Raw genomic sequence first — 55,919 nt, forward strand, 5'->3', positions numbered from 1 at the left:
CGCCGCCCTCTCGCCGCGCGAGCAGCAGGTCTTCGAGGCCCTGATTGATGGCCTGGCCGACAAGGAAGTGGCCCAGCGCCTGGGCCTGGGCCTGGAAACCGTGCGCACCCACGTCAAAAACGTCTACCACAAGCTGCACGTCAGCGGCCGCATCGAGTTGCTAAGCCGGGCGGCGCGGGGCCAACTGTAGGACGCCCCCGGCAGCAGTATTATTCGCACAAAAAAGAACGTCATGCTGAGCGCAGCCGAAGCATCTCTACCGCGCAAGCAATTATTTACTATTGCACGCGAGATGCTTCGACTGCCCTCAGCATGACGTTCTTGGGGCTCCTTCTGCAACCTGTTTAAACCCTATCCAGCGTCAGGCGCACGCAGTAGCCGGGGCGCCCATCCGCGTGGGGGCCGGTATGCAAGGTGGCGCCCATAGCCTGGGCGCGGCGGGCCATATTGCGCAGGCCCATGCCGCTGGAGCGGGACTTTGGGCCACCAGTGCCCTGGCCGTCATCGTCCACTTCCAAGACTAACCGGCCGTGGCGGCGGCCCAGGTGCACGCGGATTTCAGTGGCGGCGTGGGCGTGCCGGGCGGTGTTGGTAACGGCTTCCTTGAACACCAGGTACAGGTGCTGCCGCACGCTGGCCGGCACGCCGGCTTTCTCATTAAGGTCGGCGTGGGTGAAGGTGGCCTGCAGGCCGGCGGCCGCGGCGGTTTGGCCCAGGTGCTCGCGCATCCGGTCCAGGAGCGCGCCCACCGAATCGGCCCGCGAGTCGATGCCCCACACCACGTCGCGCATGGTTTGCACGGCCGCGCGGCTGTTGTAGAGCAGCCGGTCGAGGGCGTGGCGGGTATCCAAGCGGCTGGCGCGGGGGTCGGGTTCGGTGGCCGGGTGGTTTTCGTGGAGCACCTCGGCCAGCATGCTCACGCGCGTGAGCAGGGCGCCCACTTCGTCGTGCAGGTTGGCCGCCAGCTCGGCCCGGCGGGCGGCTTCGCGCCGCTCCCGTCGCAGGCGCAGCCAATAGGCTCCGTAGCCCAGAGCCACCAACAGGCTCGCGGCCAGTGCCCACACCAGGGGCCATTGCCACCACCGGGCCTCGACGTGCAGCGGCAGGCGCAAGCGGTTGGCCGCCGCCTGCCCGGCCGCGGTTTCAGCCCGAATTTCTACTTCGTAATTGCCCGGGGCCAGGCCCCGCAGCACCAAGCGGCGCGGCGAGTACAGCCAGGCCGTGGGGCGTGCTTCGGCTTCGTGGTGCAGGCGGTAGGCGTAGCGCACAAGGCCGGGCGCGAAAAACTCCGTCAGCGCCAACTGCAGCTCCACGAATGCCTGGGGGCCGGCGGCCAGCGTGAGGCGCGGGGCGGGGACTGTGCTGGGCAGGTAGCGCACGGCTTCGGTTTCGCCGGCCGGGGTGCCCACGGCCGTGAGCAGCAGGCGCGGCGGGTACGACGCGGCCGTGGTCGGCACGCGGTTGGGCCGCACCCGGTACACCCCACCCACCCCGCCAAACCACCGCGTGCCATCAGCGTCGGCAAAGGCCGACCAGCGGTTTAGTTCGGGGTTTTGCAGGCCTTCGGCTTCGCCAAAAACCGAGAGCTGGCCCCGGCCGGGGGCGTAGCGCACCAGCCCGGCGTAGGTGCCGGCCCACACGTTGCCGGCCCGGTCGGGTAGCACGGTGGTAACGGTGTGGCTCGGCAGGCCCGCGCCGGTGCTCAACTGGCGCAGCAGACCTCGGCGCGCGTCCACCAGCAGCAAGCCTTGGTCGCGGGTGCCCACCCACACCCGGCCGGGCCCGGCCACCGCCACGCAGGTGAGGGCGTCGGTGGGCAATCGGCGCCCGGTCGGCGCGTCCACCCCGTAGGCTTGCAGCCGGGCCGGCTGGCTGGGGGGCAACCAGAACAGGCCGCCGTTGGTGCTCACCCACAGGGCGCCCGTGGCGGGGTCTTCGGCCAGGCCCGAAACGTCGAGCTTATGCAAGGGCCAGTCGGGTTGGTCATCGGCCACCCGCGCCACGGAGGCGTAGTCGGACCCGACCCGGAACAGGCCCGGGGCCCCACCCACCCAGACCCGCCCGGCGTGGTCGCAGAGCAGGGCCAGGGCGTGGGGCGGGCCGATGGTTTCGCGCCGCCAGGGCTGCATGGGGCCCCCAGCCAAATTGTTGACGCGGCCCGTCGTCAGGTCCAGGCGGGCCACGCCCCACAGCTCATCGGCCAGCACGGCAAAGCCGCCCGCGGGCGCCGCGACAGCGCCGTCAAACACGCCGTTATACGGTTCGTTTCCGCGCGACTTGCCGAGGCGAAAGGGCCGCAGGAGCGCCTGGGGCGAGTCGGCCGCTTGGGTGAAGCAGCCGCCGTAGGTAGACACGAACAGCCGCCCGTCCGGCAGCCGGGTAATAAGCCGGGCGCTGCCGACCGGGGCACCGCCGGCCCGCCGCACGGGCTCCACCACCTGCCGCACCTGACGCTGTTTGTAGCAGCCGCGCCAATCGCGGGCGTAGCGCCACCAGATGCCGGCGGCGTCGCGCTCCAGCAGGTAGCCGGGGGCCGGGCCGGGCACCGGGCGCACGAACAGGCGCGGGCGCGCCCCGCGCACATCGGCCACGTGCCACCACTGGCCCTGGCCCACGGCGTCGAGGGTGCTGTCGGTGGCGAAGGGTGCGTAGGCCAGCTGCGGCAGTTGCCGCGGCCACTGGCAAATAGCTTGCAGGTGGTTGGCGGCGTCCAGCACCCACAGGCCCCGGCGGCCCAAAAACCGTTGCGGCTGCGTGCCCGGTACCGGCAGCAGCAGCGATGGCACCCGGAACTGCCGCCGCACCGCGCCGGTGGGGGCCATTTGGTAGAGGGCCGGGCGGTCACTGGCCAGCCACACGCCGTCGCCCCCGGTTTCGGCCGTGAAGTAGAACGCGGTTTCGGGCACCCGGCGCACGGGGAAGTGCGGGGCCTGCGGGTCCAGCGCATCGACGACGGCGACGGTTCCGGCGCCGTAGCCCACCCAAAGGCGGTGGGTGCGGGGGTGGTAGAGCAGGGCCGCCACGTTGGGGCGTTCGTCGGGGCGCAACGGCAGCGGCACCGCCCGCAGTAGGCCGGTGGCGGGGTCGAAGCGGGCCAGGCCCGAGGCAGTTCCCAGCCAGAGCCGCCCCGCGCGGTCGAAGGCCAGCGCTGTCACCATCTCCACGGCCAGGCGCGGCCCCTGGCGCACCAGCTTTTGCAGGGGCACGAGTTCGTTGCCGTCGTAGCGGTACACGCCTTCGTCGGTGGCCACCCACCGCAGCCCGGCGGCATCGGTCACCATCTGCTGAATCAGGAGCGGGCTCAGCACCGGGTCGGCCTGCCAGTCGGGGGCGGGCTGTCCCTGCGCGGGACTGCACATCAGGCCGGCCAGCAGCAACCCGCAGACCAGCCCGAAGGCCAGCCGGCGCCAGAAGTGGCGGCAACGTCTGTTCACTACCTTCATGCTAGGCCCGGGTTTGGGGAATGGCGTAAAAATAGCGACCGACCGCGTTTGCTTTACCTGGCACGGCCCGTCTTTCAGTTAAATCACCCTTAACTCAAATCTGGGCATGAGCAGAGTTAAGGAAAACGGGCCCTCTGCCCACGCCCTGTCGTTCTCCTCTTTCGGCGACGGAATGGGAGCAACTCTTGACGCTGCCCGAAATCCGGGAGGAGTTCAGAGCCTTTTTGCAAGTAACGGCGGTCCAGCCGCCCAGCAGCACCGCCAGCACCGTGCCCAGCGGCAGCACCCAAGCCAGCGGCTTGAGCAGGTAGTCCTCGAACGAATCCTGCACATGCGCCCGAAAATCGGCCCCGGTGGTGCCCGGAAAGGGAGCGTAGCGAATGGCCTCCTGGGCCACATTCCAGCTACAGGCCACCACCAGGGTGGTGCACAGCGCCAGTTCGCCGTAGGCGGCACCGGTCAGCCAGGGCGCGCGGTGGCGGCAGTGAATGGCCGTGCCGGCCCAGCCACCGTAGAGCCAGGCGCTGCCGTAGAGGGCCAGCGTAGCCAGCCCCAAGCTGGGCCAGAGCTCGGCCTGGCCCAAGCTTCCCAACGACCCAATGTACAGCAGGCCGGCCCCAGTCAGGCCCAGCGTGGCGGTTTGCAAAGAGGGCCGGCGGCCGGCGCGGCGCGCAGCTTGTCGCAGGGCGGGGGTGGAGCAGGCGGCAGGAGGTTGCATGGCTTCAGCGTTGTCAGGACGTCAAGTATACACTGGCGGCACGCTAAAAGCACTGCAACACCTGCCACACCTGCCCAATAGGCCTTGCGCTGCGCCTCGGTCAGCTCGTTTTCGGCAATGCCTACCTCCTGCTCGCGGAGGTCGGGCAAAGTCGGCTCGGCGGCAAAAGCCAAGGGCACCACGGGGTGTAATGCAGATAAAAGTAGTAGCCCGCCAGCTCCCGGGCTGTTACGGGCTGGTGCGCCAGCCACACTGGCTGGTCGAAACCTTCGGCGCTAATGGGCGTGTGGCCGATTTGAACCGGCAGTTGGGGGATGTCGGCCACGGCGGGCAGGGCCGGCTGTGGGCGTAAGCTCGCACGTGGTAAGCGCCCAGGTTGGAGTCAGCGGCCAACACCTTGAACAACTGATATTCCTGGTTGGAAAGCGTGTAAAACACGTCGCCCGCTACAAATTCTAAGGTCATGGCACGAACATGCGTAAGTAGGGTTTATTCAGCCAATAAAGCCACGGCGGCCTTCTTCAAACTACCGGTTGCTTGCCAGATTTGCAGCTTGTCGGCCACCACAGCGGGCACGGACGACCCATCCCGGGGGCGCAGGTCGGCGTAGGCCGCCAGGAGCTTGGCGGTGTTGCGCAGCGGCTCGGCGGGCAGTTCGGGCAGCAACGCATCTAGTAGCTGGCGCAGGGCGTCGTCGGTGGCGGGCGAGATGCCGCGGGCGGCGGGCAGGGCCTCGGCCAGGCGCAGCACGGGCGCGTAGGCACTGGCCAGCAGGCGGCCCAGCGCCGCGCCCAACGCGGCGGGCACCAGCCGGCCGTTGGCGGCCGCGGCCAGCACAACCTCCCAGGCCAGGGCGCGCCCCGTCGGGAGATTGTAGAGCAGGCCCACGGCCAGCAGCGTCGAGGCCGAGTCGTCGTAGGCCGGGCCGTCGGCCAGCAGGGCGTGCAGTTGCTTGCTGAGCAGGCTGTGCTCCTCGCTGTAGCCGTCGCTGGTGCGGAAGGCCGAGCGCAGCAGGTGCCAGCGCAGCGGGGCGGGATTGTTTGGCAGCAGCGAAAGCAAAAAGCGGTAATCTTCCGCCAGCGCCCAGAAATAGGTGTGGTCTTTCTGCGGCAGCCGGGCGTGCAGCGAGTACAGCAGCAGCGGCGAGGGCGGTGGGGCCGGGGTGGCCGTGTCCACGGCCAACTCGTGGTAGTGGTACGTGCGTTCGGGCTCCTTCTGGTTCCAGGACTGCTTGTAGATTTCGGTGCGCGTGCGTACGTCCCACGTCGGCACCCAGGGCGCGGCCAGGCCAGGGTAGTCGGCCAGCGCCGCCAGGGCCGGCAGCGCCGCGTGCGGGCAGCGGGTGCGGGCCGCCACGGCCCACAGCCAGGGCAGCGCGTCGTCCAGCGTCGGCGGGGCCGGGGCCTCACCCGATACCCACTGGCTGAACCGGCTGGTGGCTTTTTGCAGCAGCGACTTATCCGGCGACTTCAGCACGGGCAGGGGCGGCGTGGCGCGGGCGGGGGCCAGCAGCCAGCCCAGCAGCTCACGCAGGCCCGCGTGCCGCAGCTCGCGGAGCTGTGGCCGGGCCGTTTCGGCCTCGGCGGGGGCATTCCAAGCTAGGCGGCCCAGCGCCAGCGCCAGGTCGGCCGCGTCGGGGGCGGCACCGGCGGCTTCGTAGGCCAGCAGGCGGGCCAGCAGGGCGCTGGGGGCCACCCAGTGCGGGGCGTGGCTGGGCGTGCTGAGCAGCGGCAGCGCCGCGCCTCCGGCCCGCAGGCGGGCTTCGGCGGCCAGCAGGCGCTGCCGGGCCAGGGCCAGCAGCGGGTCGGGGTGCAGCTGGTGCTGGGCCGCGAGGCGCACCCGCGCCACCTGCGGCTGCGCGAAGCCCCCGTACCAGCCCAACAGCAGCGCCAGCAGCAGCTCGTGCTGGCCGTTTCGGCCCTGACCGTGGTTGAAATTGCGCAGCAGCTCCAGCGTTTCGGGTTCGGTCTTGCCTTTTAGCAAATAAGGCAAGGCTTGCAGCAGGTAGGGGCGCAGCTGTTGGGCGTAGTCGGGCGGGTACTGGGTGCGCAGCCGCAGCAGGCCGTCGAGCCAACGCTCCTGGGCCTCGGGCTGGTCGGGTTGCAGGGCCTGGCCGGTGAGGAACAGCAGCTCGTGCCAGTCGGCCACCGGGGCAATGGCCGTGGCATCGGAGATGTCGGGCGTGAACTCCGCGCGGGGAGCGTAGACGGCCGTTTCGGCGGCGAGCGCCGGGGCGGCAGTCAGCCAAGCAGCCAGGAGCGCACGGGCCGGGGCGCCCAGCAGTTCTCCCAAGCCGTCCAGTTCTACAATGGTATCGGCCGCGGCGCTGGCGTCAAGCAGCGGTTTTTTGGCCCCCAGCAGGACGGCTAAGCCCTTGGCGGCCCGTTCCTGCACGCCGGCATCGGGGTGGGCCAGGGCGGCGGTGTGCAGGCGGGCCACTTCTGGGGTCAGCGCCGGATTGGTTTTCAACAACTTATCCAGGCCACCAAACAGATTTTTGAGGCCGGTTTTCAGGTCGGGCCGGGTCATCAGGCCATCGGCGTACAGCAGCAGGGTAGCCGGCTCAAAGTCGGGGTGGGTCCATAATTCCTTGAACTGGTCGAGCGCAAAATTGATGACCTGGGGCAGCGGGTGCGCCAGCAGTTCCACCAACTCGTTTTGCCGGGCTAGCCGCTCGGCCAACGTGGGTTGCAGGGTCAGAAACAACTCCTTGAACCAGGTCAGCAGCGGGCGGCGAAAGTCGCGGCGCAGGGCCAGCAGGCAGTCGGTCAGCAACCGGGCCCGGTCAAGGTGGCCCGATTCCACCAGCACCGGCAGTACATCGAGCCAGCGCAGGTCTTCCACCGGCTTGATGCTGTGGCAGTAGGCCACGGTCGAGTCGGCCGGGGTGTCGAATTCAAACAGCAGCGGCAGGCCCGTGCCCAGCAGCGCCGCGTTGCTCCGCAGCGCGTCCAGCAGCAGCGCCCGAAACGACGGCTGCCCGGGGCTATCCGCCGCCAAAGCCGGCCAGCGCGCCACGAGGTCGGCCCACATGGCTACCTGCAGCGCATTCAGTTTCTTTTTGCCTTCGGCCTGTTGTTGCCGTAGCGCGAAGGCCGTGTCCAGCTCGCCGCCCACAATGTCGAGCTGCCGGGCGGCCGCGTACGCCAGCAGGGTAGGGGTAGGGTTCAGCAGTCCTTCCGCGGCCAGGGCCTGCAGCGTGTCGAAGTCGGGCGTGGTCCACGGGTTGCTGCGGTGGTTGCGCACCAGCCATTCCGTCAGCCAGGCGGGGCGGGTGTGGCGCAGCACCGCCCACACCCAGGGCAGCGGGTCGCGCTCAATGCGAAAGCGCGCGTCGGTGCGGAGGTAGTGGCGGCTGCCCAGGCTGCGGCCGAAAGCCTCCTTCTGCGAGTAGGTCGCGATGCCGGCCAGAAACAGCATCAGGTCCTGCTCCGGCTGCATCAGCCGCGACCAGTGCCCATCGGCTCGCTTCACATACTCGTCCAGCTCTTTGTGCAGGCTTTTGGCCCGGGTGCGCACCGGCACGATGTCGGACTTGTCCAGGGCCAGCAGAAACGGCGTCAGTTCGGCAGCGGTGCCGCGGCGGATGAATTGTTCAAAGGTGTCGGCAGCAGCTGACATAAGTGGGGTTAGCTTATTGATTGACTTGTCTTAACCAGTGTGGGCGCCAGGCCCGCACAACGGCTTCCTATTCCGCCTCCGCGCCAAACCGCAACTGCGCCGCCAGGATGTGCTTGCACGGCCCGCGCTGCCCCTGGTGGCCCGTAAACCACTGGCAGGTGCAGCGCGCCAACTCCCCGCCGCCCACCAGCACGGTGTGCCAGGCATCGGTGCCGCGCACGCGCACCTCGCTACGCCCGCCGGCACCCACGCCCACCAATTGCACATCATCGGCGGCAGCGAGCAGGGCGCGGGCGTTTTTGAGGCGCGGGTTCAGCTTCAGGATGCGCTCCAGCTTGAAGGGCAGGCGGCGGTAGAAGTAGTGGTTGCTGCGCAGGTCGAAGCCCAGCAGGCCCATGGCCGACAGGCTGGCGCACAGCCGGTCCACGGTACCGGGGTCAAGGTCGTGTTCCAATGCAAACAGCGCGGGGTTGAACGTCTCGTTGCCCCGAAACAGCTGGTTGGCCCCCGCAATCCACTCCGTGGGCAGTTCTTCCAGCAAGGTATCGAGCTGGTTGCCCTCGCCCGAAAAGCCACGGTTCACCTCGGCGCTCAACGCCAGCACAAACTCGTGCCCGCCGCCCAGCGCCAGCACGAAGGCCGACGCCTGCCCGTCGGGCGTGGCGTACACGCGCAGGCTTTCGCACAGCGGCAGCAGGCCGTCGAGCAGGCGCAGGCGGTGCGCCCCGCCCACCCGCACGGCCCCCGCGCTGCCCACCGGCACGAAGCTCGGCCGCGGCCCGCGCAGCACCAGAAACAGGTCGGTGCGGGTGGCGCCGGCGGGCAAGCCCTGCAACAGCTGCGCGGCCTGCACCCGGCTCAGGGTCAGCTTCTCTTCCATCTGGGCCAGGTAGCCCTGCACGGCGGTGAGGCCCTTAATCCAGCGCTCGGGCAGCGTCACCTTGCGTTCGGTGACGGTGCCGGCGGCGCGCTCCAGCACTACTTCCTGCTGGCCCACGCGCAGCACCACCGGCTCGGTGCGGGCCACGCGGGCCAGGGCGTTCACCATGGGCTCGTTGAAGTCCACGTTGGTGGTGCCGCTGGCCAGAAACTCGCCGTCCAGCGCCTCGGGGCCCAGGTCGAGGCGGGCGTACACGCCGTTGCACGACGAAAACGCCTCAAAGCGCAGCAGCCCGGCCCCGGCCGTCACGATGGGGTCGCGCAGGGCGGCGCTCTGCGGCACAAAACGCGAGGCCACTACCTTGGCTAATGTCGTTAGCCCCCGCGCGGCTAGCCAAGCGTTGGCCAGCCCACCCCGGAAAAAGCAGGCTGCCCCACCCGCGGGCGCGTCCTCAGCGTAAGCCGCCAGCTCCAAAACGTTGCCCGTGGCGCTGTGCGTCAGCGTCGAAGGGTGGGCGTAGGCATAAGCAAAATCAGCCATGATAAAAAGCATTAGTGAGCAACCAGCCGCGCCAGCCAAGGCAGCAAGCTTCATTGATAGCGCAAAGAAAGACTGAAAAGTTTTGCCTCATTGCTAAATTATTTGGCTTTTATTGTAGGTGGCTGTTTATCAATAGTAAATATTGACAATATAATTAGTCATTCCTGCAAAGACATAGCGTATGGCTACCGTAAAAAATGGTTATTACTCATATTATTAGTAAATCACTGGCCTGCCGATAGCGGCCGATTCACTTTAATTCTCAATGATTCATTGTTCATACCTGACTCCGTGAAGCAACTCGGCAGCGTAAGACAGGTCCAGCCAACGCTTCTTGCAGGAATGGGAAAGTAGCGCCACCAGCTACGGCTACGACCTGTTCAGGGCGTAACAGCTGAACCGCTGATACATAGCCTCCGCCTTCGAGAAGCTTAATGGCCTGCCTGTTGGGCGGGGCGCAGCCATTCAAAACGCAGCAGCTGTTCTTCTGGTACCAACTCCGAAAGCGCGTGGCCGTGGTCAGCGAGCAGCTCAGAAAGGTTTTTTCAGGCCAATGGGGGCGAGGGCAATCCCGCCAAACCCAGTAACAGAATGGTTTTTATCGGCGCCAACGCTTACATCGACGACTAGCAAGGCCGCGTTGGCGCTGGCAATGACATTGCTGGTACGACTACTCAACCTCAGCCGTTTAATCATCGTTGGGAAAGTCAACGGCTACGGTAGCCGGTTCCCCACCTTCCATTCAGCATGAAAACTTCGCTTTCCCCCCTCGTCCTCGCCGCTGGCCTGCTGCTGGCCGCCACCACTACCCACGCCCAGGATGCGCCCATCATGGCCCTCGACCCAACGCTGATGGCAGGCTGGACGGGCAATGTCGGCAACGCGATGGTGCACCCCAGCACCGCTGGCGCCAGTCGCCCGGCCGCAAAGGCCGCCACGGCCAGTTTTGCCTACACGGCCACGCCTGCCTTGCAACAGCAAACCGTGGCCACCGCGGCCAAGCGCCTGCAAGCCACCGACGCGGCCGCCGCCAAAGAGCTAACGGCCGCCTTTGCGCCCGGTAAATCCGACTACGCAGCCCTGTACCGGGGGATGCTGAAGGACACGGGCCTGCGGGAGAACGACGCCGCCGATGCCCTTGCGTGCTATTTAGTTACGGGTTATCAGATTGTGAGCGGCCTGACCGGTGACCACGACATCAGCCCGGCCCAGAACCGCGGGGCCCGGGCGCAGGTGGCGGCGGTGTTGGCCGGCAACCCGCAGCTGGGCACCGCCGCCGCGCGGGCGCAGTTGGGCGAAGAATTTAAGTTGCAAACCGTCTTGCTCGGCAGCGCGTGGGTGGGCGCCGTGAAGGCCGGCACGCAGGCCGCCTACCGCGAAAGCGTGGTGGCGCTGTTCAAAAACCAGTACCAGATGGACATGACCCAGATGCAGCTCACGGCCCAGGGATTTACCAAGAAGTAAGCGCCTGAGCACGGCTGACCAGCGTTTTGCCTGTCTTAATTCCCGCGCCTGACATAAAATCCGTCTTGCTTGCGGCCCCCGCTACCGCCGCGTTGGGGCCTGAGTACCGGCTGGACGCAACATATGCTTGTACTTCCGTGCCCGTCGGGAACAGGGCCGGGCAGGCGCCGACAGCGGCGGCTGGTACCAAGGCTACGATTTAACTTCTGGTTGGCGGGCGCGTATGTCCGGGCACTCCCGCCCGGCGCGCCACTCCGCCGGCCGACGCAGCATGGCGAAGCAAATCAAAGCAATTGAGCGCCCCAAATGCGGCAGCACGAAGAAAACCGAAATTCGGCCCGATACCTACCGCTTGGGCGCGTCGGCTACTTTGCCCTGGGCGTAAGCCGTTGAGGCGGCAAACAGTAAACCGGCGGCCAGCGCGAGGGTGGGGCCTGGGCGAAAAGAATGTGCCACCAAGTGGAAAGGGAATACCCGCAACCTTCGCGGTGCTAAACAATACGCACCGCCGGCGGATGGTGTTAACCACAACCTTGCGTAAGCACCAGGGGTAAAGCAATGGCAACCCCTGGTATTTTAGCCCATGACCCCCGCCGCCCCCGCCCGCCCCGGGCAAGAATTGCTGGAACGCTACGCCGCACTGGCTTTTGACAAGCAGACCGATTTGTACGAAGTCATCGGCGACAATTCCTGGAACGTCGATATGGCCGCCGGCACCATCTCTTTCGGGCCGCAATTGGTGTTTCCCATTCAGGTACTCGGCTCGTTTTCGCACCAGTCCGAAACCTGGCTTTGGGCCTGGGACAATGCGCAGTCGGACCTGCCGGAACCGCTGCTCGCCCAGGCCCGGCAGCTGCGGGCCTACGGCGAGCAGCACGGCATCGACCTGCTGACGGTCAATCAATTCGACGCTACGCCCAACGACCTGCACGCCATCGGCTCCATTGCCTCGGGCATGTTTGAAGCCAGCGGCTATTACCTCGCCGACTACGGCCAGGGCATCCTGGTCGTAACCGTCGAGAGTGAGCAAATTGACCAAGGGGCCAAGCATGATTTCGCCCGCGTCTCCACGGTTTTTCCGCAGGTCATCGGCGTATTCGAGATGCGGCATCGTCCGGCCTTCATCCATTACATCACCCAAAAGGGCGGCACCCTGAGCGAAACCGCCGATACCGTCACGGCCACCCTCGGCACCAGCACGCTCACCGCCCACTTCGACGAGCTGGGCCGCTTGGCCAAGCTGCAAGGCACCGCCAGACCCTAATCCGCCCGCCCGAATCCCTCATGACGGTTGCCATCTGCTTCGCCTGCGGCGAGTTTAAAGTCGGAGCCTTCACGCCTTGCCCGCACTGCGGGGCCGAGCCGGTGAGCCTCGACGAGCAAGCCCATTCGCTGGCCCTCACCGACCACTACCTCACGCCCGAAGGCCTGGCGCAGGTGCAACAGCGCGCCAGCAACGGGCTGCCCGTCGACATCGACCCGGAATTTTACGAGCAACTGCTCCAGACCTTGCGCGAGGAACAGCAGCGCAAGCCGTGGTGAAAATTCTGGTGAACCGTGCGGCCAACCGGGCGCTCCTGTCTTTTCCATCCGCCTTTCCCTTCTGCTCATGTTGCCGCGCACTGGTTATTACTGGCTTACCAGCTTTGGCTGCGCCGCGGCCGGCTATGGTTTGCTGTGGCTGCTGCTGCCGGGGCACCACGTATTCGGGGCCCCGTACCGAATGATTCTCTACCATGAGGCGCACCCGCTGGCTTACATCGCGTTGTGCTGCGGGTGCTTCGGCCCGCTGGCGGCGGTTGCCACCGACGCTTTTCGTCGGCGCGGCCGGTGGGGGCGGCTGGGCGTGGTGGGACTGCTGGCCCTGGCCACCGTGGCACTGAGTTCGCCGCTGGGAGGGCTGCTGTGGCATTGGCACGACATGCAGGCCGGTTATTTCCCGGCCGACTGGCCGCGGCAGCTGGTGGCCGGCGCCGCGGAAGGCCTGACCACGGGCTGGCTCATCGTGCTGTTGTCGGTGCCTTACAATGTACTGGGCTTGCTCGTCTGCTACGGGCTGCTGGCCACAGGGGCCGGGCGCTTCTCCGCCGGGGACGCTGGCAGCTAGGGCAATGCAATGGAAGCACTATCACCCTTTAAGTTAGCAATAAGCTTTTGATAACAAGGCCGATGCGCACGTTATTGTGTGCATCCAACGTTCAGCGGCTGCGCAGCACGGTTTGAAATTCGGTCTTCAGACGGTTTTGCTCCTGTTGCAGGACTTGAGCGGTCGGGGTGCCAGGGGCCGGCCGGGGCAGCTGGCGTATCAGCCGGCCCTGGGCGAAGTAGCTGCGTTGTTCTTCCACTTCTGAGGAGTCGAAGGCAAAGGCCGCCGTATCGTGGGCCGCTCGCATGGCCGCCGAGTCGTAATACAGGGGCCGGTTGTAGCGGTACAACTTTTCCAGCACAAACGAAGGCTGGCCGCCCAGCAAGTAGTAGCACACCTGCCGCTGGCCCATCTCGCCGTAATGCCGGGCCACCACCTTTTCCAGCCGGCCGTGGGCGTAATAAAAAGTGGCTTCGCCGCCCTCGCCCGGCTCGTCGAGGTCGCGCTTGACTGTCGCCGACCACTGCCGGATGGCATTGATGCGCCGGAAATTGGCGCGTATGGGCCCCAGTGGGTCGGCCCGCCCGCTATCGGCGGGCACGGCGGCCGGCGGCAACGGTTTCAGCGGCCGAGCGCCAGCCGGGGCGGGGCGCGCACTGGCCGGTGGGTGGGATGGGTCAGCACCGCAGCTTCCAAGCGCAGCTCCCAGCACCAAAAACAACCAGGAAACTACTTTGAATGGCATCGGGCAAATGGGTTATTTTGAGCAGACACCTGCGGCGGCCTGGCAAATTAACCATTGAGCAACACGGGCGGCAATCAGGCGGTGCAGACCTTATTAACTGCGCCATCTTTCCCGGCCCGCAGCTACCGAACATGCCGGGTGGTTTACCGCCCGGCTGCGTATTTAATCCGCTACTTTAGCGGGTAAGTGCGCCTTTTTACCATTGTTGCTGCTCGCCGTCTTATGCTTCGTTTCGCTGCTTTCACCCTTGCTGCTGCGCTCATCGGCCTGAGCGCCTGCCATCCGGCCGCCACCAGCCCCACCCCGCGCCAGGTGCGCAGCGTGGGTTACGGCCACGTCACGGTGTATCCCGACTACGCCGAACTGACGGTGGATGCCGCCTTTACCCGCCCCCGGCTCCGCGACGCCGTCACGGAAGTGCAGCGCGTCGTCGACCAGGTGCTGCGCCTGTCGAAACGCTACGCGCCGGGGCGCGACGACGTGCGCGTGAGCAGCACGTCGTCGAACAAAGAATTTGATTACGTGAAGGGCAAACAGGTTTTCACTGGCTTTAACTCCACGCAGTCGGTCACGGTGCGCATCAACAACCTGCGCCAATTGTCGCCCTACCTGGAAGAGCTGCTGGCCACGCCCATCAGCCGCATCAAGGACCTGAACTACGGCCACAGCCGCGCCGACAGCCTGCGCCGCGAAGCCGACGTGCTGGCCCTGGCCGACGCCGTGAAAACCGCCGACAAGATGTGCGCGGCGCTGCACGTCAAGCGCGGCGAAGTGCTCGAAGTCAGCGACTCCTCCAGCCCCGAAAGCAGCAACACCAACGGCTACCGCCCCTCGGCCGACATCGAACTTTACAGCAAAAGCTTCGGCGGCCGGGGCTTCACCGTGAGCCCCGAGTTGCTGCGCTTCGACAGCCAGTGCAGCCTCACCTCGGCGCTGGAATAGGTTGTACTGTTTTGCCGTCAGCACTACTTGGCCGTCCGTCTGCAACGGGCTTTCGGGTTAAAGCAGTTGTCATTTATGAAGCGCTTCTTTCTAAACATCTTGGTCATCAGCCAGCTACTTGCCTTTGCCTCGCACGGGCAAAACATCGGTTCCAACGGCAAGGCTGGTACCGCAACGCCTGCTAGCAAGCCGCCCTATCACCGCCCCCTGCTCACCACGGAAGCCCTGGCCATTGCCGTGGCCGAGCCGGTTCTGTTTTCCATCTACGGACGCGAAAACATCCTCCGCCAACGCCCTTACCGCGCACGGCTGACAAGTGGATTCTGGCACCTCAGCGGCACGCTGCCGGCGCCGGCTGCCACCGTAGGCGGCACCTTTTACCTTGTCATCGAGGCTAGTAACTGTCGGGTACAAACGTTGTTTCACTCCAAATAACGTTAGCCAAGTAAATCGATTAGCTGTCCAATGCCCCCAGTTGAAGTAGCATCTTTTTCAATAATGCGCTGACTACTGCATTCGCTCCAACCCTATTGGACTGGCCGTTACGCCGTCAGCTCTGCCGAGCCCCGGCCCAGGTAGTAGCTCGCCCAGTAGCCAGCGGCTGGAAACAGCAGCAGGCTCCCCGCCGGGTGGCCCAGCCCGAGCAGCAGCAGCGCCGTGGCAATGGCCGTCCAGCTGAGCCACAACAGTACCCGGGCCGTGCGGGTCAAATAAAACAACTGGCGTCGCTGCGTGCCGGGCTTCGCCCAGCGAGCGAGTTTGCGCGCCACCGCATCCAGCCGCACGGCCCCGGTGGAGGCGTCGGGGTGCAAGCCCGGCCGGTCGGCAAGGTGCACCACCCGGCCATCGGCCAGCTCCAGGCGCAAATGGTATTGCAGAAAATGGGTGTATTTCAACAACCTGGACCAGTATTTATACGCCTTGATGCTGGCCAGTGGAATTGTTTCGGAGGGCAGGCTTTGCGTAAGGCTCCGGCCAGTTGGTTCCAGAAGAAAACCTTCGCGGCGGCTGGTGAGCAGCATGGGGCGGTTGCTGCGGAAGGCCCCGCGCACCGCCAGCACCAGCAAGCCCAAGCCCAGCAGCCCGCCCGGCACGGTGGCCCGGTGCCAGTAGCCCACTATCGCCTGCAGAGCCGCCTCTATCACCAGCAGCAGGCCCAGTAGCAACGGGACCACCACGGATAGACCAATAGGATTGATAACCACCATACTGCGCAACGCATGTCGGGTAGCTGGCGAATGACTGGCTGGTTCGGTCGACATAGTGCGGCGCTAGAGTAGGCGGCTACGCGGAAGTGGCGTTTGAAAGAAGGGTGCACCTCTTTTACGCTCGCCCGGCGAGCTTCCCGGCGTGCATCGGCGGGAAGGTAGGAGCCGACGCGTGCTAAACGCTGCGACACCGTCAGGGTTAGAGCTATAGCGACGGCTTCGGGGAATGAGCCCACCACTCTTCGTTGTCCCATTTCTCGCCCCAGCCGTGCTGTGCCAGCTTGGGGCTCAGTTCGGCACCTCGTTCGCCCAGGCCCAGCTTGCGCAGGGCGTCGGGCACCACCACTTCGTACCAACCAGCCCAGGCCACGGGTTTCGTTCGGCCCGTTTGGTTGCTCTGCCACATGCCCCGAAAGAGCAACCCACTTCCCTTGGTCGGGTTGCCCGTGCCCGTGTCGATGCCCACGAACTCGCACGGCAGCGGGCGGCCGGCGGGGTCGAGGCAAAAGTCCAGGTAGGCCCGCCCGACGTAGCGGCCGGCTCCCGGCGCGTGGGGATTTTCCCGCAGCGCAAACGCCGCAACCGCCGAGTAGGCTCGGACTTGCTGGCTATTCAGCAGGGCCACGGTATCGGGCAGCGGTGCCAGCCGGGTGATGGTGCAGGTGCCCGCGAAGGAAGTGGTGACGTGCTTGAATCGTTCGCGGCCCCAAATGTGGTAGCGCGTTGGCAGGCGCGGGTCGCGCCGCACGCTGTCAAAGTAGAAGGCAATGTGGTAGTCGTCATCGCCGTAAAACCCATCCATGGCCGACGTCGCCGGCTGGCCGGCAACGGTCCTGGCCCACAACGGGGCCAAGTCGATGGTTTGCAGTAAGCGCAGTGAATCGGTAGGGGAAATACCACGAGCCGAAACCCCAGCCGCTGATGAAATGGGAATTTTTACTGCGCCGCCTTCGGCCGAAAAGGACTTTGCCTTGTCGGTCGCTTGCGGTTGACAGGCAACCGTGCCCAGCCCGAACAAGATATGAACAATGATTGGCAGCGTACTTTTCATGCCCCTTCTACGACCCGGCGGCTTCATTTGGTCCCGGCTGGTTATGAAAATTTCACCTTAACTGCTTCTGTTTCTCATGCAGCCCTCTCCCCTCGTTGCCCCGGCTGCCCGCCTGAATGCCCTCCTGGGCGCGGGGCTGGTGCTGGCTAATACCCTGCTGCTGTACTGGTACCTGTTTTACTACGAAGTCAGCGAAAACGACCAACTCTTTTACGGGCCGGTGCTGGCCACGGCTTGGGCAGCGCAATGGGCACTGCTGGCGGCGGGCAGCCCCCGTCCCTGGCGGGGGTGGTATTGGGTGGTGGCCGGGCTGAGCGGGTCAGCGGCCGGGCTGCTGTGGCTGGGCTACTTCTGGCTGCGGGCTTTCGCCCGCGGCTTCAACCACTAGCCCTGGCCCCGACCGATGAAAGCATTTTTTCGGCGTTTGAACTGGACTAGCCGGGTGCTGCTGGTGCTATTTGCGGGGCTGGCCGGGCTGGCGCTGCACAATTATTTTCGCTACGCGCCCGGGTCGCGGCACCGGCTGCGCACGTTCTACGACGACGCCTACGGTTTTCCGGTGTACGTCAACCAGCTGGATTTTTACCCCAACGAGAAGCCCGCTACGGGTTCGGCTAATACCAAGGTGGTAGAAATAGGGCCGGTGGGCATCGACTCGTCGGCAGTACGCGCCAACACGCCCACCGGCGAATGGGGGCGCGGGCCGGCTGGCATCGACTCCGAACTGTTGCCCTTGCCCACCGTGCTGGCCGTTAACTACACTTCGGTGGCCGAGCAGCGCAGCTACGGCGGGCGCGTGCCACTGTCCCGCGCCCGCTTCGACAGCGTGCTGGCGCACCTCAACGCCCAGCCGGCGCTATACCAGTCGATGTACGCCTACCCCAACAATGAGCCCGGCTTCGAATTGCAGGCCGGGCTGGGGCCGGGCGGGCTGGTGGTGGTGTGGCTGCTGGGCGAGCAATACCAGGTAGAACTGGCCCGCGCCCACCTGCCGGCCGTGCCCACCACCTGGCCCAAAGCCGCGGGCGTCAACCCCGATGCTATGTATACCGAACCCGGCCCGCCAGCCCGCAGCTTTGCCGAACTGCGCCGCCAGGTGGGCCGGGCCGAACTGGCTCACCTGGACTCGTTTCCACACACTTCGCCCGCGCTGCTCGACTCACTGGGCCGGCGCTACCGCTACCGCCTGCGGGTGCTGGGCCAGCCGCTCACCCCGGCCACCCTCAAGGCCTCGTTTCTCAACAACGAGCAGGAGCCGCTGCCCGCGCCCGGTGGCGACGCCGGCGTGCTTTCCCGCGCCGTGCCCGATGCTGTGCAGTATACCGTGGCCGGCGCGGGCCTGCCCACCCACGAGCGCAGCACCGTGTTCGAGCCCCGCGAAACCCGCCGCGCCTTTGCCCGCGTGCAGGCCGCCTGCACCCCCGGCGAGGTGCCCGAGCTGCGCCTGACCGCCAGCGGCGAAGACGTGCGTGTCGAGTTGCGCTGCCGCCGCCTGACGGTGCCGCTGCGGCGGGTTATCACCTACGTCGGGCCCGACTAGCGCAGCCGTTGCGCCGCCAGGGCTTTGTGAAAATCAGTTGCCTCAAGTATCGGTGCTCACATCGTCCCATTCCTCATCGAAGCGGGAAGTCAACCAGTTGAGGGCGTAAAGACGCTCGTGAACGACGCCGCTTTCGAGGCCGGCGGGGGCGGTCTGCCCTTTGAGGCGGGCATCCACGCAGGCCCAGGCGTAGCGGTAGGTCAGGTCGGCGGCGTCCAGGATTTCCGGGGCCGGGCGCAGGCGGGCGCGCTGCCGAAACTCGGCTTCGCTGAGGGGCGCCAGCAGGCCCGTGTCGTGGCCGGGGTCGCAGGGATGGTCGGGGAAATTCAGTTCCGGCAGGTAGCCCAGCGCCCACAGCAGCGCGTGCAAAGCCTCGTAGCGCCAGGTAGCGTTCACGCGGGCCTGTTGGTCAGGGGCAGGGTCGTCGGCAAAGGCCTGCTCGGCGGGGCTGAGGTGGCGGCGCGCCCCATAGGCCCGCTCGAAGCCGGCCAGCGAGTCGGCCGGCACCCCTTCGCCCTTGAGGGCCACGTAGGTCAGGGCCAGCGCCCGGTCCACCACGGCATCCTGGGAGCGCAGCTGGGCGGTGGTTTCGCTGGCCACCGGGGGCAGGCTGGCGGCGAAGGGAATGCCGCGGGCCTGCAGCGCCTGCTCCGAGCGAGCTTTGCGGGCCAGCTGGTCCGGCAGCGGGTCGGGTTCGTCGTAGTATTTGCTCTCGATGCTGACGGGCAGGTCGGCCGCCGCGTCGCCCGTGCCGCTGGTGTCGGTGAGCAGCCGCCCGGCGGGGTCGTAGAAGCCCTGCCCGGCGCTGGCGGCGTACAACGAGTTAGGCTCGGCAAACACCAGCGCCTCGTAGTGCGCGAGCACCGGGGCCAGCCACGCGCGGAAGCCCGCTGGGAAGCCCACGTCGGCGGTGATGGTGATTTCGGTGTTGAGGGTGGTGATTTTGGTGAGCAGCCGCTTTTGGCGGTCGGCGTCGGGCATGGGCAACTGCTGCACGAAGCCGTACATGCCGGCCAGGTTTTGGGTGAACTCGTCGGTCACTTCGCGCAACTGGTAGTCGGGCTGGGTGCGCTGGCGGCCGCTCAGGCGCAGGGTAGGGGAGGCGGGCGGGCCGGCCAGCCACGCCAGCGGTTCGGGCTGGCTCACGGGGCCGTAGTGGGTGGCCAGATGCTCGGCCAGGTAGCCAAGGTCGGTGGCGTGGGTGTAGAGCGTCAGGCGTTCCATTGGAAAAATTGAAAAAGACCGGAAAAGACAGGTAGCTCAACGGCTGGCGGCCACCGGGGTTTGCCGCGCGGCTGCACCCGAGTCAGGGCTGGGCGCGCCCTGGCCGGGGCGATTCTCAATCGGCGGCAGTTCCGCCGGGTTGCAGCGTATTGATGGTATGCTGGATAACGGCATTCATCGCCGCCTTGCGGGCGGCCGGGTACTCCCACGCGAAGGTGGTGAGCGTCCCGGCTTGGAGTACCGTTTTTTCGTAGAAAATGCGGCTGTCCAGCCGGCCCGACAGCACGTAGCCGGTGCGCGTGCGCTGGTCGAGGGTGAGGGTGGCGTGCTTTTCCTGCCAGCCTTCGCGGGCAATTTGCCGGTAAGCGGGTAGCCCGCCGTCGAGCGCGTCGTAGCTGGCGTAAGCCGTGAGGGTGGTTTGCCCGTCGGCCGACACGAATCGGCGGCCGTCGCCGTTTTCCGGCTCGGGCTGGGGGCGCAGGTCGGCCGGGTAGTCGATGCGGTAGCCGAAGCGGGCGTTGTGGTAGGTGCGGTAAGCAGGCGGGCCGGACCAGGCCAACACCAGCGCGAGCAGGCAGCGGGCGAGCATAAGATTATAGCGAATTAGAAAACAATCCAAACGCTTCTACGGCAACGCTGACTCGGGCGCTGCCGCAAGAGGCCGTAACCGGCGCCGGCCGGTTAACGTTGGCAGCCGACTGGCCCGCTTTGGTCAGCCGGTTGGTTACCTCCCCTACGTTGCGACGCTCTTTCCTCCCCGCCTTGGCTTTGCTAGCCGCCTGCCGCCCCGACGCGCCCGCTGCCGAAACCGCCGGCCCGCCGGCCGCTCGCCCCACTGCCCAACCACTAGTCGCGGCTGCCGAAGGCAACCCGGCCGACACGCTGCACCTGCCCGGCGGCCAGGTGGCGCGCCTGCAACCCGGCACCGCGGCCGCCTTTAATCATTTGCCCGCCGACACGGTGGCCGACGCCTACAGCACCGACCCCGAGCCCATTGACCTTGCCCAACTTCGGGTGCGCCGCCGGGGCCTCGACCTGCGGCTGCAACCCACCGCCGGCCCGCTGGTGAAGCTTAGCTCGGTGCCCGACGCGCAATTCACGCTGCAAAACGGGGCGGCCGTGCGCTACCAGTACCTGGGCAGTTTGCCGAGCGTGCACCAGTGGGTGGTGCGGGCCAACTACTGGGAATCCGACGCCACGGTGCTGGTCGACCAGCGCACCGGCCGCCGGCTAGAGCAGCCCGGCCGCCCGTTTGCCTCGCCCGACGGCCGCCACCTGCTGCTATGCAGCCCGGCCTTGCGGGACGGCGGCGACCAGGTCAATATGCTCAGCCTGGTGCGGGTAGACGAGGACGGTCCGCGCCTGGTGTGGCAGCGCGAGCCCGCTGCCTGGGAGGCCGAGGAAGCCCGCTGGGCGGCTCCCAACCGGGTACTGTTGCGCCTGCGCCGGGCCGAAGGGCTGCGAGACGACGCCCCGCCCGTGTACGCCGGGCTAACTCTACCCACTCTCCCATAAGCCGACGGTCCGATGCGCACCTTCCTTTCCGTGTGCGGCGCGCTGGCGATGAGCCTGGCCGCCTGCCGCCCCGACGCCCCCACCGAGCGCCTGCCCACCGCGCCCTTGCTGGAAGCCGTGCCGGCCGGCTACCGCCCCGTCGAGCGAACGGATACGCTGTCCAGCTACTGGGCCCCGCCCAAAGCGTATGTCAACAACGCCGTCGACTTTACCCCGGCCCACCGGAGCGAAGTGCAGCTGCAAGTGCAACTGGTGCCCGCGTCGGCGGCGCGGGTCCCCGGAATTGATACGCGCACCTTTCACGGAGCCAAAAGCGGCTACGGCCTGGGCCGGGAAGGACTCAACTGGGTGTTCGGCCTGCCCCCGCGCCGGCTGACGTCGGCCTTGCTCGACGACCGGGGCGCGCCGGCTAAGGTCTTTACGGCCCGGCTTTACGCGTTGGTCATCATGGAAGAATCGGTCAACTAGGCCGGCTACCGCTACACCCGCAACCGCTATACCGTGGAGTACCCCTTCTGCCCGGTGGCCGTGGCCCGCGTCAACGATTCGGTGGCCTACGTGCGGGCCTGCCTGCTGCGCGGCAACGTGCCCCGGCCCGATACACTATACGCCGCTAGCAGCACCGACCCGCCGCAACGCCTGCCCTACGCGGCCGACCGTCCTGACACCACCCGGCAGGTGCTGCTGCGCTTGCGGCTGCGGCAACTCCATCACTCCGCCACTCCCGCTGGCTATTAGCGGGCACATCCACATCCTTTATTTCCTGTTTTCTCAGCCAGAGAGCAACCTCCACCGCGCAATCAGCCAAGCGTTTAATAACAAACTAACCTACCCGGTGCCAGCGCGTATGCCCGAAGGAAATCACCTACTTCCTTTTCCTAACCAATTCAGCTAAATGGATAGCATCAACCAACAACAGCCCGAGCATAACCACGAGGACCTGCAGCAGGCCGACGCCGTGAAGAAAATCCAGGAGCTGGCGGGCAAGACCAACACTTGCTTTTTCAGCACCAAGCTGCGGGCCGCAACCGTGCCGGCCACCCGGCCGATGGCCGTGCAGGAGGTTGACGACGCGGGTAACTTCTGGTTTTTGAGCGCCAACGACAGCAACAAGAATCAGGAGCTGCAGGAGGACAACCAGGTGCAACTGCTCTTCCAGGGCTCGGCGCATTCCGATTTTCTGAGCGTGGTAGGCACGGCCACCATCTCGACCGACAAAGCCCGCATTCACGAGCTGTGGAATCCGATTCTGAAAGCCTGGTTTACGGAAGGCGAGGACGACCCGCGCATCACCGTCATCAAGGTGGCCGTGCAGAACGGCTACTACTGGGACAACAAGCACGGCAACGCCGTGGCGCTGGTCAAAACGGCTATTGGCGCAGCCATTGGGCAGACGCTGGACGACTCTATCGAGGGCAAGCTAGCCGTATAAATCAACGCGGAAGGCTGCTTATTCGTCCGGCCCGGCTTTGCTGGGCCGGACGTTCTTTTTGGTGCCCTGCGCTAGGGGTGAGTGAACCCGACGGGCGGGTAATAGCAGGACTAAACGAGAGGTCTAGCTCACTCGCCGGGTGGGCCTCGGCGGGGAAGGCTTCGGGGGCGTGGTGGAAGACAGCGCGCAACGACCGAGGCCTTATTTCTTTCCTTGTCGGAGCGTCACCCGGTTGGCGAACACGAATCCCCGCGTACCGGTACGCGTTTCGAGGTGCCACCACTTACCGGTGTTGTCTAGCACAGTTATTTTGTCGCCATTGGCGGCGCGCCCCACTACGGCCGCCGCCGTGCCCGGCGCCTGCCGCACGTTCACGTAGCCATCGGGGTCGGTCACGGTGGCCATGCCATAGCGCGCCGTCAGCTGACGCACGATGGCTCGTATCGTGGATTTGTCGTCTTCGTAAAACGTCGGGTTGCCTTGTTCGTCCAGGCCCTGGTGGTGCCGGTTGCGCTCCCGGGCCGCGTCGCTGGCGGCTTGGGTGGCCGCCGCTACGCGTAGCTGGCGGGCCGATACAAGGTAGCCCCGGGCCAGCAACACCGCCACTGCCCCGGCATCTTCCTGCGCGATGGCCTGTTCGAACACCGCGGTTTGGTCGCGCACCGGGAGGTCGTATTTCTGAATAAAGTAGGCGAGCCAACTGCTGGGAATATGGCCTTCAGCGTTGGCAAATACGTCGTGATTGACGAGCTGAAGCAGATTTTGCGGGTCGAAAGAGTCTTTGGTGGAATGTTGAATTTCGTAGGCGGCGAGCTTGCGGCGAAAGGCTTGCCGCCCGGAGTCGGCGCCGGGAAGAAGGAGCTGGGCCGGCGTGAACGGAATGACGGCGCCTTCCGGAAACAAGTCGGCGAACGCGACGGCCGCCGTGCGGCTTGCCTGCGCACAGGCAACCACCCGGTCCCAATCAGCGCGCCGAAACGTGAGGGGCACTGGGTTTTCCGGGTCGTTGGTGAAGTCCAGCAACTGCCGGTTGGCGAGCTCCAGCCGAACCCAGCCGACGATGGTCGCCGGGCCGGCTTCCCCGTCAGCCGCTACGCGCAAGCGGACCCTCAACTGGGTCTCATTTTGCGCCTCCAGTTCGGCCCCCAAGTGCGGTTTGAAGGGCGAGGCGAAGGACGAATGCGCCAACAGAACCGTGAGGGCGTCCGCGCACGCATCGGCCGCGACGGGCGCCGCGGGTTGCGAGGTAACGCGAGCCGGTTGCTGCTCCGGCCGGCCGGCGGGCTTGTCTTCGCAGCCTGTCAGCAAGGCGCCCATTACTCCAAGCAGTAATAACTGATTGTTCATGCAAAGCCTGTAGAGCAAGAACTTACTAAAGCAAGACGAAAAATAGGTGACTGGAACGGGGCGCCGGAGCGCTAGCGGTGAAGCAGCTGGTCTGTGTGCACCGTATCGGTGACGCTCCGCTGGACCGCCTGCGCGTGGTAGAGCACCCGGCTCCGCCGCCAGCGCTGGCCGGGGCCGGGTAGCTCGACCAGCCGGACCTGCGCGGCCAGGGCATCGTGGTGTTCCGTCAGAAAACCCACCTCGGTATCCCGGGCCGCTTCGTAGGCCTCGGCGCGGTAATCGACCAAAAAGGTTGGGTGATAGAATAACACGGTGAACTCCCGCAGGCGCGTCAGGTCGGCGCGGCGGTACTGGCGACGGATGAACCGGTCTAGCGCTGTCTGCGCGGCTTCCGGAGCCAGGGCATCCAGGTGGGCGACCTCATAATATTGCACGGTCTGGCTGGTACTGAAAAGGCGGGTATCCAGTCCTTCACCGGTCAACAGCCGATGATTGAGTTCCGAGTCAATGGGGGTTATCTGCGGGGTTGATGGAGACGAACAGCCGACCAGAATAACGGCCATAACCACGCACCACAACGAATAACATTGACCAGAGAAAGGGAGCATTGGGGAGCACAGAACAGAATCGAAACCGGCTTGGGAAGTGGCCGGCGGGTAGGGCGCCGATGCGAAGAAACGGATAACTTCCTAGCTCCACTTGCACGAGCCTACCCGCAACTGGTCCGACGCCAAGGCGACACACGCTACGACAACGCCACACCAGGCTATGACGGCCCGGGGCAGCGTGGGGGTTTGGCCGTGTTGTCGTTGCAATAGTTCGCCTTTGGACCTGAGGTGGTCTAGCCAAGGCGGACAGAAGAAGGACGTATATTTCTTCTGTTATGGCAGCAAAAACCAGCGGGACGTCGCCCGGCAAACGACGCAAATACGACGAGGTATTTAAGGCCGAGGCGCTGCGCCTGGCCAGCGAGAGCCGCAGCACGCAGGCCGCCGCCCGGCAGCTGGGCATCAGCCCCAAGCTACTCTACCGCTGGCAGCAGGCGCAGCTCGTGGCTGAAGTGGGCAGCGAAGAAGTAGCCCGTGACCCGGAGGTCCGGGCCCTGCGCGCCCGGCTGAAGCGGGCCGAGCAGGAGCTCGATATTTAAAAAAAAGCCTTGGTCACCTTCGGCCAGCCGACCCGATGAGCACCTATCAGCACATCGCCCAACGGGCCGGCCAAGTGCCCGTACGTCAGCTCTGCCAGGTGCTGCGTGTGGCCCCGGCTGCGTATTATGCGTGGCGGCACCGCCAGTCGGTACCAGCAGTCGAACCGACGTGGCAAGTAGCCGTGCGTGAAGCGTTTGCCTACCACAGCCAGCGCTACGGCACCCGCCGGCTGCGGGCGGAGGTGCAGGCCGATGGCCACGCTGTGGGCCGTTGGCGCATCCGCCGCGTGCTTAAAGCCCATGGCCTGCGGACGCAGCAGCCCCGCTCGTTTGCGCCGCGCACCACCATTCGGACCCGGCCGTGCGCGCCGCCCCCAACCGCCTACTCGGCCAGCCAGCCCCCACGGCTCCCAACCGGGTGTGGGTGGGTGACATCACCTACCTGCCCCGCCAGGGCGGCGGCTGGCTCTACCTGGCCGTGTGGCTCGGCCGCTGCTCGCGCAAAATCGTCGGCTGGGACGTGCGCGATACCATGCCCGAAGACCTGGTCAGCGAAGCGCTGCGGCGCGCCCTGGTGGTGCGCCGCCCACCGGCGGGGCTCGTCGTGCACTCCGACCAGGGCAGCCAGTACACGGCCACCCGATTCAAAGCACTGGTCGCCAAACACGGCGCGCAGCAAAGCATGAGCCGGCGGGGCAACTGCTACGACAACGCCCACGCCGAATCGTTTTGGAGCCGCTTCAAAGCCGAGCTGCTCGGCGGCGGCAGCTTCCCCGGCCTGGCCGAAGCCAAGCTTGAAATCAGTCACCACATCACCTATTACAATGCCGAACGACGCCACTCCGCCCTCGGCTACTGCTCACCCAACCACTTCGAAGCCCATCTTCAAACAACCTCCCAATTGTGTCTGGCTTAGCTAGACCACCTCAACTTTACCTAAAATCCTATTTACTTGCCTCTAAGAATCGCAGTTGGTTCGGCGCAGGAGAACCTATCCTACTATCTTACCGGAGGGCTATTTGCCAACAGTTGTCACCCACTCAATGGCAAACTGATGCACTTCGTCGATGCGGTCCGATTTTTTTATCACCCCATCAACCGTTTTTTCTTCCTGAAAATAGTGATTACAGTCCGGATAAACCCGGTAGGTGAGATTGGATTTGCCTTGGCGCAAAAATTCTAGTTTGGCGTAGTCCATGCTCATAATCGTTTGATTATCATCGCGGCCGCCAGCAATATACAAAATTGGAATAGAGAGCCGGAGCATGTTTTCCAAGGGAGTTGTACGACTGAAGCTGCTCCATTTTAGGTACGTGGCCCCGTACCAGGTGTGGTCCACGGCCTTAGGGGAGCGGTAAATCTTGGCGTACTCCGTATATAACGAATCAACAATCCGCTGACTTTCAATCCGGCTTAGCTGTTGCTGCTCCGCTTGCAAGCGGGCAGCTAGTAGAAAGTCATATAGCTGATTTAAGGCGTTGCCTGCCATGCAGATGACATGCGTAACCTTTTTGTTGAGCACCGCCACCCGAGGCGCGACCTGTGACCCTTCGGAGTAACCCATAACGATAACCTTGCGAGTATCAATGGGGAGCTTTTTAACTAGGTAGTCGATGGTTGCCGAGGCTGCTTCCGCCCGCCAATCTAAGCTGTAGAGTTGCTTGAAGGTATTGTTTTCGGGATAGTACCGACGGCCCGAATTGTCGTAGCGCAAGCTGTCTTTGAATGGGATGCCCGGTTTGCTGATAACTACGATGTAGTAGTCTTTCGCGTACTTGCTGATGTTTAGGGGTACGGAGCTGTTATAGCGCCCCGATTTGGTTTTGTAGTAGAGCGGAAAGTTGCCCGAGCCGTCGAGGTACACTAGCAACGGCCTTTTGGCTTTAGAGTCTGACTTTGTGACGTGAATATCAAAGCTTTTCAGTTGGGGCCGATGGAGCGTGTAGTGCTGAAATAATTCGTTTGCCGCATTTTGTCCGTGAACAAGCAGGGGAGCGAGTAGCAGAAGCAAGCCGAGAAGCCGATGCATTAGGCGTAGGAAGAGTTAGGAATTGGACTGACTGAAACTCGCAGCAGGTGCCGGTTGAAAGTGAATGCTGGTCGCTAAGGCGTTACGAGCAAGACAAAGAAATTTGTTGTTGATTGTGGTCTGCGCTAGGCTCCGAAAGTTAGGCCTTTCTGAACCAACCACCTAGCTTGGCGCAATCCTGTCGCGCTGGTCATCCTACTGGCTCAGGAAGTGGGTTCCGTAACATGACTTTCTGAGCTATACTTTCTGAGTCACTTATCAATTCACTGGAACTATCCCGCCTTCAGCCGTCGGCAACCAAGAGTCCCTCGGGGTGGTCAAGCATCTTCAGGTCGGCGGCTTCGAGCACGAAGTCTTTCTCAATCCATTCCACGTTCAGGCGCTTGAAATCCGCTGCGTACTGCGGCTGGTAAGTCAGGATGCGGACGTAGTCAGTAAAGAGCCTGGCTTGGCGGGCCTCCATCTCACGTTTTTCGGGGGTATCAGGTATATTAAGAGTGGGCATGACTCTGAGTAAATAAGCCTGTGAAAAGTGGCGGAATCGGCTGGTCATGCCTGCCGAAAGCAGGCGGCTTGGACCTTTCTAGGATGCCGAGGGCGGCTGGTTTTGCAAATACTCGTCGGTGAAATGCGCTGTACGCTTGGGATGGGCAAACTTCTCGGCGTTGTAGCCCTGCGAATTACCCTGTGGAATGGAGAGCGACTGCCACTGGCCGTCGAGCACCAGCTTGCCGATGGACACGAGTTGGCCCACGTGGTAGGGGTAGTGCGCCAGCTGCCGGTTGATGGCCTCGGTGATGCTGTGGCCCTGGTTGCGGATGTAGACCGTGCGGGAACGCCGCCCATAAATTACTTTTATGAGCCGTCGCAGGAATAACGAACGTCAGAAACAGACATGAAAAATACGGCTGAATTAGCAACTCGTTTTCGGGAAGTTATTCTCAACGGCACTTGGATTGCCAACACTAATTACCAACACCAATTGACCGGTTTGGGCTGGGAAATAGCGGTGGGTGAGTCAGGCTCTTTAAATTCAATTGCCACTCTGACCCAACACATTCACTACTACATAAATGGAATAAGACACGTCTTTGAAGGCGGGGATTTGAAGATTAAGGACAAATACAGTTTTGATTTCGAGCCCGTTGGTTCGCAAGAGGAATGGGAAACCTTTTTGCATACCTTTTTCAACGATGCAGAAAAGTTTGCTTCCTTGCTTGAACAAATGCCCGAAGAAAAATTAGATGAGGTATTTGTGGACAAAATGTATGGAACCTACCGCCGCAACATAGACGCCATGATTGAACACAGCTACTACCACTTAGGGCAAATTGTCTTACTTAAAAAGATTGTAGCAAGTGCCGGTTGACACCTAGGGTGGCCCATTGGTCCTGCCCGTGCCTCTGGTCGGCACGTTGGCGCACGAGAATACGAGCTACTGCCACTTTGTTCAGGGGCGTAAATAATGCATTCTCAGCTAACCGGAAATGAATGATGGCCCCTTTCCTAGGGCGCCGGGGAATTTACCGCAAGGAGTGCAACAGAAGGGGAGTAGACCGGTCTAATCCTAGTCTGCCAGCTCATACTTCTGAAGCGCTGCTTTCGGCTCAACTCCGCCTTGTTTTCCTTTAAATCATGAAGAAAGTTCTTTTGGGCGGCGGTCTCGTGCTGCTACTCGCCGGCCCGTTGTGGCTGATTGGGCAACCTACGTCCAACCGCGTGGCCATTACGGTTAGTGATTCAGATGACCAATTCAAGATAGTGGCCAGCTACAACGTGGCGCAGAGTGCTCGCATTATTGGGCTCCTGAATGACTCGTTGCGGCCCGCGGTTCCGCTTTCCGCCAGTCAGGCCGAGGATACCCGCCTGCTGCTTGCTGACCGCACTGCCCTGACGGTGCAGGCGGCGCCGGGACGGCTGCGCTTAGTGGCCGATAAACGAACAAATTCGGCGGCCTCGCTCAACCGGATTCATCGCCTGGTGCCGGGCCTGACGCACCTCGTACAAACGTCGGCTCCGCGGTAAAGTATTGCCCTCTATGCATGATTGGCGCATTCCCTTCCTAGCAATTTCCTCATGGGTGGTCCTTGGCTGCGGCGTGGCCCGCAGCCAGGCGAGCTGCGCATACGCCGACAGCGTTCGGCTGGCCTATCACATTCCGGAATTGGCCTACGCCGTCGTAACGGCAGGTGGGGTAATCGACATGCAGACCCTGGGCAACCAACGGCAGCAACCGGGCTACCCGGCCAAACCCACTGACCGGTTTCATTTGGGTTCAAATACCAAAGCCATTACGGCCTTGCTGGCAGCGGAGCTGGTGGAAGCGGGAAAAATTTCGTGGGATACGCCGTTTTTTGCCCTGTTTCCCGAACTGCAGTCCGCTAGCCGACGCGGCTACCGCGCCATCGCCCTTCGTCAATTGCTGACTTTTCGGGCCGGGCTGCCGGCGTACACGTACACCTTCGCCTCCCCGAGCCCCGACGAGCTAACCGGCGACGAAGCCGCCCAGCGCTTGGCCCTGGCCCGCTACTTTCTCGCGCAGCCGCCCATGCGGCGGCAGGCCCACGGCCTGACCCCGTCCAACGCTGATTACGTGCTGGCGGGGCTGATGCTGGAAAAAGCCACCGGCCGCTCGTATCAGGACCTGGTGACAGCCTGGGGCCAGGCCCATGGCATCGCCTTTGGCTTTGGCTACCCCAACCTCACCGACCCGGCGCAGCCCTGGGGCCACAACCCGGCGGGCGAGCCGCTGCCCCCGGTTCCTAACCCGAAGCTGAGCTGGCTGCTCAGCGCTGGGAACATCAACGTGTCTTTGCCCGACTACGTGAAATTTGTTCAGTTGCAGCTGCGCGGGCTGCGGGGCGAGGAAGCCGGGCTGCCCGCGGCCACGGTGCACGAGCTGTTATTCGGCCTACCGGTTTTCGCCTACGGCTGGTTCAACCGCTTGGAGGCGGACACCCAGCACCACGTGGCCTACAACGAAGGCAACGCCGGCGCCTTCATCACGCGCGTGCAAGTCATTCAGGAAGCGGACCGGGCCTACATCCTATTCGCCAATTCCGCTACCCCAGAAACCGCTGCTGGCCTCACAATGCTCCAAGCGTACTTGCAGCGGCGGTACGGCCGGTGAGCAGAGGTACGCTTTCTAAGCCAACCGGTAACTGCCTACTGCCAATTTTGCGCACGAATACCGTGCTTTTCGAATACAATGCATCCTGACCGTCGCAAAACCCACCCCAGCGCGAGCCGCTCACTGTCAATGCTAGGCGGGGCCCTGCTGTGGCTGGCCAGCGGCTGCTCGGGTAGCCGACCGGCCGCGGCGCTCGCAGGGGCGCCACGGGCTCAGGTAGCCATGCAAACGACCCAATTCGAACTGGTGGATTCCAGCCGCCAGCGCGTCATCCCCGTAGCGGCCTACTACGCGGCGGCCGAAACCGGCGCGTCGACCCCAACACGGAAGCTGGCCTTGCTCAACCACGGGTACGGCGGCAAAAACACCGACTACACCTTCATCGCCCAAAACCTGGTGGCGCACGGCTACTACGTGGCCAGCCTGCAACAGGACCTGCCGGGTGACGCGCCCATGCCCACGGCGACGGGCAACGTCTACCAAGCGCGCTACCCCTACTGGGCGCGGGGCGTGCAAACCATGCTGTTTGCGCTGAAGGCCCTCAAGCGCCGCCAGCCGGGCCTGGACCTGCGCCACGTGCTGGTGGTGGGCCATTCCAACGGCGGCGACATGGCCATGCTCCTGGCGCAGCAGCACCCGGAACTGGTGCAAAAAGTGATATCCCTGGACAATCGCCGGGTGCCCTTCCCGCGCCAGCGGCGGCCCGAAATCCTCTCGCTACGCTCCAGCGACCAAGTGGCCGACCCTGGGGTGCTGCCTTCGCCCGCCGAGCAGGCCAAGTACCACACGACGATTATTCAACTGCCTGCCACCCTTCACAACGATATGTGGGACGGAGCCACGGAAGCGCAAAAACGGGAGATTAACTATTTGATTTCGCGATTTTTGCAGTAGCTGGTACTAGCCTGTCGGCTCATTTTGGTTGGCGCCTGACTCGTGGCTTTCTGCTCTCAAATAAACCTGACACACTCAGCGACTGCAGTTGGTTTGAGCTGCGGCACGGCACCGCATAGGAGTGAGCGTCGAGTGTTGAAGCAGAGTCGTGCACAACTGACATCAGCCAGTCTAATTCCCACGCCTTCCTTGCTACGTTGGCTGGAAAGCTTCCCTTTTCGGTACCAAAAGGGAAGCGCGCGATTGGTCGGCCAAGTCCGCGACTATCTTTCACCTTTCCAAAAATCGCCATGCAAAAAAGCGCCTTACTGGTTCTGCTCTGTGCATTGAGCACTCTTGGGGGCTACGCCCAGCGGCCCCGGCAGTTGGTATACACGTCGGACATTGACAACTTTTGGGTGGCTTATGACAGCATCCGTACGACGACGGACAGCGCAAAACAGCTGCGGTATCTCAACCGCTACTACATTGACAAAGGAACGGCCGGATTGCGGGCATTCATGGAGGTTAAACAATACACCCCGCAGGAATGGGTAAACTCCATTCGGCAGTATCCGCGCTTCTGGAATTCGATTCGGCCCAACACACAACTGGCCAAGACCGCCGCAAACGACATCGAGCCATACCTGAAAAAGCTGGCCGCGCTGTACCCGGCCCTGCGCCCGGCCGGCCTGTATTTTACCATTGGCGCGCTCCGCTCCAGCGGCACCACTAAGGCCGACATGGTGCTTATCGGGGCGGAAATGGCAACGGGCAACCCCGGAATCGACTTTTCGGAATTTCCGACAAACACGCAAGCCTTCCTGAGCCGGTACTTCAAAAGTCAGCCCCTGAAAAACCTGGTCGTGCTCAACGTGCACGAATACGTGCACACGCAGGAGAAGGGACCACCCGAATCGGACTTGCTGGCCCAAGCCCTCTACGAAGGGACGTGCGACCTGGTGGCCGAGCTGGTGACCGGCAAACTGCCGTTGCTGCCTTACGTGGCTTACGGCCCGGCCCACGAAGCCGAGCTGAAAGAGCAATTCAAGCGCGATATGTTTGCCCCGTACCTCCGAAACTGGTTCTACAATCAACTATCCGACGACCCCCATCACGTGCCGGACTTGGGCTATTATATGGGCTATGCCATTTGCAAAGCCTATTATCAGCGCGCCAAAAACAAAAAGGAGGCCGTGCGCCAGCTCCTGGAGCTGGATTACACGGATGCAAAAGCCGTGGAAGCCCTGCTGCGAGCGTCTGCCTATTACCCCGCACTGCCTGGTAAAGAGCAATTGCTGGCAGCTTATGAGCAGAGCCGGCCGAGGGTTACCAATGTAACGCCAACCATTCCGGTCGATGGCCTACTCGATGCCTCGGTAAAAGAAATTCGCATCGAATTTTCGGCCGTTATGGCGCCCTACACGGGCACTGACTACGGCTCGGGGGGCAAAGCGGAATGGCCGGTAGCAGGCCGGGGAAGTTTTACGCCCGATAAAAAGTCCTATGTTTATCCGGTGGCCTTGCAGCCCGGTCGTACTTACAGCTTTCTGCTGAATGGCGGTGGATTTAGGTCGGCCGACGGCCGCCCATTGGTCGCCTACGAGGTGAAATTCAAAACCAGGGAGCAGTAGCGCAACACTGCTCACGCGAACGTTGCCGCCCCACGTCCCGATGGCGCTACCAGTTACCAGTCACTGGAAATAGCAAATGGACGACTGCAGCCCCCATCACCGGCTACTTAGCCGGATGAGCGCCCGCTTTTTTGAGAAAATCGGCGGCATTCGAATTGCCGGCGTTGAGGGCCAGGGAACGTTGATAGTTCTCAATCGCCAGCGGTCGGTTACCAAGCCGCTCGTAGGTTTCGGCCAGGCTATCGTAGGTGTTCCAACTGCCGGGGTACAAGGCCACGTTCAGCTTGAAAACTTCCAGCGCGTCCGCCAGTTTGCCAGACCCCGCCAGACCGTAGCCCCACTCGTTCACGAATTCTTCGTCCAGAAACAATTCCGGATGCGTGCGGCGCACTTGCTGCACCAGGGCCTGCACCTGCCCGTAGCCCCGCTGCCGCAAGCCCACCTGCAGTGCGGCCCACCCGGCCGGTTCGCCATCCAGTGCTACCAGTATTTGCTGCGATAAGGCCTTGAGCGCGTCCTGCGTGCCGGCGTCCGACTCGTTGGCCAGCAAGACCAAGCCGGTGCGCTGCTCGGGGTACAAGTCGCAGTAGCTGGCGCAGCCAAAGGTGCCGCCCGAGTGCCGCAGGCGGCGGTGGCTGTCCAGGGTCTGGCTTACCAGCCAGTTCAGGGCCACGCCCTGGGCGGCCGTGCCCCAGGTTGCCCGGTGGCTCAAGGCCACGGCGGGCTGCTTTTCGTCGAGCTGGTACGCCACATAGCGCAGCAGGTCGGCGGGGCTGTAGCGCAGGCCGCCCGCGGCCAGCAGGGTGGGCATGGCCGAAAGCAGGGGCGCCGCCCGGCCCTGGTCGTCGTAGCCGGTGGCGGCCAGCTCGGAGGCAACCGGGCCGGCGCCGGCGTGCATCCCCAGGGGCTGCTCCAGCCTGGTCTTCAGCAACTCGGCGTAGGATTGGTGGTAGATGTTTTCCAGCACATAGCCCAGCAGCTGCCCGGCCACGTTGGAGTGGGCTGGCGTCTGGCCCGGGGGCTGCGACAGCGTGGTCCGGCGCAGGTCCTGGAAAAACTGCTGCCGGGTGTAGCGGGCGCCGAGCCGGGCGCTGACTGGGATGATGGAATCGGGCGGCAGGCCCGCGAAGGCTGCCGGTCCCGGAAAATTGTTAGGCAGGCCCGCGGTGGTGTTGGCCAGGTGCAAAAGTTGGATGGGCTTCCCCTGATAGGTCAGGTTGGGGTAGTCGCCATCCAGATATTGGCGCACGTCGTCGGTCAGGCGTACCCGCTTTTCGACCACGGCCTGCGCCAGCAGCAGGCTGGCGAACGTTTTGCTGAGGGAGCCAATTTCGTATACCGTCTGCGCCGTGGGCAGTTGCTGGGTGCCCCGGCGCGTGGTGCCAAAATGGTATAAGCGGGTTTGCCCATTGCGCACGATGCCAATGGAGAGGCCGGCGTGGGCCGGTAGCTGGACGAAGGCCGCTCCGAGCTGCTGAATGGTGGCATCTACTTTGGCGGGCATTGCCAACGGGGGCGTTTGGCCGGAAGCGCGCAGCCCCAGTAAGAGAAGCAGGCCGGCGACGAAGAAGGAAGGTTTGCTACGCATAAAGGGCTGCACGGCTAGTTAGCCGGTTACTAGCGACCAATCAATCTTTTGCGGAAAATGCCACCGGCCACCAGCGCCAGTACCGTGCCGCTGGCAAGTAGCAGCAGCCGTTTGTTGAACGACCTGTTGTAGGATGCACGCAGCAGACTGTTCGGACGCAGGTAGATGACATCGTTCTGGTAGTCCAGTACGACGTTGAAGCGCTTCAGCACGTCATTGCCCAAAAGGCTGAAGGCCAATCCTTGCCCTTCGCCCGGTTGCTCCAAGTCGATGGGGACGTTTGGCAGGGTGAGTTCGCCCAGCTGCAAGGCGGGCAGCCGGACGGTACGGCTTTCGATGGTTTTGCCGTTGACTCCGCGGCCTTCGCGCGTGCCCAGTTCGGTCATCTGGCCGTAGAGCTGCTCTTTTGCGCAATAGGCTTTTGTGAGCGAAAGCGCCCATTTCGAGCCCGTGTCGAACAAGAACAGGCCGGGGTGCGGCTTGCCCCGCACGAGCAGTGAGCCCTCGACAAACAGGTTTTGGCCTCTCCACTGCATGGGCAGGGCTGCGTAGCCGTTGGTTTCGGGCCGCGCGGTGCTGGAAATTACCAACACGTGCCGGTCATAGTTAATCTCGACTATCTTGTCTTCAAAGGCATTGTAGCCGAGCACGCCGTCGGCCTTCGTGCCGCCGTGATAATCCACGAAAATGGCGGGTGAATTTTTGAGTTGAATGCCGCTAAGCTCAAACACGTTTTCATGGTCGCCGGCCAGCCTAGCCCCCTTTTTGGCGCCTTCTTCCGAGAGCACACCCATGTTGGCGCCGGTATCAAATACCAGGTCCAGCGGGGCCGAGCCATTCAGCTTGCCCTGTAGATGGATGGCATTGTTGGTCCCCAGTACAAACGGAATCGTGTCGCTGGCCACCGGCGAGCGGCCAACCGGCCGCACGTACTGCACTTGAGCGGGGTTTTGGGCCGTGATGCGCTGGTAGCACGTGTCGCGTCCGTTGAGGATTATCGCAAAGTCGTAGGTGTCTTTCGTGACGAGAAACGACAGGCTATCCAAGTCCGTGTAGTAGACTATCCTTTTAGGCTTAGCCGACTTGCGGTAGACGTACGTGTCGGGCTTCAACCCGGGGGCCAAACCGCCATCCTGTAGGTAGTTACCATCCAGGATTTTGATTTGAGCAGAAGTAGCCCGGATGAAGGGCATACCACTGCGGGCCCCTCGGGGCGTAGGTGCCGGGTGTTGGGCGGCCGCAAGCTGCCCGCCATTCAGCAAGAGCACAGCAAACAAGACAGCCAGCGCCACAAACCGCGCCGTATAGTCTTGCGATACCTGTTTCATAAGGTGCTGGTGCTTGTCGGTGGGAAAGTACATAGATGGACGGCTCATGGCGGATGTGACCGGCCGGTGCCGGTTGTGTTGCAAGCTTTGGGGTGTCCCGCACCTGCCCCGGTAGATTGGGCAGGTGGCCAGGGAAATGAGCCTTGACGGGGGCTGGGGTCGCGCATTTTCAGCAGGACAGGCAGGGCCTTATGGGGTTTGGCACACTTGTCAACCCATAGAGCAGCAGGGCTGTGACCTTAATTGGTTGGCCACCGCGAACAGGAAATGCTTTACCGCTTATTTCCCCAGCACCTCCACCCAGCCTTTGTAGCGGCGGCCAAGTGTCATGTTCTCGGCCAGATAGTAGAACAAGCCGTTTCCCTGGCCCTGCGCGCTCCAGTCGTTGCGGTAGTCGGCGCTTTCGAAGACCTGCCGGCCCCAGCGGTTAAACACCCGCAGTCGCCACTGGTAGGCGCGGGCACTGCGGATGACGAAGGCCTGGTTGGCCGCGTCGCCGTTGGGCGTGATGACGTTGGGAATCAGCGGCTGGCACTCCTCCCGGCGCACCACGATGCTGTCGCGGAACACGCAGCCCGCCCGCGTGAGCTGCAGCCAGTACAGCCCGGGCTGCTCCACCTCAATGGCCGGCTGCTGGCTGCCGGTGCTCCATAGCAAGCCACTGCTGGCCTGCTGGGGCGCCGTTAGGGTTAGCCGTTCCTCCGCACACAGCAGCGTATCGGGGCCGAGGGAAAAGCGGGGGAGCGCATTCAGCGTAACCGAGGTGGAAGCCTGCGCCGTGCACCCACCCGCCAGCGTGGCTGTCACGGTATAGGTGCCGGCCTGGCTGACCGTTAGCGCGGGGCCGGTGGCGCCCGTGTTCCAGCGGTAGGCCACGGCGTCGGGGGCCTGGGCCTGAAGCACTGCGCTACTTCCGGCACAAAGGCTAAGCGGGGGCGTCACTTGCACCGTCGGCGTGCGCACGCTCACCCGCACCGTGTCGGTGGCCGTGCAGGCGCCGCGCTGCACGCGCACCCAGTACGTGCCCGGTTGCGTCACGGCCAGGGTCGAGTCGGTGGTGCCCGTGCTCCACTGGTACGCGGCGCCGGGCCCGCTGGCGGCCCGCAACGTGAGAGACTGGCCGGCGCAGAGTTGCCGGTCGGGGCCCAGGTCCACTGCAAAGCCGGTCAGGTCCGTGAAATGGGCGTAGGTGTAGCTGCCGGCAAACCCGGTGCGGCGTTGCAGCACGCCCAGCTGGAATACGTCGATGGCGTTGCTCACCGTGGCCGTGGCGCCGGCCGGCAGCTGGGCCAGCGTCAGGGGCACCCGGGCGGCCAGCCAGCGCCCGTTGCTGCCGGGCACGGCGGAAAAGGCGGCGGCCGGTATCACCCCCGCCCGGCCGTTGAACCGAAAGCTGCTTTCTCCCCCCGCCGGCACGACGAGGGTGAGCGCCAGGCTGTCGACGTCGGCCCCGCGCGTGATATTGACCTGCCGGCTGCCGGTGCAGTCCACGGGGGGCAGCACTGCCTCGGCCAAGTCGCAGCCGGCCCGGGCGAGGTGCAGCACGTAAACGGGGGCCGAGGCTTGCAGCAGCGTCGAGGGCGTGAGCAAGGGCACGTCGTAGGTTTGGCCGGCGCTGAGCAGGCCCACGACGGCGCTGGAGCCATTGACGGAAACCAACGTGCCGGGCTGGGTGGACACCACGACGGCCAGCACATCCTCCGGACTGCTTTTCACGATGACGTACTCGTCGCCCAAGCGGCTGACGGGCAGCAGCTGGTCACCCACCAGGTCGTCCCCGTCGCAGGAGTTGCGCAGCACCGCCACCGCGTCGTCTTTAACCGTGACGGCAACGGGCCGGGTGCTCGTGATGTGGGTGCCGCCGAGGTGCGCCGCGGCCGTGATGCCGGCCGCCACCAGGGAGTAGGTCTGGCCCCGTTGCAGCAGCACCGTGATGGGTGCCCGGGCGGAACCCACGGTAGTGGGCTGCGTCGGGACGAAGGTGACCTGGGTGTTGTTTTCGGTGGCCACCACGTCAATCGAGGAGCGGGCCGGGGGCGTGTACTGCGGGCCGTTGTCCCAGACGTCCTGGAAGGGGGCGTAGAACTCCGTGCCCAAAGCCGCGCGGCCCCGCAGGACGAACACCTCGTCGTTGCATCGGCATTGGGAGTTCACTTCGTATTCCGCCGTGATGGGCTGGCTGGCGCGGATGAGCAAGCCACGGTTCAGGGTCTGGCCGGCGGGCTGGTTTTCGAGCAAGGCCAGCTGGCTGGTCAGGTTGAGGCTCACGCTTTGGTTGGCCGGCACGGCCACGGTGTAGGGCACAAACGCCGCATTGGCCGGCTCGCTCACCCGCACGGTACTGGCTTGCCCGAGGGAGGAAAAACGTAGCAGCACGGGCCGGTCGAGGGCGCTGGGGAGTGAGCCGCTGGTGACCTCGGGCGCCACAAACCAGAACGTGGTATCGGACTGGGCCCGGGCGGGCCCGGCCCAACCCAGCAGCATCACCCACAAGCACAGTAGTCGTTTGTTCATCGACAAGCAATATTATTCCACTACCAGCTTTTTCACCACTACCCCAACCGGAGTGGTTACCCGCAACGAATACACCCCCGCGGCCACTTCCGCCAACGAGAACGTGCGCGGGGCAGAACTACCCGGCAATTCTTGGGCGCGCACTACCCGGCCCACGGCGTCGAGCAGCTCGGCCTGAACGGCCGCGCCGTTCAGGCTGGCGGGAAGCTCCAGGAAAACCTTGGCTTCGGCCGGGTTGGGGAACACCGCTACCTGGGCCGCGCCGTCCGATGGAGCAGTCGCCAGCGCCCGTTGGGCCATAACAAGCAATTCGAAACGCCCGCTGGTGGTGGCACTCAACTGGAAGGCGTAGCTCGGCTGCGCGCTCAGGTCCACCAGGGCGCCGGTTTGCCGGTCGCGTAGGTAGGCCGTTACGCCTGCGGGCAGATTCGCAAGCTGGGCGGCGTTAAGGACATAAGTGCCGGCGGTGGGCACGCGGACGGTCAGCGGCACGGTTACGGGCGTGGCGCCCAGGGCCGGCAGCCCAGCAATGGCTAGCTCGTCATTGCCCGCTACGGCGGTCAGGTTCAGGCCGTGCGAGTTGGGCAATTTCACCGCATCGAACCCTGCATCGGTGCCGGCCGTGGCGCCTGGCTCGAAGTACACGTAAAGCGGGTCGCTCAGGCCACCTCCTTGCAAATCCAACTGCACGAGCGGGCGGGTGCTACTGCCCCGGTGGAACACCGGGTTCTGGTAGCTCGTCACGCGGGCGGCGTCGCGGAAGGTGAGCGTAGCGGCCGTCTGCCCGGCATTCACCCGCACGAAAAAACCCTGCCCCAGGGCAAGAATGGGGTCGCCCCCGACCCCGTTCACGTAGGCGCGGTAGCTGCCCGCGTACTGGCTCGTGCTTGCAAACACGTAGATGGCCGCGTCCAGGCCTGCCCGGTCGGCCGGGGCCACCAGCGAGTAGTCGAAAGGCGAAGGGTAGGGGTTGCCGACCAGGTGCCACCCCGCGTCGGCCGCGTTGGCCGACGCGCTGGCATTGCGGGTTAGCGTGCTGCTCAGGGTGCCGGTATGCAGCGGCCCGCCGGCGAAGCTCACCGCAAGGCCGGCGCTAATATTAACCGTGAAGCCCTTGCCCGAGGGCAGCACGTCGGTGGGGTTCGTGGGCGAGTACCAGCCCTTGTCGAAGGCGGAAAGGCCGTTGGCCACCGAAGCCAGCCGGGTTTGGTCGTAGCCGTACACGTTCGGAAAGGGCGTCACCAGATTCGGCGCGGCGGCCGTGTTGTAGGCCGGGTTTACGATGGGAGTAAAGCCGGTCGTGGCCAGGCCGCCCACCTGGGCGGCGTTGGCTATCGGGGAAGCCAGGTGCCGGTAGCCGGGGCCGGGGTTCAGGTCGGGGCTGAGGTAGCGCTGCACCACGGCCGTGGCGCCCACCACGCGGCCGGGATTGTTGTAGACCAGGGCCGTCCCCGTGGCATCGGAAAGCAGCGTGGTGGGGTTGCCGTTCAGGTTCAGGTTGCCCACGGTGGTCAGCAGGCGCTGGATGGTTAGTCCCGCGCTGGTGTTCAGGTCGGCCCCGTTCTGCTGGGTGGTCAGGTTCCAGAAGCGCGTGGCGCTGCTCCCGGCAATGCTGGCCGTGGCGGTAGCTCCCAGCTCCACCGTGCCGCCGGTGGCAGTAAAGGCGCCGTTGTTGGTCCAGTTGCCGCGCACGTCCAGCGTGCCACCGCTTTGGGCCAGCGTAGCGGCGCTGGCAATGGTTAAGTTTTTGGTCGTGGCCGGGCCGTTGGTCAGCAGGGGCATGCGCGGCGCCGCGGCGGGCACGGTGGCGTCGAGCGCGGCCGTGGGCACGCCGGCGGTCCAGTTGGCCGCCGCAAACCAGTCGGTGCTCGCGCTGCCCGTCCAGACGGTGGCCGTGACGGGAGCGGCGTAGGTGATGCTGTATGAAGGGGCCGCCACGTTGCCATTGCCGGCCGCGTCCTGGGCCGAGCTGGCCGGTACGCTCACCGTGACCAGGCCGTTGGCGGCCGGCGTCAGGGTGAAGGAGTAGGTCGTGCCGCTGCCGCCGAAGCCGCTGAGTGCGCCGTTGGTCACCGTCACATCGCCGGCCGCGAAGCCCGTCACGCTCTCCGAAAAGGTCACAGTCACCGTGAAAGGCGAAGCATTGGTGTTGCCGCCCGAGGCGCCGGCCGAACTCGTAATGACTGCCGTAGGGGCGGCTTTGTCGATGGTGTATGAGTCACCCGTGGTAAAAGGCACGTTGCTGACGCCCGGCGTAATGCCGGTCGAGTTGCTCAGCTGCAGCTGCACCGTGCCGCTGCCCGTCCCCGTATTCACGACCACGGTGTAGGCGTTTCCCGAACCGCTGACGCTCGCCACGCTGGCCCCCGAAACCCCGCTGGCGGCCACGGAAAAGTTGCCGGTAGTAAGCCCACTCACGTTGCTGGCAAACGTGACCGCGAAGCTCACGCTGCCGGCGTTGGTGGGCGACGCGCCCGTTCGCACGCTCGACACAATCGTGGTCAGGGTCGTGAAGGTTTGCACGCCGCCGTAGCTGGTGCCCGCGCTGTTAGTAGCGTAGGCCCGCACCGAGTAGAGGGTGCCGCTGGCCAGGCCCGTTACCGTGGTCGAATAACTGCCCGTGCCTGCGCCAATCGCCACTTTCGTATTGGCGGTGGTTGGGGTGCCGCTGCCCGGCACGTACACCACGCCGCGCTCGCTCACCGCCGCGCCGCCATCGGCCGCGACGTTGCCGCCCAGCACAGCGCCGGCGCCCGTGATGCTGGCGGGTACATCCGTGGTCACGGTGGGTGCTACCGCCGGTGCGCCCGTCGTGAAATTATAGGTCGTGTTGTCGAAGATGCCGTAAAACGTGCGTCCGTCCGCGTCGATAAACGTTTCCTCGTCGCTGCGCAGCGCATACGCCGTGTTGCTGGCCAGGGTGATGACGGGGTTATAGGTCCAGGTGGTGCCCGCGCCCGTCACCGCCGCACTCCCGATGGGCGTGGTTTCCACCACTGCGTTATCCGACACGCGAACCAGGTACAGGTTACCGTTGCCCTTGCTTACGCTCCGGTCGAAAGTCAGCACCAAGTTCGTGGCCGGGCTCACGCCGGTGGCGTTATCGGCCGGCGCGGTGCTGCTCAGTTGGGGGCGGGTGCCGTCCTGCCGAAGGCTGCGCGGGGCCGCGCCGTTCACAAAGTCGAACAGGTCCTGGTCGCCGTCCCGGTCGTAGTCCACGGCGTCAAGGGCCGGGGCGGATATCTGGCTGAAGGCCATGCCACTGAGCGGGCCGCTGCTGAAAGCGCCCGTGCCGTCAGTAGCGGCGATGGCAGCCGCGAACGTCCCGTCGCCGTTGTTCAGCTGCAAGCGGATGCCGGTGGCCGTAGTGTTGCCGGTCTGGTACAGGATGTCTTGGTCGCCATCCGATTCCACGTCGAAGAGCAGGTAGCGGGCCCCGAACGCAAGGGTGGGCAGGCTGCCGAGGGCTAGGGCCGTGAACGTGCCGTTGCCGTTGTTGCGCACGAGCCGTGGGGCCGTGTTGTTCTGGTAGTCCACGAGGTCTGGGTCGCCGTCGTCGTCCAGGTCCGCCGCGGTGAGCGACGGCTGCGTGAGCTGGGTAAACGTGATGCCATTGAGCGGCCCGCTGCCAAACGTGCCGCTGCCGTTGGCCGCAATAGCCGCTGCAAACGTGCCGTTGCCGTTGTTGAGCTGCACGTTGAAGCCCTGCCCGGAGGAGTTGCTGGTTTGGTAGAGCAGGTCCGGGTCGCCGTCATTATCCAGGTCCACGAACAGCTGCCGGGAGCCGAAGGCGAGGGTGGGCAGGCCCGTAGTACCGGCGGCCGTAAACGTGCCGTTGCCGTTGTTAAGGATGACGCGCGGAGCGGTGCCGTTGAGAAACTCCACGATGTCCGGGTCGCCGTCGTTATCCAGGTCCACGGCCTGGGTCTGGGGTGGGGCCACCTGCGTGAAATACACTCCGGCCAGCGGGCCCCCGGTAAAGGCCGCGCCGCTGGGCTGCGCGATGGCGGCCCCGAAGGCGCCCCCGCTGTTGAGCTGCACGGCGATGCCCGCACCCGTCGAATTCCCCGTTTGATACAGCACGTCCTGGTCGCCGTCGTTGTCCAGGTCCAGAAACAGGTGGCGCGACCCGAACGCCAGCGTCGGCACGCCCCGGTCGCCTTGCAGGCTGTAGGTGACGGCCGACTGCGTATGGGTGATGCTGCGCGGCGCGGCGGAAAGCCCCTTGGCCGGATGGGTCGACTCGGCCCGGGCCTCCTGCCTGACCGCGGCAAGCACCCCGGTCAAAGCCAGCAAACAAACCGCAAAAACACGTGAAGGACAACAGAATCGGTAACGTTTTCTCATCATTGCAAGCAGAAAGGGACGGGTGATTAGAAGGCAGAGGGCGCCAGTATTGCTTCGGCACTGGGGTAGCCCGGTGCTCGTAGAAGTGGCCAAGGCTTCGCCAGCACCCGGCTGCAAAGGCGGGCGGTGCGCAACCGGGTGCGGTAGGAAGTTGCCGGCGGATGGCCTCGGTGGGCGCGGGTCCGATGCCGGGCGGTTAGCTACTCAGGAGTCGAGCGTTTGAGAAAGAAATAGTAGCCCGTAAGGCCAAGGGCAAGGCTGAAAGCCAGAATGATAACCGAATGCACGCCCCACGGGGGGTAAAGCGCGCCCACCGTCAGCCCCACGCCGGCGGCCGTAAGCAAGGCAATCCACTTCACCAAGCCCGCGGCGCCGGGCTTGCGCCGCTCGCGCGGGGCGAGCAAGAGGGCAATGGTGCTCTCGGGGGCGCCGACTTCGATGAGCCGCTTTTTCAAGCGGTTGTCCAGCAGCAGCTTCAAGATGACCACCGCGACCACCGCCAGCAGAACAAACAAGGCCAGCACGAAGAAATTATGCCGGAGCTCATTCACCATCGCGGCGTCGAGGCCCGCGGGCACCTGGCTTGGGGCTTGCGCGTGGGCCCTACCGACTGGCAGTGACAGCGCCAACAGAAAGAAGCTTTTTTTCATGAAGCGGAAGGCAAGGCGAACCTGGTAATGCATTAGACCGGCTGCGCGCCGTCGTGTTGCAACTCGCGGGGCAAGGAAAGAAAAATTTCCGTTTGCCGCCGGTGGCGGAACAGCATTTCCAGGCCATAAGCCAGCACCACGCTAACTGCCAGCACCGTGCCCAGCGCTACCGCTCCGGCCGAGGCGGCCTGGAATAGTTGCCGCAGGGCCGCCCAGCCACTGGCCACCACCGCCAGCGCAAACGCCAACCCCAGACCACCCAAGGCAATAAACGCCCAGGGAAAAGCCCGCGTGACGCCGGGCAGCTGCCCCGCTACCCGCGCGGCTAAGTTGAAGTCGAACGCTGGCTGCGGGGCCGTCTTCAGGGCCGAAAACAGAGCCTGGTAATCGGCTACCCGGCGTTGGCACGCGGGGCAGGCCCACACGTGGGCCGCGAGCGTTGCGTCTGCCGATGAGGCATTTTCGGCCCATTGCTGGGCTTGTTGTTCGGAAAGGTGCGGCGTGTTCATAGCTCGTCCCGTTGGTAAGTAGCTTCGATGCTTTCCTTTAACGCTTTGCGGGCCCGAAACAAGTAACTCTTTACCGTGCCTTCGGGCAGCGAAGTGATGTGCGCAATTTCGGCGTAGCTCAGCTCCTGCTGATGGTAGAGGCCAATCAGCGTTTTGTAGAGCGGCGGCAGTTTGTCAATCTCGGCGGCCAGCACCGCCGTCAGGTCCTGGCCGAAGAGCCGGGCTTCCACCTCCGGCGCCACCGCCAGCAATGCCGGCGCCCCAGGGCCGGTTTCGGCCGCTTCCAGGCCCGGTTCGCCCGGCAGGAGCAGGCGCTTCTTCTCGAGGTAGTGCAGGCAGGTGTTGTAGGCAATTTGTCCAATCCAGGTCGAGAGTTTGGCCTGGTGCCGGAAGCCGGCCAGGTGGCGGAAGGCTTTGAGGTAGATGTCCTGCGCCAGGTCGGGCCGGTCGGCCGGGTGCGGAATCAGCTTGAACACTATCTGGGTCACCAGGCCTTTGGTCCGGTTAACAATCTCCCCAAACCGCGCCGTATCGCCTTGCAGCACCTGTTCCACGAGGTACTGGTCGGAGGGGGAATACGTCGACGGACGGCTCATATGGCGGATGAGACCGGCTTGCGCCGGTTATGTTGCAGTTCGATTAGCAGTTCCGCCCGAGTCCCGATAGGGCGGAGCTGTTGGGCGCGAAAATGAGTTAAATCATGGCGGGCCCGCGCAGGGAAGTCGGGACCAGACCTCCCGGGTACCGTGTGGCTGGTAGCAGGCGAGTACTCGCTCAGTGCAGCGTCTGCGGGCGCGACGGTTGGGTTTCTGTCGGCTGCCGCGGGTCGTCCAGCAGCTTGACCAAGGCCCGTTTTCCTGCTTCGTTGCCCGGGTTTAGGGCAATGGACTGCCGGTACATTTGAATGGCTTCGGTTCTTTTTCCGGCCAGCGCCAGCCCTTCGCCGTAGCTGTCGTAGGTATTGAAGCTCGCCGGGAACAGCAGAATGTTCGTGCGGAGCACTTCCAGCGCCAGCCGGTGCTCTTGGTCGAACGCTGCCGTGTGCAGCAACTGCAGCCCCAGACTGTTGAGGTCACTTTCTCGGAGAACGTAGTGGATGGAATCGGCCTTCAGCTCCTGCCATTTGCAAAAGGCTGCGTCGGCCCCTTGCGCAACCAGCGTGCGGCCGTACACCGGCCCCAACGATTGGCGGCGGGCAACCGTGGGCTGGTGCTGCAGCAGGTTCAGCGCGTTCAGCCCCGCCCGGTAAAGGCCGCGGTGAAAGGCATTGTCGAACAGGACGACGGTTTGCCGGTGGGTGAGGTCCCGCAGAAAAATGCTCAGGGCGCCCGGCTGCCCGCCCGTGTGCCCGACTACTTGGCTCCCGGCGCTATCCAGGAAGAGCATCCACCCCAGGCCGTAGGAAGTTTGGCCGAGCCCCAGGTCCGCCACGGCGGCGTGGCCGGAAAGCAGTTTGGTGGGCGTAAAGGCTTCCGCCAACGTCGCCGCTTTCAGCAAGCGGCCCTGGTAGAGCGCGTCATCGAACCGGAGCATGTCGGCCGGAGTGGTCGTAACGTTGCCCTGGCCCACGAAGCCGCTGGCCCCGTGCAACCGCCAGTGGTACTTGGCCAGGCTGTCCACGTTTTGCAGGCGGGCAGAGTACAGGTAAGGGTACTCGTAGTTGGCGGCCCGGTGCTCGTCCGCCACGCGCGCCGGGTCGGCTGAGAAGTAGGTGTCCTTCATCCCGACCGGGCCGAAAATGTGCTTTTGTACATAGTGCTGAAACCGCAGGCCGGAAGTTTCTTCGACGAGCAGGGCCAGGAGCAAATAATTGGTGTTGGAGTACTCCCACTTCTCGCCGGGCCGGCTCCCCAGCGGCTTCTTCCATTTCTTTAAGGCCGGCAGCACGTCCTGATTCGTAAAGACTTTGCCAGGATTGGCGTCCATCTGCGCCTCGTAAAGCTCGTAATCGGGCAGGCCGGAGGTGTGCGAAAGCAACTGCCGAATGGTGATGGCCGAATACGGAAACTCCGGCAGGTATTTCTTCAGCGGCTCATCCAGCGCGAGTCGGCCCCGGTCCCGAAGCTGGAGCACGGCCGTGGCCGTAAATACCTTCGCCACCGAGGCAAGGGCAAACCCGGTGCGGCGGTCGTTGGCCTGCGCGGGCGCGAAGCGGGCGAAGCCGAAGGACTGCTGATAAATAGGACGCCCCTGCCGGGCAATAAGCACGCTCCCGTTCAGCTCTTCGTGCTGCGCTAAGGAGCGGAACAGGCTGTCCAGGCGCCCCGTGGCGCGGTCCTGGCCATGGGCGTTGGTGGCGGGCCAGGCCAGGAGAGCGAAAAGCAAAAAGTCCGTGAAATAGTGGGTGACTTTTTTCATAGCCGTTTTCGTTTTTGACTTAAAACCGGTTTGTTTCAGGACCACGAAAAGCCCCGGCGGCCTGCGCTATCGGCTGCAGGCCGCTACTTGAGCCAACTGCTGTAGATGGTCCGGGCGATGCTGTAAAAGGAGTCGATGGAATGGTCCCCGGTATTGGTGAGCAGCACGATGCCCGCTTCTAACTCCGGGTAAATCAGCAGCAGTGACGTGAAGCCGTCGGTGCCGCCGTCGTGCGACCAGCGCAAATGGTGCCCCGTTTTCGTGGTGGAGATGCCCCAGTTCAGCCCCGCCCCGGCCTGGGCGGTGCCAAACGTGAGCTGGTGCGAGAGCTGCGCCGCAGCCCGGTGGCGGTCCAACTGCCCGCGCACGTACAGCAGCATGTCGTGCGGGGTGGACCGGATGCCGCCGGCGGGCTCGGCCAGCCGGTTGCGCCAATACGCCGTGCGGTTGCCTTCCACGTCGTAGCCCGCGGCGTAGCGCGACAGGTCCCTCTTAGCCACCGCAATGGCGCTGTGCCTCATGCCGTAGGGCCGAAAAATGTATTGCTTGAGCAACTGCTCGTAAGGGGCGCGGTAGGCCTTTTCTAAAATCAGTCCTTCCAGCCCCACCGCGAAATTGGAATACGCCCGCCGCACGCCCGGCAGCGTATCCGGCCGCACGCTGAGCAGCAGCTGGCGCACCAGCGCGTCGTCAACCAGCAGGCCCGGGGCGAACGGGTCCTGGCCGGTGCCGGGCAGCGGGGGCTCGGAGGGCAGCCCGGAAGTGTGATTGCTGAGGTGCACCACGCGAACGGGGGCACCCGCGTACTGCAAATCGGGGTACTGCCCCGCCACGTATTGCCGCACGTCATCCTGCAGGCGCACCTTGCCGTCCAGCACCGCCTGGGCCAGCAGCGTGCCGGTGAAGGTTTTGGTGACGGAGCCTATTTCGTAGATGGTGCTGGGCGTGGGCAAAACCCCGGAGCCTTTTTCCGTTTCCCCGAAGTCGTACACGTGCAGCTGCCCGCCAACCAACACCCCGACGGACAGGCCCGCGACGTTCGCGTTGCTCATGTACTCCGTCACGGCCCGCTGCACCACGCTATCCAAATGCGTTTTCAGCGGGTTGTCGCTCAGAAATCGGGTTCGGGTCCTGACAATTGGCAATTTGTAGAACGAGAGGCCCAACGAGCGGTACACCCGCGGGCCCGTGGCCGACACGCTCAATTGAAGCGACCGTTTAGCCAGTCGCAACCGATATAAGGCGCCCGTGCTGTCGAAGGAAATCAGTTCCGAGACCGTGATTCTGCCGAAGTCCTTCGTTGCGGCAAGTAAGCCGGTCAGCTGGGCCTCGCTCACCTCCGCCCGGAACGTGGCATTGCCCATCGCATAAATCCCTTGCCAGTCGCCGCGGTTGAGTTTGGCCACGATGCTGTCCTTTAGCACGTCGTGCGCCCCAATGGCAGCTTGTTGAGCAGGTGCGGATAAGGCGATGAGAAACAGTGAAATGCAGAAAAAGAGCTTCATTTTAAGGACAGATAAGTGACAGTAAAATCTGGGTTTTCCACGGGCGGCGGGCTCAGACTGAATTACTTGGTCCGGGCGCTACGGTACCGCCGCCCGCGCGCCGGGTGGCCCGGGCGCTATAGCCCGCCGGCCCGGCGCTTTTCGTCGCCGGCCGTATCGGCGCGGCGGGTGGGGGGTAGTTGGTCGTTGCCGAGGCGGTAGCTGAAGGCCAGCGTGGCTGCCCGGGTGTCGCGGCGAATGGCGATGTACTCGGCGTAGGTGCCGTAGGTAGAAGTCACCCGGGCGCGGTTGGTGTAGAGCAGGTCGGTCACGTTCAGCTTAAAGGTGCCCCGGCCCTTCCAGAGTCGTTTTTGGGCCCCGGCGGTCAGCTCGCCGGTGGCCCGCGTCACCGAAAACCCCGACACGGCCGGCGACTGGTAGCGGGCGCTCAGGTCCAGGCCCCAGTCCCGGGGCAGTGTCACCGTGTGGGTGCTGGTGAGTAGCAGCGCGAGCCGGCCCCGGTTCAGGCGCGTGTCAGCCAATTCCCCCGTGTATTGGTCGTAGAACAGCACCGCGCCGTTGTCTATGGCCCAGCCCTTGCACGGGGCCACGGGCACGCTGAGGGTGAGGTCGAGGTAGTGCTCCGCGCGCAGGTTGACGGGACGGATAACGAGGGGCTGGCCACTGGCCGAAGTGGCCGGCTGGGTTACCAGTACGAACGGATTCTGGGTGTTGCTGTAGCTCAGGGCCAGGCTGTACTGCTGCAAAAAGGTGTGCGTCAGCTCGGCCACGTAGCTGGTTTGGGGCAGCAGGCCGGCATTGCCGGAGCGGAACGTGGTGGCGTTGAGGTACACCCGAAACGGGTTGAGGTCGTCGTAGCTGGGCCGGTCGAGGCGGCGGCTGAGGGCCAGGGCCAGCTCGTGCCGGGCCGAGAGCTTGTAGGAGAGGGACGCGCTGGGAAACAGCTGGAAATACTGCCGCTCGAAGCTTTCGTTGCCCACGGCCTGCACGCCCCGGGCCGTGGTTTGCTCCCCGCGCAGGCCCGCCCGCAGCGTGGCTTTGGCGCCCGCTTGCTCCACGCTGACATAGGCCGCGTCGACACGCTCCTCGTAGCGAAACCGGTTGGTTTGGGCGGGGTCCACGGTGGTCACGCCGTCCAGCGTTTGCCAGAACACCACGTCGTTGTCCGAGCTTACCTGGCTGATTTTGGCCCCCGCACTCAATTGCCGGCGGCGGGCCAATGGGTGCGTGTAGTCGAGTTGGGCCGTGCGCAGCGTGAGTTGGCCGGCTTGGTCGCCGGTGAGCCGACGCGGCGCGGCCGGGGCTTCGGGCAGCGCGGTGAGGCCCTGCTGCCGGGTGGTGCGAAACGAGGCGTAGTTGACATCGGCCGCCAGGCTGGGCCCGGTGCTGGAATCGGCAAAGGCGTGCCGCAGGTTCAGGTTGCCGGCCACAGTGGGCGCGGCCGTGCGCCGGTAGGTGTCGGATTGCAACGCGGCGAGGGGGCGCTGCGCGGCATCGCGCAGGGTCAGCGCGTTGGTGCCTTCGGCGGCGCTGGTACTGGCCAAGCCGTTGGCCGCCACGCCCAGCGTCGTGCGGGCCGAGAGGTCGTAGTCGAGCCCGACTTTCCAGCTGTGCGCGCGGGTGCGGGTGGCGCTGTAGTCTTCCTGGTCGGTGCGGCTGCCGGCCTGGCCGGGGGCGAAGAAGTCGCGCCGCAACACGGCCCGCACGTAGTTGCCCAGGTCGGCGTAGGTGTACGTGCCGAAGCCATTCATCGGGCCCCGGCGGTGGTTCAGGCTCAGGCCGGCGCTGTACCGGCCGAATGTGCCGCGCCCGTAGCTCAGGTTGGCCGTGCCGTTGGTGCCCTGGCGCTGGTCTTTTTTCAGGGCAATGGCGATAATGCCGGCCCCGCCCTGCGCGTCGTAGCTAGCTGGAGGATTATTAATCAGCTCAATGCTTTTGAGTTGCTCGGCCGGCAGGGTCCGCAGGTAGTCGGCCAGCTCGGTGCCGCTCATGGCCTGGCGCTTGCCGTCGATGAGCACCAGCAGGCCCTGCTTACCGCGCAGGGCCAGGTTGTCGCTGCCGTCCACCGTCACGCCCGGCGAGCGGCTGAGCACGTCCAGGGCCGTGTTGCCGGCGGCCAGCGTGCTGCCTTCCACGTTCACCACCGTGCGGTCGGCCAGGTGCTCAAACAGCGGCTTTTGGCCGAGGACGGTCACTTCTTCCAGGGCCGTGGCGGCGCTGGGCACCAGGGCCACCGGCGGTAGGAGCAGGCCCGCGGCCGGCAACTCAAACGGCGCCGACCAGTACCGCGCAAACCCCACTTGGGTCACCGACACCAAGTAGCGTCCGCCCGGCGCCGCGGCCAGTTGGAAAGCCCCGGCCGCGTCGCTGTAGTCCGACTTCACCAGTGTCGAATCGGTGGCGCGGTGCAGCGTAGTAGTAGCTAGTTCCACTGCCCCGCCCTGGGCGTCGCGCACCACGCCGCGCACCACGGCCTGCCCCTGGGCCGTGAGGGGCAGCGCCGCCAGCAGCCCCAGCCAAAGGCCCCGCCGCACCCCGCGAATGGCAGACAACAAATTGAATGACAGCGCTGATGTATTCATATAGCTTGAAAATGCGTGGGCAGTACGCCGCCAGGCGACCGGCCGGGCCGGACATGGCAAAGCCGGTCAGCAGAAAAACTGCCTACTGCGTGAGAAAGAAAAACAGGGGCGAAGCGGGTGGGTAGCTACTCGTTGAGCGTGATGTGCACGGAGCCGACTACCTGACCAGTGGCGTCGGTGGGCACCCGCAGCCGGGCGCGGTACCGCGCGGCCACGGCCGCCGGTTGAGCCTGGCCGTTCACCGCCAACTCAGTGCCTTTGAAGAGCAAATCGGCGACGGTAGCCGTGGGCGGGAGCAGCCCATTCCGGCGCAACTCCCGCAGGATGTCGCGGGTCTGGGCTTCGGATACCGGCTCCATCCGGGCACTGGGTGCCCGAGGCTGGCTTGTGGCATGGCGGACCGTCGCTTGGCGGGCCGCGTCCGCTTTACGGGCGGCTTCCTGCCGGTTCAGGGCGGCCTGGGCCAGGTTTCGGTGCGCCTCCGCCATTTTGCGCTCGGCCTCTTGCTGGTTCAGGGCCGCCCGCGCGTCGGCTTGCCGGGCTCGTTCGTCGCTGTTGTCGGCGGTGAGAGGGGGCAGGCGGGTGGTGAGGGGCGACAAGGTCGGCAACCGCTTGCTGCGGGCAGCATCCGCGGCGGCCAATGCCTTCTGGCGAGCAACCGATTCTTGAAACCGGGCAGCCTGCGTGGTTGAAGCATTTCGCTGGGCTGAGGTCCGTTGGGGCGACTTCGGCTTATCCGGCTGCGGTTGCGGGGTTTGTTCAGGAAGGAGACGGGCGGAAGCGCTACGCCCCGCGATTAGTGTCGGCGTAGCGGCCACGGAGCTTGTCGGAACCGAGGTCGTTGCACTCGACTGGTTGGCGGCCAAGGGTGCGCTGCCGGGCAATGCCGCGCCCAGCGATGCCATCGTGCTGCCGGCCAACAAGGCCAGGCCGCCCATCACCACCACGGCCGCGCCGAAGCCCTCGGCAAAGGTGGGGGCGGTGGGCGCGTGTTGCACCAGCCGCCGCACGCGCCCCAGCAGGGAGCCGTTGGGGCCGGCGGCGGCCAGGGCCAGCCGGGGCCGGGTCGCCGCGTAGTTCAGCTCGGCCACGGCCGCCAAGGCCTGGGCCAGCAGCCGGGCGTCGCCGTGGAGGCGGGTCGCTACGTCGTCGCAGCAGTTTTCGCGCTCGGTGCGCAGGCTGGCCGCTAAGAACCACACCGCCGGATGATAGAAAAACAGCGTTTCCGCCACCGATTGCAAGAGGTTGAACAGGTAATCCCGGCGCAGCACGTGGGCCAGTTCGTGGGCCAGAATCATTTCCAGCTCGGGCGTGGGCAGCCCCGTGGCCAGCCCCATGGGCAGCAGCACCACCGGGCGCAGCACCCCCACGACCACCGGCGACGTCACCAGCGCCGAGACCAGCAGGCGCACCCGTTGCCCCAGTCCGGCCCGTCGGGCCAGATCGTCGAGCCACTCCTGCCAGGCCGCGGGCAAGGCCGCCACGCGGTAGTGGCGCAGGCGCTGCACATAGGCCAGTTCGCCCAGCAACCGCAGCAGCATGGCCACCAGGCCCAGCAGCCACCCGCCAACCAACAGCGGCAGGTGGCGCTCCACGTAGCCACTGCCCGCGTCAACCAGCTGCCGCAGGCCGGAGGACTCGGCCGGTGCGGCTTGCGTACGCAAGTCTTTTCTAAACTCCTCGCTGCGCGGTTCGATAGCCGTGGCAACAGCTGGTGAGCCCAGACTGGCCGCGTAGTAACGCCCGAACGTGAGACCCGCCAGGGCCAGCATGGCTACGAGGGCCGCCGCCGCCACGCGGTAGCGCACCACAGCCGCGTGGCGGTGTAGCAGCATCAGCAGCACGGCGGCCAGCAGGCCCACCAAGGTGCCCTGCCACAGCGAGTGGAGGAGCGTAAAGCCCAGGGCCCGCAGCAGGGCCGGCGGCAGCAGGTCAGCGAGCGAGTTCATCGGGCGAGGGGTTGGGGGTGGCGTCCGGGGCGGGGGCGGTCTGGTTGAGCAGGGCGCGAATCTGGTCCAGTTCCTCGCGGGTGTTCTGGCCCTTGCCCAGGGCCCGTAGCACCAGCTTCAGGGCCGAGCCGCCGAAGGCCGACTGCACGAGCCGGTCGAGCAGCTGCGTTTGGGTTTCCTCCTCGTGCACGGCCGGGCGGTAGGTATGCGGCCAGGTGCTCTCGTCGCGCAGCACAAGGCCCTTGTCCAGCATGAGCTGCAGCCACTTCAGGGTGGTGGTGTAGCCCACCTCGCGCTGCTGGCTCAGTTGCTCGTTGACCAAACGGACGTTGGCCGGGCCGTGCTGCCAGAGCACTTGCAGGATGGCCAGTTCCGAATCAGTAGGTTTGGGTAAATCAGGCATAAATGGCAGTGGCTAAAATTTACGAATACTTTCGTAATTCAAAGATATACGAAGAAGTTCGTAACCTGTGCATGATTTACGAAATTATTCGTAAATTTTTTAAATTAAACCTATCGGTCTATTCTTTTTACGATTATTCTCTCTGTTACTTCTTGAAGTAACAATTGTCTAACAGATAGTTAGCCGCAAATTTGCTAACGGGCGCACCAGGCTTTCCTGGCTAGCCAGTGGCTTTTGCGGTTATTAAACAGGACGGTTGCTGGGCTGATTACTTGTCAAACATCTAAATCGAAGCAGCCGCCTGAACCGTGTTGACCGAGAGGGAGCTGGCATTTTGTTCTACTCACCGCCCCTTGACGGTTGGCCGCCCAGACGCTCACCGTCCGTTTCTAGGATGGCGAAGGAGTAGTTATCCACCCAATTGCCCCGGATGGGCAGTACCTGGCGCTTACGGCCTTCCCTTGTCATGCCAACTTTCTCCAGCACCCGAATTGAGGCCGCGTTTTCCACGGCGCAGCCCGCTTCAATACGGTGCAGGTGCAACTCGCGAAATCCGAATTGTATTAGCTCGGTCAATGCTTCGGTCGCAAACCCCTGGCCCCAATGAGTTGGCAATAATTTGTACCAGACCTCCGCATTTTTAAACGTAGGCTTACCGAAGTTGAGGGCAATCAATCCCATGAAATCACGGCTTCCTAAACGCTCAACACCGAAAACGTAGCCTACGCGGGGAGTGGCCAACTGTTGAGTAAGCCAACCCTGCAGCAACTGATTAGTCGTTTCCAGGCTGTCAGGAATGCCTAGCGTATTGAACTCATCTACTTCGGGCAAGGAGTTCAACCGGTGAATGGGCGCTAAATCGGCCTGGGATAATTCCCGCAGGCGTAAACGGGCGGTCAGAAGTTCCATTTTCTAAGAGTAGTTGAACAAGATTGTTTGTCATTGTCAATGAGGCGGAGACTGGGCTCCCTACTTAGGCCTTAGATAGAGGCTTCGCAGTGGTGCACCTTACCGCCGGTAGCACATTGCTGCGGCTTCTCCCGGCACGGCGACCTCCAGCCTTACGGTGCCAGGCTGGCGTGCAGTGTTTGCAGCACGCCTTCATAGGAGGCGCCAATGGGGATGCTGGTGCCCGCCACGGTCATTTCGTGGCGGGCTATTTTCTCTATCTTACCCACGGCCACGAGGTAGGAGCGGTACACCCGCACGAAGCGGTGCGCCGGCAATTGGCGCAAGGCATCGGCCAGCGTCTGGCGCGTGAGCACCCGCCGGGTGGCCAGCACGTAGGTGAGGTAGTTGCCATCGGCTTCCACGTACAGAATCTCCTGCAGCAGCAGCCGTTCTTCCTCGTAACCGGTTTTAACCAACACCGCGGGGCGGCTGGCGGGGCCCTGCGCGTGGTGCCGTTCCAGCGCCCTGGCGCAGGCTTTGGTAAAGCGCGCCAGCGAAAACGGCTTGAGCAGGTAATCGACGGCGTCCAGCTCGAAGCCCTGCACGGCGTAATCGGAGTGGGCCGTGGTAAAGATGAAGAGCGGCCGTCGGGAAAGGCCCTGCACCAGCTCCACGTCGGTCAGGTCGGGCATGTGAATGTCCACGAAGAGCACGTCGACCGGGTGCGCTTGCAGGAAAGGCAGGGCCGTAAAGGCGTTCGTGAAGCTGCCGCGCAGTTCCAGAAACGGCACCTTGGCCGCCAGCAGTTGCACTACCTGCAGCGCATGCGACTCGTCGTCGATGGCAATGACGGTGAGCATGTTATAAACGTAAAAAAAGAAGAGTTAGCGGGGTGGGTCCAGCAGCCGGCGTAGCGATACCTGGGTGCCCTTGCTAGCGGGGTTCAGGGCCAGGGCGCATTGGTAGAGAAAGATAGCCTCGCCGCGCAGGCCCGTGTCGCGGCAGGCGTCCCCGTAGCTGTCATACACGTTGAAGCTGGCCGGAAACAGGATGGCATTCAGCTTGAACACCTCCACGGACTGCGCCGGGTAGCCGTTGTGCAGCAAATCGTAGCCCAGGCGGTTGAGCTCGTTTTCGCGCAGGTAGTAGTGCGCCGTGTCGGCCCGCAGCGCGTTGAACTGCCCCCGGACGCGGGTCGTACGGCTCACGCCCGCTCCGCTACCAGCCGGTGCAGGTCCTGGGCATTTTCAAACGCGGCGCCCATGGTGTTGTTAAAGTAGGCGTACACGTCTTTCCCCTCCTGGAGGTAGTCGTGTATCAGCTCGGCCTGGTCGTGCAGAAAGTCGCGCTCGTAGGACTCGCGGTAATTGCCCTTGGGGCCGTGGAAGCGCAGATAAACAAAGTCTGCTCTCTCGTTTAGCCGGGCGTTTCGGGCGGGGCCTTTGTCGTGCAGCACGAGGCTGGCGCCGTGCTGGTCCAGCATCTCCAACGCATCCTCGGCGTACCAGCTGGGGTGACGAAACTCCACCGCTGTGCGCCACTCGTGGGCAGGGGCTGCCGCGGCCAGCGCATCCAAGAGGGCACTAACTGCCTTTAGCTGGCGAATGGTGTTGCTGGGCGGGAACTGAATGAGCAGGCAGCCCTTTTTGGTACCCAACTCCCGTGCAGCCTTTATAAAGCGGGCAATGCCGGAGAGGTCCTCGGCCAGCGCAGTGGTGTGCGTAATATCGCGCCACAGCTTGAGGGTAAAGTCAAACGCCGGGACGGTTTCCGCGGCCCAGGCGGCAAACGTTTTGGGCTGGGGGATGCGGTAGAAGGTGCTGTTAATCTCCATCGAGTTGAGCAGGGTGGCGTAGTAGAGGCGGCTCGTGGCCTGGTAGGCTTCCGGAAAGGTGGCCTTGGGGCCGGGCACGACGATGCCGCTGGTGCCGGTGCGCAGGATACCGAGGAGGGCGGGCATGGGAAGGAGTTAGACGGGAGTGTCGTGGTCTAACGTGCCACGCTGCCGCGGCGTTTTACCTCAGGCGCCTCTTCACGGGGTCCCAACGGAAAGACTTTCGACGCCGGCAAGTGCCACGAGTACGCCGTGGCCACCGACCGCAACGACTAGCTAACCCAACGAGCTGTTGCAAATGCGTATCTAAAGCAAAACGAGCGGACTATCTGGCCCGCTCGTTTTGATTCTATTTCCCTTCAGGTAGACAGTCTGACGTTCTGCAAAAACCTCCCAGCCCGCGCCCACGGCTGGTAGTTCGTGTTTGATTTGTGCACAAAGTGGTTTGATAGGTATTACGCAGCCCTCTGGCGGTGGGGGACCTTTGCTTTATAACCCCAGCAAACCACGGACATGATCCCCACTGCGGAAAAAATCGATTTGCTGTTCCAGCCGTTTGCATTTAAGCGCGGCATCACCCTCCGAAACGCGGTGGCCATGGCCCCGATGACCACCTGGTCGAGCAACGATGACCTGACCATCTCCGACGAGGAGGCTCGGTACTACGAGGCCCGTGTCAACGGCGTGGGCCTGGTCATCACCGGCTGCTCGCACGTCACGCCCAACGGCCAGGGCTTCACCGACGAATTCGCTTCCCACGACGATTCCTTCATTCCCAGCCTGCGCAAACTAGCCACGGCGGCTAAGAGCGGCGGCGCGCCTGCTATCCTGCAAATTTTCCACGGCGGCAACAAGGCCCTGGCGGCCCTCGTGCCCAATGGGGATATTGTGA

The 55,919-nt window shown here is 64.3% G+C and carries 52 protein-coding genes and 2 pseudogenes (2 of these 54 cut by a window edge); 22 read left to right on the plus strand and 32 right to left on the minus strand.

From position 1 onward, the window contains the following. Nucleotides 1-190, plus strand: partial view of a response regulator transcription factor gene (locus tag I2H31_RS09340; RefSeq protein WP_196292755.1) — the end only. The gene continues 443 nt to the left of window position 1, outside the view; 190 of the gene's 633 nt are visible here — the last part of the coding sequence; its start codon lies beyond the left edge, outside the window; its stop codon occupies nt 188-190. Nucleotides 191-344: 154 nt separating this feature from the next. Here the strand turns inward: I2H31_RS09340 and I2H31_RS09345 are convergent, their stop codons facing one another. The 6 genes from I2H31_RS09345 to I2H31_RS09370 form a co-directional block, all read right to left on the minus strand. After that, a complete protein-coding gene (locus tag I2H31_RS09345; RefSeq protein WP_196292756.1) occupies nt 345-3,443 on the minus strand; it encodes a sensor histidine kinase in 3,099 nt (1,032 codons plus the stop codon). A 94-nt stretch (nt 3,444-3,537) separates the two neighbouring features. Beyond that, nucleotides 3,538-4,161, minus strand: coding sequence for a hypothetical protein (locus I2H31_RS09350; RefSeq protein ID WP_196292757.1), 624 nt, complete (start codon nt 4,159-4,161; stop codon nt 3,538-3,540). Between the two features lie 228 nt (nt 4,162-4,389). Then, nucleotides 4,390-4,626: a hypothetical protein gene (locus I2H31_RS09355; RefSeq protein WP_196292758.1), complete on the minus strand. Its 237-nt coding sequence runs from the start codon at nt 4,624-4,626 to the stop codon at nt 4,390-4,392. A gap of 24 nt (nt 4,627-4,650) precedes the next feature. After that, nucleotides 4,651-7,782: a DUF6493 family protein gene (locus tag I2H31_RS09360; RefSeq protein WP_196292759.1), complete on the minus strand. Its 3,132-nt coding sequence runs from the start codon at nt 7,780-7,782 to the stop codon at nt 4,651-4,653. Between the two features lie 67 nt (nt 7,783-7,849). Further along, nucleotides 7,850-9,202 (minus strand): SWIM zinc finger family protein, encoded by a 1,353-nt coding sequence (locus I2H31_RS09365; RefSeq protein ID WP_196292760.1) that lies wholly within the window; start codon nt 9,200-9,202, stop codon nt 7,850-7,852. A 531-nt stretch (nt 9,203-9,733) separates the two neighbouring features. Continuing rightward, complete coding sequence (locus tag I2H31_RS09370; protein WP_196292761.1) at nt 9,734-9,898, minus strand: hypothetical protein; 165 nt, start codon at nt 9,896-9,898, stop codon at nt 9,734-9,736. A 51-nt stretch (nt 9,899-9,949) separates the two neighbouring features. Between I2H31_RS09370 and I2H31_RS09375 the strand changes: the two genes are divergently transcribed. The 4 genes from I2H31_RS09375 (at nt 9,950) to I2H31_RS09390 (ending at nt 12,773) form a co-directional block, all read left to right on the plus strand. Further along, on the plus strand, nt 9,950-10,666 hold the full coding sequence (locus I2H31_RS09375) for a hypothetical protein (protein WP_196292762.1): 717 nt from the start codon (nt 9,950-9,952) through the stop codon (nt 10,664-10,666). Between the two features lie 583 nt (nt 10,667-11,249). After that, a complete protein-coding gene (locus tag I2H31_RS09380; protein WP_196292763.1) occupies nt 11,250-11,930 on the plus strand; it encodes a DUF6882 domain-containing protein in 681 nt (226 codons plus the stop codon). A gap of 20 nt (nt 11,931-11,950) precedes the next feature. Next, the gene (locus tag I2H31_RS09385; protein ID WP_196292764.1) at nt 11,951-12,208 is read left to right on the plus strand and encodes a hypothetical protein; all 258 of its coding nucleotides are present in this window, start codon (nt 11,951-11,953) and stop codon (nt 12,206-12,208) included. Nucleotides 12,209-12,275: 67 nt separating this feature from the next. Then, nucleotides 12,276-12,773, plus strand: coding sequence for a hypothetical protein (locus I2H31_RS09390; protein WP_196292765.1), 498 nt, complete (start codon nt 12,276-12,278; stop codon nt 12,771-12,773). A 91-nt stretch (nt 12,774-12,864) separates the two neighbouring features. Here the strand turns inward: I2H31_RS09390 and I2H31_RS09395 are convergent, their stop codons facing one another. Next, a complete protein-coding gene (locus I2H31_RS09395) occupies nt 12,865-13,353 on the minus strand; it encodes a hypothetical protein (protein WP_196292766.1) in 489 nt (162 codons plus the stop codon). A gap of 366 nt (nt 13,354-13,719) precedes the next feature. On the opposite strand from I2H31_RS09395, the gene I2H31_RS09400 reads away from it, so the two are divergent. Then, a complete protein-coding gene (locus I2H31_RS09400) occupies nt 13,720-14,439 on the plus strand; it encodes an SIMPL domain-containing protein (protein WP_196292767.1) in 720 nt (239 codons plus the stop codon). Between the two features lie 75 nt (nt 14,440-14,514). Then, nucleotides 14,515-14,874, plus strand: a complete 360-nt coding sequence (locus tag I2H31_RS09405) for an NTF2 fold immunity protein (RefSeq protein ID WP_196292768.1) — start codon at nt 14,515-14,517, stop codon at nt 14,872-14,874. Nucleotides 14,875-14,981: 107 nt separating this feature from the next. On the opposite strand, the gene I2H31_RS09410 is transcribed toward I2H31_RS09405, so the two are convergent. Continuing rightward, the gene (locus I2H31_RS09410; protein ID WP_196292769.1) at nt 14,982-15,617 is read right to left on the minus strand and encodes a hypothetical protein; all 636 of its coding nucleotides are present in this window, start codon (nt 15,615-15,617) and stop codon (nt 14,982-14,984) included. Nucleotides 15,618-15,852: 235 nt separating this feature from the next. Next, nucleotides 15,853-16,449 (minus strand): hypothetical protein, encoded by a 597-nt coding sequence (locus I2H31_RS09415; protein WP_196292770.1) that lies wholly within the window; start codon nt 16,447-16,449, stop codon nt 15,853-15,855. A 325-nt stretch (nt 16,450-16,774) separates the two neighbouring features. Between I2H31_RS09415 and I2H31_RS09420 the strand changes: the two genes are divergently transcribed. Next, nucleotides 16,775-17,086: a hypothetical protein gene (locus I2H31_RS09420; RefSeq protein ID WP_196292771.1), complete on the plus strand. Its 312-nt coding sequence runs from the start codon at nt 16,775-16,777 to the stop codon at nt 17,084-17,086. Nucleotides 17,087-17,122: 36 nt separating this feature from the next. Beyond that, the gene (locus I2H31_RS09425) at nt 17,123-18,238 is read left to right on the plus strand and encodes a DUF2931 family protein (protein ID WP_196292772.1); all 1,116 of its coding nucleotides are present in this window, start codon (nt 17,123-17,125) and stop codon (nt 18,236-18,238) included. A 42-nt stretch (nt 18,239-18,280) separates the two neighbouring features. Here I2H31_RS09425 and I2H31_RS09430 read toward each other — a convergent pair whose 3' ends face one another. After that, nucleotides 18,281-19,462, minus strand: coding sequence for a DUF4272 domain-containing protein (locus tag I2H31_RS09430; protein WP_196292773.1), 1,182 nt, complete (start codon nt 19,460-19,462; stop codon nt 18,281-18,283). Between the two features lie 115 nt (nt 19,463-19,577). Then, entirely contained in the window at nt 19,578-20,051 is a 474-nt protein-coding gene (locus I2H31_RS09435) for a hypothetical protein (RefSeq protein ID WP_196292774.1), read from the minus strand. Nucleotides 20,052-20,224: 173 nt separating this feature from the next. Between I2H31_RS09435 and I2H31_RS09440 the strand changes: the two genes are divergently transcribed. The 4 genes from I2H31_RS09440 (at nt 20,225) to I2H31_RS09455 (ending at nt 22,409) form a co-directional block, all read left to right on the plus strand. Further along, a complete protein-coding gene (locus I2H31_RS09440; protein WP_196292775.1) occupies nt 20,225-20,977 on the plus strand; it encodes a hypothetical protein in 753 nt (250 codons plus the stop codon). Nucleotides 20,978-20,989: 12 nt separating this feature from the next. Beyond that, nucleotides 20,990-21,445 carry a hypothetical protein gene (locus tag I2H31_RS09445; RefSeq protein ID WP_196292776.1) on the plus strand — a complete coding sequence of 152 codons (456 nt, stop codon included), beginning with the start codon at nt 20,990-20,992 and terminating at the stop codon, nt 21,443-21,445. Nucleotides 21,446-21,478: 33 nt separating this feature from the next. Then, a complete protein-coding gene (locus tag I2H31_RS09450) occupies nt 21,479-21,715 on the plus strand; it encodes a hypothetical protein (RefSeq protein WP_196292777.1) in 237 nt (78 codons plus the stop codon). A 157-nt stretch (nt 21,716-21,872) separates the two neighbouring features. Continuing rightward, nucleotides 21,873-22,409 carry a pyridoxamine 5'-phosphate oxidase family protein gene (locus I2H31_RS09455; RefSeq protein ID WP_196292778.1) on the plus strand — a complete coding sequence of 179 codons (537 nt, stop codon included), beginning with the start codon at nt 21,873-21,875 and terminating at the stop codon, nt 22,407-22,409. 201 nt (nt 22,410-22,610) lie between these two features. Here the strand turns inward: I2H31_RS09455 and I2H31_RS09460 are convergent, their stop codons facing one another. After that, the gene (locus I2H31_RS09460; protein ID WP_196292779.1) at nt 22,611-23,756 is read right to left on the minus strand and encodes an SH3 domain-containing protein; all 1,146 of its coding nucleotides are present in this window, start codon (nt 23,754-23,756) and stop codon (nt 22,611-22,613) included. Between the two features lie 71 nt (nt 23,757-23,827). After that, complete coding sequence (locus I2H31_RS09465) at nt 23,828-24,364, minus strand: hypothetical protein (RefSeq protein WP_196292780.1); 537 nt, start codon at nt 24,362-24,364, stop codon at nt 23,828-23,830. Nucleotides 24,365-24,639: 275 nt separating this feature from the next. Here I2H31_RS09465 and I2H31_RS09470 point away from each other — a divergent pair, with 275 nt between their 5' ends. The 3 genes and pseudogenes from I2H31_RS09470 to I2H31_RS09480 form a co-directional block, all read left to right on the plus strand. Further along, the gene (locus I2H31_RS09470; RefSeq protein ID WP_196292781.1) at nt 24,640-24,903 is read left to right on the plus strand and encodes a transposase; all 264 of its coding nucleotides are present in this window, start codon (nt 24,640-24,642) and stop codon (nt 24,901-24,903) included. A 35-nt stretch (nt 24,904-24,938) separates the two neighbouring features. Next, a pseudogene (locus tag I2H31_RS25795) lies at nt 24,939-25,220 on the plus strand (IS3 family transposase); the annotation flags it as partial. 35 nt (nt 25,221-25,255) lie between these two features. Further along, a pseudogene (locus tag I2H31_RS09480) lies at nt 25,256-25,819 on the plus strand (IS3 family transposase); the annotation flags it as partial. A 99-nt stretch (nt 25,820-25,918) separates the two neighbouring features. On the opposite strand, the gene I2H31_RS09485 reads toward I2H31_RS09480, so the two are convergent. The 3 genes from I2H31_RS09485 to I2H31_RS09495 all read right to left on the minus strand — a co-directional run bounded on the left by I2H31_RS09485 (nt 25,919) and on the right by I2H31_RS09495 (nt 27,803). Beyond that, nucleotides 25,919-26,932 carry an alpha/beta hydrolase family protein gene (locus I2H31_RS09485; protein WP_196292783.1) on the minus strand — a complete coding sequence of 338 codons (1,014 nt, stop codon included), beginning with the start codon at nt 26,930-26,932 and terminating at the stop codon, nt 25,919-25,921. 283 nt (nt 26,933-27,215) lie between these two features. Then, nucleotides 27,216-27,437: a hypothetical protein gene (locus tag I2H31_RS09490; protein ID WP_196292784.1), complete on the minus strand. Its 222-nt coding sequence runs from the start codon at nt 27,435-27,437 to the stop codon at nt 27,216-27,218. A 78-nt stretch (nt 27,438-27,515) separates the two neighbouring features. Further along, nucleotides 27,516-27,803 (minus strand): DUF1572 family protein, encoded by a 288-nt coding sequence (locus tag I2H31_RS09495; protein WP_196292906.1) that lies wholly within the window; start codon nt 27,801-27,803, stop codon nt 27,516-27,518. A 24-nt stretch (nt 27,804-27,827) separates the two neighbouring features. Here I2H31_RS09495 and I2H31_RS09500 point away from each other — a divergent pair, with 24 nt between their 5' ends. From I2H31_RS09500 to I2H31_RS09520, 5 genes are all read left to right on the plus strand, one after another. After that, complete coding sequence (locus I2H31_RS09500; RefSeq protein WP_196292785.1) at nt 27,828-28,301, plus strand: DUF1572 family protein; 474 nt, start codon at nt 27,828-27,830, stop codon at nt 28,299-28,301. A 266-nt stretch (nt 28,302-28,567) separates the two neighbouring features. Next, a complete protein-coding gene (locus I2H31_RS09505; RefSeq protein WP_196292786.1) occupies nt 28,568-28,957 on the plus strand; it encodes a hypothetical protein in 390 nt (129 codons plus the stop codon). A gap of 13 nt (nt 28,958-28,970) precedes the next feature. Continuing rightward, a complete protein-coding gene (locus I2H31_RS09510) occupies nt 28,971-30,062 on the plus strand; it encodes a serine hydrolase domain-containing protein (protein ID WP_262895774.1) in 1,092 nt (363 codons plus the stop codon). A gap of 222 nt (nt 30,063-30,284) precedes the next feature. After that, nucleotides 30,285-30,956 (plus strand): alpha/beta fold hydrolase, encoded by a 672-nt coding sequence (locus I2H31_RS09515; protein ID WP_196292788.1) that lies wholly within the window; start codon nt 30,285-30,287, stop codon nt 30,954-30,956. Between the two features lie 197 nt (nt 30,957-31,153). Next, entirely contained in the window at nt 31,154-32,569 is a 1,416-nt protein-coding gene (locus I2H31_RS09520; protein ID WP_196292789.1) for a hypothetical protein, read from the plus strand. Nucleotides 32,570-32,672: 103 nt separating this feature from the next. On the opposite strand, the gene I2H31_RS09525 is transcribed toward I2H31_RS09520, so the two are convergent. The 16 genes from I2H31_RS09525 to I2H31_RS09600 all read right to left on the minus strand — a co-directional run bounded on the left by I2H31_RS09525 (nt 32,673) and on the right by I2H31_RS09600 (nt 55,153). Then, nucleotides 32,673-34,073, minus strand: coding sequence for a serine hydrolase domain-containing protein (locus I2H31_RS09525; protein ID WP_230687619.1), 1,401 nt, complete (start codon nt 34,071-34,073; stop codon nt 32,673-32,675). Nucleotides 34,074-34,186: 113 nt separating this feature from the next. Beyond that, a complete protein-coding gene (locus tag I2H31_RS09530) occupies nt 34,187-35,518 on the minus strand; it encodes a pepsin/retropepsin-like aspartic protease family protein (protein ID WP_196292791.1) in 1,332 nt (443 codons plus the stop codon). A gap of 246 nt (nt 35,519-35,764) precedes the next feature. Next, a complete protein-coding gene (locus tag I2H31_RS09535; RefSeq protein ID WP_196292792.1) occupies nt 35,765-37,999 on the minus strand; it encodes a T9SS type B sorting domain-containing protein in 2,235 nt (744 codons plus the stop codon). Between the two features lie 12 nt (nt 38,000-38,011). Next, entirely contained in the window at nt 38,012-42,295 is a 4,284-nt protein-coding gene (locus tag I2H31_RS09540; RefSeq protein WP_196292793.1) for an FG-GAP-like repeat-containing protein, read from the minus strand. Between the two features lie 251 nt (nt 42,296-42,546). Continuing rightward, on the minus strand, nt 42,547-42,996 hold the full coding sequence (locus tag I2H31_RS09545) for a hypothetical protein (RefSeq protein ID WP_196292794.1): 450 nt from the start codon (nt 42,994-42,996) through the stop codon (nt 42,547-42,549). A gap of 32 nt (nt 42,997-43,028) precedes the next feature. After that, the gene (locus I2H31_RS09550; RefSeq protein WP_196292795.1) at nt 43,029-43,505 is read right to left on the minus strand and encodes a hypothetical protein; all 477 of its coding nucleotides are present in this window, start codon (nt 43,503-43,505) and stop codon (nt 43,029-43,031) included. Beyond that, on the minus strand, nt 43,502-44,101 hold the full coding sequence (locus I2H31_RS09555) for an RNA polymerase sigma factor (RefSeq protein WP_196292796.1): 600 nt from the start codon (nt 44,099-44,101) through the stop codon (nt 43,502-43,504). Before I2H31_RS09555 ends, I2H31_RS09550 begins: the two co-directional genes overlap by 4 nt. Nucleotides 44,102-44,279: 178 nt before the next feature. Further along, a complete protein-coding gene (locus I2H31_RS09560) occupies nt 44,280-45,863 on the minus strand; it encodes a serine hydrolase domain-containing protein (RefSeq protein WP_196292797.1) in 1,584 nt (527 codons plus the stop codon). 83 nt (nt 45,864-45,946) lie between these two features. After that, entirely contained in the window at nt 45,947-47,368 is a 1,422-nt protein-coding gene (locus I2H31_RS09565) for a serine hydrolase domain-containing protein (protein ID WP_196292798.1), read from the minus strand. Between the two features lie 116 nt (nt 47,369-47,484). After that, entirely contained in the window at nt 47,485-49,923 is a 2,439-nt protein-coding gene (locus I2H31_RS09570) for an outer membrane beta-barrel family protein (RefSeq protein ID WP_196292799.1), read from the minus strand. Nucleotides 49,924-50,075: 152 nt separating this feature from the next. Further along, nucleotides 50,076-51,899, minus strand: a complete 1,824-nt coding sequence (locus I2H31_RS09575; RefSeq protein WP_196292800.1) for a M56 family metallopeptidase — start codon at nt 51,897-51,899, stop codon at nt 50,076-50,078. Continuing rightward, nucleotides 51,883-52,302 (minus strand): BlaI/MecI/CopY family transcriptional regulator, encoded by a 420-nt coding sequence (locus I2H31_RS09580; RefSeq protein WP_196292801.1) that lies wholly within the window; start codon nt 52,300-52,302, stop codon nt 51,883-51,885. The genes I2H31_RS09575 and I2H31_RS09580 overlap by 17 nt, the downstream gene beginning before the upstream one ends. A 339-nt stretch (nt 52,303-52,641) precedes the next feature. Continuing rightward, complete coding sequence (locus I2H31_RS09585; protein WP_196292802.1) at nt 52,642-53,211, minus strand: GNAT family N-acetyltransferase; 570 nt, start codon at nt 53,209-53,211, stop codon at nt 52,642-52,644. A gap of 152 nt (nt 53,212-53,363) precedes the next feature. Then, the gene (locus I2H31_RS09590) at nt 53,364-54,053 is read right to left on the minus strand and encodes a LytR/AlgR family response regulator transcription factor (RefSeq protein WP_196292803.1); all 690 of its coding nucleotides are present in this window, start codon (nt 54,051-54,053) and stop codon (nt 53,364-53,366) included. Nucleotides 54,054-54,077: 24 nt separating this feature from the next. After that, nucleotides 54,078-54,401 (minus strand): hypothetical protein, encoded by a 324-nt coding sequence (locus I2H31_RS09595; RefSeq protein WP_196292804.1) that lies wholly within the window; start codon nt 54,399-54,401, stop codon nt 54,078-54,080. Next, nucleotides 54,398-55,153 (minus strand): DUF72 domain-containing protein, encoded by a 756-nt coding sequence (locus tag I2H31_RS09600; RefSeq protein ID WP_196292805.1) that lies wholly within the window; start codon nt 55,151-55,153, stop codon nt 54,398-54,400. The genes I2H31_RS09595 and I2H31_RS09600 overlap by 4 nt, the downstream gene beginning before the upstream one ends. Nucleotides 55,154-55,540: 387 nt before the next feature. Here I2H31_RS09600 and I2H31_RS25130 point away from each other — a divergent pair, with 387 nt between their 5' ends. Continuing rightward, a protein-coding gene (locus I2H31_RS25130; RefSeq protein ID WP_230687620.1) for an oxidoreductase crosses the window boundary here: on the plus strand, nt 55,541-55,919 show its 5' portion. 320 nt of this gene lie beyond the right edge of the window; only the first 379 of its 699 coding nucleotides appear in the window; its start codon is at nt 55,541-55,543; its stop codon lies beyond the right edge, outside the window.

The organism is Hymenobacter ruricola, from assembly GCF_015694525.1.
Classification (GTDB): domain Bacteria; phylum Bacteroidota; class Bacteroidia; order Cytophagales; family Hymenobacteraceae; genus Hymenobacter; species Hymenobacter ruricola.

What these genes read in the sequence shown, in the direction of transcription:
- I2H31_RS09355 (WP_196292758.1), bottom strand. Translation starts at nt 4,626, where the DNA reads ATGACCTTAGAATTTGTAGCGGGCGACGTGTTTTACACGCTTTCCAAC.
- I2H31_RS09535 (WP_196292792.1), bottom strand. Translation starts at nt 37,999, where the DNA reads ATGAACAAACGACTACTGTGCTTGTGGGTGATGCTGCTGGGTTGGGCC.
- I2H31_RS09515 (WP_196292788.1), top strand. Translation starts at nt 30,285, where the DNA reads ATGCAAACGACCCAATTCGAACTGGTGGATTCCAGCCGCCAGCGCGTC.
- I2H31_RS09430 (WP_196292773.1), bottom strand. Translation starts at nt 19,462, where the DNA reads ATGGAACGCCTGACGCTCTACACCCACGCCACCGACCTTGGCTACCTG.
- I2H31_RS09465 (WP_196292780.1), bottom strand. Translation starts at nt 24,364, where the DNA reads ATGCTCCCTTTCTCTGGTCAATGTTATTCGTTGTGGTGCGTGGTTATG.
- I2H31_RS09415 (WP_196292770.1), bottom strand. Translation starts at nt 16,449, where the DNA reads ATGGATGGGTTTTACGGCGATGACGACTACCACATTGCCTTCTACTTT.
- I2H31_RS09380 (WP_196292763.1), top strand. Translation starts at nt 11,250, where the DNA reads ATGACCCCCGCCGCCCCCGCCCGCCCCGGGCAAGAATTGCTGGAACGC.
- I2H31_RS09345 (WP_196292756.1), bottom strand. Translation starts at nt 3,443, where the DNA reads ATGAAGGTAGTGAACAGACGTTGCCGCCACTTCTGGCGCCGGCTGGCC.
- I2H31_RS09455 (WP_196292778.1), top strand. Translation starts at nt 21,873, where the DNA reads ATGGATAGCATCAACCAACAACAGCCCGAGCATAACCACGAGGACCTG.
- I2H31_RS09385 (WP_196292764.1), top strand. Translation starts at nt 11,951, where the DNA reads ATGACGGTTGCCATCTGCTTCGCCTGCGGCGAGTTTAAAGTCGGAGCC.
- I2H31_RS09585 (WP_196292802.1), bottom strand. Translation starts at nt 53,211, where the DNA reads ATGGAACTTCTGACCGCCCGTTTACGCCTGCGGGAATTATCCCAGGCC.
- I2H31_RS09485 (WP_196292783.1), bottom strand. Translation starts at nt 26,932, where the DNA reads ATGCATCGGCTTCTCGGCTTGCTTCTGCTACTCGCTCCCCTGCTTGTT.
- I2H31_RS09510 (WP_262895774.1), top strand. Translation starts at nt 28,971, where the DNA reads ATGCATGATTGGCGCATTCCCTTCCTAGCAATTTCCTCATGGGTGGTC.
- I2H31_RS09445 (WP_196292776.1), top strand. Translation starts at nt 20,990, where the DNA reads ATGCGCACCTTCCTTTCCGTGTGCGGCGCGCTGGCGATGAGCCTGGCC.
- I2H31_RS09500 (WP_196292785.1), top strand. Translation starts at nt 27,828, where the DNA reads ATGAAAAATACGGCTGAATTAGCAACTCGTTTTCGGGAAGTTATTCTC.
- I2H31_RS09580 (WP_196292801.1), bottom strand. Translation starts at nt 52,302, where the DNA reads ATGCCTGATTTACCCAAACCTACTGATTCGGAACTGGCCATCCTGCAA.
- I2H31_RS09550 (WP_196292795.1), bottom strand. Translation starts at nt 43,505, where the DNA reads ATGAACACGCCGCACCTTTCCGAACAACAAGCCCAGCAATGGGCCGAA.
- I2H31_RS09490 (WP_196292784.1), bottom strand. Translation starts at nt 27,437, where the DNA reads ATGCCCACTCTTAATATACCTGATACCCCCGAAAAACGTGAGATGGAG.
- I2H31_RS09375 (WP_196292762.1), top strand. Translation starts at nt 9,950, where the DNA reads ATGAAAACTTCGCTTTCCCCCCTCGTCCTCGCCGCTGGCCTGCTGCTG.
- I2H31_RS09400 (WP_196292767.1), top strand. Translation starts at nt 13,720, where the DNA reads ATGCTTCGTTTCGCTGCTTTCACCCTTGCTGCTGCGCTCATCGGCCTG.
- I2H31_RS09600 (WP_196292805.1), bottom strand. Translation starts at nt 55,153, where the DNA reads ATGCCCGCCCTCCTCGGTATCCTGCGCACCGGCACCAGCGGCATCGTC.
- I2H31_RS09575 (WP_196292800.1), bottom strand. Translation starts at nt 51,899, where the DNA reads ATGAACTCGCTCGCTGACCTGCTGCCGCCGGCCCTGCTGCGGGCCCTG.
- I2H31_RS09420 (WP_196292771.1), top strand. Translation starts at nt 16,775, where the DNA reads ATGCAGCCCTCTCCCCTCGTTGCCCCGGCTGCCCGCCTGAATGCCCTC.
- I2H31_RS09405 (WP_196292768.1), top strand. Translation starts at nt 14,515, where the DNA reads ATGAAGCGCTTCTTTCTAAACATCTTGGTCATCAGCCAGCTACTTGCC.
- I2H31_RS09365 (WP_196292760.1), bottom strand. Translation starts at nt 9,202, where the DNA reads ATGGCTGATTTTGCTTATGCCTACGCCCACCCTTCGACGCTGACGCAC.
- I2H31_RS09545 (WP_196292794.1), bottom strand. Translation starts at nt 42,996, where the DNA reads ATGAAAAAAAGCTTCTTTCTGTTGGCGCTGTCACTGCCAGTCGGTAGG.
- I2H31_RS09530 (WP_196292791.1), bottom strand. Translation starts at nt 35,518, where the DNA reads ATGTACTTTCCCACCGACAAGCACCAGCACCTTATGAAACAGGTATCG.
- I2H31_RS09435 (WP_196292774.1), bottom strand. Translation starts at nt 20,051, where the DNA reads ATGCTCGCCCGCTGCCTGCTCGCGCTGGTGTTGGCCTGGTCCGGCCCG.
- I2H31_RS09505 (WP_196292786.1), top strand. Translation starts at nt 28,568, where the DNA reads ATGAAGAAAGTTCTTTTGGGCGGCGGTCTCGTGCTGCTACTCGCCGGC.
- I2H31_RS09360 (WP_196292759.1), bottom strand. Translation starts at nt 7,782, where the DNA reads ATGTCAGCTGCTGCCGACACCTTTGAACAATTCATCCGCCGCGGCACC.
- I2H31_RS09370 (WP_196292761.1), bottom strand. Translation starts at nt 9,898, where the DNA reads ATGATTAAACGGCTGAGGTTGAGTAGTCGTACCAGCAATGTCATTGCC.
- I2H31_RS09555 (WP_196292796.1), bottom strand. Translation starts at nt 44,101, where the DNA reads ATGAGCCGTCCGTCGACGTATTCCCCCTCCGACCAGTACCTCGTGGAA.
- I2H31_RS09390 (WP_196292765.1), top strand. Translation starts at nt 12,276, where the DNA reads ATGTTGCCGCGCACTGGTTATTACTGGCTTACCAGCTTTGGCTGCGCC.
- I2H31_RS09560 (WP_196292797.1), bottom strand. Translation starts at nt 45,863, where the DNA reads ATGAAAAAAGTCACCCACTATTTCACGGACTTTTTGCTTTTCGCTCTC.
- I2H31_RS09470 (WP_196292781.1), top strand. Translation starts at nt 24,640, where the DNA reads ATGGCAGCAAAAACCAGCGGGACGTCGCCCGGCAAACGACGCAAATAC.
- I2H31_RS09525 (WP_230687619.1), bottom strand. Translation starts at nt 34,073, where the DNA reads ATGCCCGCCAAAGTAGATGCCACCATTCAGCAGCTCGGAGCGGCCTTC.
- I2H31_RS09565 (WP_196292798.1), bottom strand. Translation starts at nt 47,368, where the DNA reads ATGAAGCTCTTTTTCTGCATTTCACTGTTTCTCATCGCCTTATCCGCA.
- I2H31_RS09460 (WP_196292779.1), bottom strand. Translation starts at nt 23,756, where the DNA reads ATGAACAATCAGTTATTACTGCTTGGAGTAATGGGCGCCTTGCTGACA.
- I2H31_RS09350 (WP_196292757.1), bottom strand. Translation starts at nt 4,161, where the DNA reads ATGCAACCTCCTGCCGCCTGCTCCACCCCCGCCCTGCGACAAGCTGCG.
- I2H31_RS09590 (WP_196292803.1), bottom strand. Translation starts at nt 54,053, where the DNA reads ATGCTCACCGTCATTGCCATCGACGACGAGTCGCATGCGCTGCAGGTA.